Annotated in this window: 52 protein-coding genes (2 of these 52 only partly in view); 47 read left to right on the top strand and 5 right to left on the bottom strand. The window is 32.0% G+C overall.

Annotation, left to right across the window (positions count from 1 at the left end):
* From AB3G36_RS06770 to AB3G36_RS06975, 42 genes are all read left to right on the top strand, one after another.
* A protein-coding gene (locus AB3G36_RS06770; protein WP_367757246.1) for an SDR family oxidoreductase crosses the window boundary here: on the top strand, nt 1-5 show its end. The gene continues 979 nt to the left of window position 1, outside the view; 5 of the gene's 984 nt are visible here — the last part of the coding sequence; its start codon lies off the left edge, out of view; its stop codon occupies nt 3-5.
* A 42-nt stretch (nt 6-47) separates the two neighbouring features.
* Nucleotides 48-1,439, top strand: coding sequence for a UDP-glucose 6-dehydrogenase (locus tag AB3G36_RS06775; protein ID WP_367757248.1), 1,392 nt, complete (start codon nt 48-50; stop codon nt 1,437-1,439).
* A gap of 144 nt (nt 1,440-1,583) precedes the next feature.
* A complete protein-coding gene (locus AB3G36_RS06780; RefSeq protein WP_367757250.1) occupies nt 1,584-2,048 on the top strand; it encodes a UpxY family transcription antiterminator in 465 nt (154 codons plus the stop codon).
* A gap of 1,135 nt (nt 2,049-3,183) precedes the next feature.
* The gene (locus AB3G36_RS06785) at nt 3,184-4,467 is read left to right on the top strand and encodes a nucleotide sugar dehydrogenase (RefSeq protein ID WP_367757252.1); all 1,284 of its coding nucleotides are present in this window, start codon (nt 3,184-3,186) and stop codon (nt 4,465-4,467) included.
* Nucleotides 4,468-4,530: 63 nt separating this feature from the next.
* The gene (locus AB3G36_RS06790; protein ID WP_367757254.1) at nt 4,531-5,538 is read left to right on the top strand and encodes a mannose-1-phosphate guanylyltransferase; all 1,008 of its coding nucleotides are present in this window, start codon (nt 4,531-4,533) and stop codon (nt 5,536-5,538) included.
* 6 nt (nt 5,539-5,544) lie between these two features.
* A complete protein-coding gene (locus AB3G36_RS06795) occupies nt 5,545-6,495 on the top strand; it encodes a GDP-L-fucose synthase family protein (RefSeq protein WP_367757256.1) in 951 nt (316 codons plus the stop codon).
* Between the two features lie 375 nt (nt 6,496-6,870).
* Nucleotides 6,871-7,263, top strand: a complete 393-nt coding sequence (locus AB3G36_RS06800; protein WP_367757258.1) for a four helix bundle protein — start codon at nt 6,871-6,873, stop codon at nt 7,261-7,263.
* 342 nt (nt 7,264-7,605) lie between these two features.
* On the top strand, nt 7,606-8,694 hold the full coding sequence (gmd, locus tag AB3G36_RS06805) for a GDP-mannose 4,6-dehydratase (RefSeq protein WP_367757260.1): 1,089 nt from the start codon (nt 7,606-7,608) through the stop codon (nt 8,692-8,694).
* A gap of 84 nt (nt 8,695-8,778) precedes the next feature.
* Entirely contained in the window at nt 8,779-9,798 is a 1,020-nt protein-coding gene (locus tag AB3G36_RS06810; RefSeq protein ID WP_367757262.1) for an NAD-dependent epimerase, read from the top strand.
* A gap of 24 nt (nt 9,799-9,822) precedes the next feature.
* Nucleotides 9,823-11,067, top strand: a complete 1,245-nt coding sequence (locus AB3G36_RS06815) for an oligosaccharide flippase family protein (RefSeq protein WP_367757264.1) — start codon at nt 9,823-9,825, stop codon at nt 11,065-11,067.
* A gap of 4 nt (nt 11,068-11,071) precedes the next feature.
* Nucleotides 11,072-11,509: a serine O-acetyltransferase gene (locus AB3G36_RS06820; RefSeq protein WP_367757266.1), complete on the top strand. Its 438-nt coding sequence runs from the start codon at nt 11,072-11,074 to the stop codon at nt 11,507-11,509.
* Nucleotides 11,506-12,468, top strand: a complete 963-nt coding sequence (locus AB3G36_RS06825) for a glycosyltransferase (RefSeq protein ID WP_367757268.1) — start codon at nt 11,506-11,508, stop codon at nt 12,466-12,468. Before AB3G36_RS06820 ends, AB3G36_RS06825 begins: the two co-directional genes overlap by 4 nt.
* A 16-nt stretch (nt 12,469-12,484) precedes the next feature.
* Entirely contained in the window at nt 12,485-13,021 is a 537-nt protein-coding gene (locus AB3G36_RS06830) for a serine O-acetyltransferase (protein ID WP_367757270.1), read from the top strand.
* Nucleotides 13,022-13,030: 9 nt separating this feature from the next.
* The gene (locus AB3G36_RS06835; RefSeq protein ID WP_367757272.1) at nt 13,031-14,221 is read left to right on the top strand and encodes a hypothetical protein; all 1,191 of its coding nucleotides are present in this window, start codon (nt 13,031-13,033) and stop codon (nt 14,219-14,221) included.
* 9 nt (nt 14,222-14,230) lie between these two features.
* On the top strand, nt 14,231-15,463 hold the full coding sequence (locus AB3G36_RS06840) for a hypothetical protein (RefSeq protein ID WP_367757274.1): 1,233 nt from the start codon (nt 14,231-14,233) through the stop codon (nt 15,461-15,463).
* Nucleotides 15,393-16,178 carry a glycosyltransferase gene (locus AB3G36_RS06845; RefSeq protein WP_367757276.1) on the top strand — a complete coding sequence of 262 codons (786 nt, stop codon included), beginning with the start codon at nt 15,393-15,395 and terminating at the stop codon, nt 16,176-16,178. Before AB3G36_RS06840 ends, AB3G36_RS06845 begins: the two co-directional genes overlap by 71 nt.
* 68 nt (nt 16,179-16,246) lie before the next feature.
* Nucleotides 16,247-16,798: a WcaF family extracellular polysaccharide biosynthesis acetyltransferase gene (locus AB3G36_RS06850; protein ID WP_367757278.1), complete on the top strand. Its 552-nt coding sequence runs from the start codon at nt 16,247-16,249 to the stop codon at nt 16,796-16,798.
* Between the two features lie 11 nt (nt 16,799-16,809).
* The gene (locus tag AB3G36_RS06855) at nt 16,810-17,556 is read left to right on the top strand and encodes a glycosyltransferase family 2 protein (protein WP_367757280.1); all 747 of its coding nucleotides are present in this window, start codon (nt 16,810-16,812) and stop codon (nt 17,554-17,556) included.
* Between the two features lie 48 nt (nt 17,557-17,604).
* Nucleotides 17,605-19,023: an undecaprenyl-phosphate glucose phosphotransferase gene (locus tag AB3G36_RS06860; protein ID WP_367757282.1), complete on the top strand. Its 1,419-nt coding sequence runs from the start codon at nt 17,605-17,607 to the stop codon at nt 19,021-19,023.
* A gap of 272 nt (nt 19,024-19,295) precedes the next feature.
* Entirely contained in the window at nt 19,296-20,090 is a 795-nt protein-coding gene (locus tag AB3G36_RS06865; RefSeq protein ID WP_367757284.1) for a polysaccharide biosynthesis/export family protein, read from the top strand.
* Nucleotides 20,091-20,099: 9 nt separating this feature from the next.
* Nucleotides 20,100-22,475: a GumC family protein gene (locus AB3G36_RS06870; RefSeq protein ID WP_367757286.1), complete on the top strand. Its 2,376-nt coding sequence runs from the start codon at nt 20,100-20,102 to the stop codon at nt 22,473-22,475.
* Between the two features lie 383 nt (nt 22,476-22,858).
* Nucleotides 22,859-25,285, top strand: coding sequence for an SLBB domain-containing protein (locus AB3G36_RS06875; protein WP_367757288.1), 2,427 nt, complete (start codon nt 22,859-22,861; stop codon nt 25,283-25,285).
* Between the two features lie 9 nt (nt 25,286-25,294).
* The gene (locus AB3G36_RS06880; RefSeq protein ID WP_367757290.1) at nt 25,295-26,362 is read left to right on the top strand and encodes a Wzz/FepE/Etk N-terminal domain-containing protein; all 1,068 of its coding nucleotides are present in this window, start codon (nt 25,295-25,297) and stop codon (nt 26,360-26,362) included.
* Between the two features lie 147 nt (nt 26,363-26,509).
* Nucleotides 26,510-27,769: an oligosaccharide flippase family protein gene (locus AB3G36_RS06885; RefSeq protein ID WP_367757292.1), complete on the top strand. Its 1,260-nt coding sequence runs from the start codon at nt 26,510-26,512 to the stop codon at nt 27,767-27,769.
* 36 nt (nt 27,770-27,805) lie between these two features.
* Nucleotides 27,806-28,993, top strand: coding sequence for an oligosaccharide repeat unit polymerase (gene wzy, locus AB3G36_RS06890; RefSeq protein ID WP_367757294.1), 1,188 nt, complete (start codon nt 27,806-27,808; stop codon nt 28,991-28,993).
* Nucleotides 28,994-29,006: 13 nt separating this feature from the next.
* On the top strand, nt 29,007-30,143 hold the full coding sequence (locus AB3G36_RS06895) for a hypothetical protein (RefSeq protein ID WP_367757296.1): 1,137 nt from the start codon (nt 29,007-29,009) through the stop codon (nt 30,141-30,143).
* Nucleotides 30,144-30,380: 237 nt separating this feature from the next.
* Nucleotides 30,381-31,460, top strand: coding sequence for a glycosyltransferase (locus AB3G36_RS06900; RefSeq protein ID WP_367757298.1), 1,080 nt, complete (start codon nt 30,381-30,383; stop codon nt 31,458-31,460).
* A 107-nt stretch (nt 31,461-31,567) separates the two neighbouring features.
* Nucleotides 31,568-32,233 carry a TylF/MycF/NovP-related O-methyltransferase gene (locus AB3G36_RS06905; RefSeq protein ID WP_367757300.1) on the top strand — a complete coding sequence of 222 codons (666 nt, stop codon included), beginning with the start codon at nt 31,568-31,570 and terminating at the stop codon, nt 32,231-32,233.
* A gap of 62 nt (nt 32,234-32,295) precedes the next feature.
* Nucleotides 32,296-33,069 (top strand): glycosyltransferase family A protein, encoded by a 774-nt coding sequence (locus AB3G36_RS06910; protein WP_367757302.1) that lies wholly within the window; start codon nt 32,296-32,298, stop codon nt 33,067-33,069.
* Between the two features lies 1 nt (nt 33,070).
* The gene (locus AB3G36_RS06915; protein ID WP_367757304.1) at nt 33,071-33,658 is read left to right on the top strand and encodes a DapH/DapD/GlmU-related protein; all 588 of its coding nucleotides are present in this window, start codon (nt 33,071-33,073) and stop codon (nt 33,656-33,658) included.
* An 11-nt stretch (nt 33,659-33,669) separates the two neighbouring features.
* Nucleotides 33,670-34,803, top strand: a complete 1,134-nt coding sequence (locus AB3G36_RS06920; protein WP_367757306.1) for an NAD-dependent epimerase/dehydratase family protein — start codon at nt 33,670-33,672, stop codon at nt 34,801-34,803.
* Nucleotides 34,800-35,840, top strand: coding sequence for a hypothetical protein (locus tag AB3G36_RS06925; RefSeq protein WP_367757308.1), 1,041 nt, complete (start codon nt 34,800-34,802; stop codon nt 35,838-35,840). The genes AB3G36_RS06920 and AB3G36_RS06925 overlap by 4 nt, the downstream gene beginning before the upstream one ends.
* Before the next feature lies 1 nt (nt 35,841).
* Nucleotides 35,842-36,735 (top strand): NAD-dependent epimerase/dehydratase family protein, encoded by an 894-nt coding sequence (locus tag AB3G36_RS06930; protein ID WP_367757310.1) that lies wholly within the window; start codon nt 35,842-35,844, stop codon nt 36,733-36,735.
* 8 nt (nt 36,736-36,743) lie between these two features.
* The gene (gene rfbC / locus AB3G36_RS06935) at nt 36,744-37,292 is read left to right on the top strand and encodes a dTDP-4-dehydrorhamnose 3,5-epimerase (RefSeq protein WP_367757312.1); all 549 of its coding nucleotides are present in this window, start codon (nt 36,744-36,746) and stop codon (nt 37,290-37,292) included.
* Nucleotides 37,293-38,324: 1,032 nt separating this feature from the next.
* Nucleotides 38,325-39,179: a dTDP-4-dehydrorhamnose reductase gene (rfbD, locus tag AB3G36_RS06940; protein WP_367757314.1), complete on the top strand. Its 855-nt coding sequence runs from the start codon at nt 38,325-38,327 to the stop codon at nt 39,177-39,179.
* Nucleotides 39,180-39,218: 39 nt separating this feature from the next.
* A complete protein-coding gene (gene rfbB, locus AB3G36_RS06945) occupies nt 39,219-40,265 on the top strand; it encodes a dTDP-glucose 4,6-dehydratase (protein WP_367757315.1) in 1,047 nt (348 codons plus the stop codon).
* A 53-nt stretch (nt 40,266-40,318) separates the two neighbouring features.
* Nucleotides 40,319-40,669 (top strand): four helix bundle protein, encoded by a 351-nt coding sequence (locus tag AB3G36_RS06950; RefSeq protein WP_367757316.1) that lies wholly within the window; start codon nt 40,319-40,321, stop codon nt 40,667-40,669.
* 49 nt (nt 40,670-40,718) lie between these two features.
* On the top strand, nt 40,719-41,588 hold the full coding sequence (gene rfbA / locus AB3G36_RS06955) for a glucose-1-phosphate thymidylyltransferase RfbA (RefSeq protein WP_367757318.1): 870 nt from the start codon (nt 40,719-40,721) through the stop codon (nt 41,586-41,588).
* A gap of 96 nt (nt 41,589-41,684) precedes the next feature.
* Nucleotides 41,685-42,638 carry a glycosyltransferase family 4 protein gene (locus tag AB3G36_RS06960; RefSeq protein ID WP_367757320.1) on the top strand — a complete coding sequence of 318 codons (954 nt, stop codon included), beginning with the start codon at nt 41,685-41,687 and terminating at the stop codon, nt 42,636-42,638.
* 13 nt (nt 42,639-42,651) lie between these two features.
* Nucleotides 42,652-43,218, top strand: coding sequence for a sugar transferase (locus AB3G36_RS06965; RefSeq protein WP_367757322.1), 567 nt, complete (start codon nt 42,652-42,654; stop codon nt 43,216-43,218).
* Nucleotides 43,219-43,261: 43 nt separating this feature from the next.
* Nucleotides 43,262-44,401, top strand: coding sequence for a DegT/DnrJ/EryC1/StrS family aminotransferase (locus tag AB3G36_RS06970; protein ID WP_367757324.1), 1,140 nt, complete (start codon nt 43,262-43,264; stop codon nt 44,399-44,401).
* 155 nt (nt 44,402-44,556) lie between these two features.
* Nucleotides 44,557-46,527: a polysaccharide biosynthesis protein gene (locus AB3G36_RS06975; protein WP_367757326.1), complete on the top strand. Its 1,971-nt coding sequence runs from the start codon at nt 44,557-44,559 to the stop codon at nt 46,525-46,527.
* A gap of 17 nt (nt 46,528-46,544) precedes the next feature.
* On the opposite strand, the gene AB3G36_RS06980 is transcribed toward AB3G36_RS06975, so the two are convergent.
* The gene (locus AB3G36_RS06980; protein WP_367757328.1) at nt 46,545-47,285 is read right to left on the bottom strand and encodes a tyrosine-protein phosphatase; all 741 of its coding nucleotides are present in this window, start codon (nt 47,283-47,285) and stop codon (nt 46,545-46,547) included.
* A gap of 352 nt (nt 47,286-47,637) precedes the next feature.
* Complete coding sequence (locus tag AB3G36_RS06985; RefSeq protein ID WP_367757330.1) at nt 47,638-48,402, bottom strand: hypothetical protein; 765 nt, start codon at nt 48,400-48,402, stop codon at nt 47,638-47,640.
* A 790-nt stretch (nt 48,403-49,192) separates the two neighbouring features.
* Here AB3G36_RS06985 and AB3G36_RS06990 point away from each other — a divergent pair.
* The 3 genes from AB3G36_RS06990 to AB3G36_RS07000 are packed head-to-tail and all read left to right on the top strand — an operon-like array spanning nt 49,193 to nt 50,596.
* Entirely contained in the window at nt 49,193-49,948 is a 756-nt protein-coding gene (locus AB3G36_RS06990) for a hypothetical protein (RefSeq protein ID WP_367757332.1), read from the top strand.
* Between the two features lies 1 nt (nt 49,949).
* Entirely contained in the window at nt 49,950-50,345 is a 396-nt protein-coding gene (locus tag AB3G36_RS06995; RefSeq protein WP_367757903.1) for a DUF5675 family protein, read from the top strand.
* An 11-nt stretch (nt 50,346-50,356) separates the two neighbouring features.
* Nucleotides 50,357-50,596: a hypothetical protein gene (locus AB3G36_RS07000; protein ID WP_367757334.1), complete on the top strand. Its 240-nt coding sequence runs from the start codon at nt 50,357-50,359 to the stop codon at nt 50,594-50,596.
* 1,258 nt (nt 50,597-51,854) lie between these two features.
* Here the strand turns inward: AB3G36_RS07000 and AB3G36_RS07005 are convergent.
* The 3 genes from AB3G36_RS07005 to AB3G36_RS07015 all read right to left on the bottom strand — a co-directional run bounded on the left by AB3G36_RS07005 (nt 51,855) and on the right by AB3G36_RS07015 (nt 56,237).
* Nucleotides 51,855-53,017 (bottom strand): IS3 family transposase gene (locus AB3G36_RS07005; protein WP_367752676.1). Its coding sequence is split into 2 segments (ribosomal slippage): nt 51,855-52,777 and nt 52,777-53,017, totalling 1,164 coding nucleotides; the frame shifts between segments, so codons are not numbered across the junction.
* Nucleotides 53,018-53,270: 253 nt separating this feature from the next.
* On the bottom strand, nt 53,271-53,588 hold the full coding sequence (locus AB3G36_RS07010) for a hypothetical protein (RefSeq protein ID WP_367757336.1): 318 nt from the start codon (nt 53,586-53,588) through the stop codon (nt 53,271-53,273).
* 213 nt (nt 53,589-53,801) lie between these two features.
* The gene (locus AB3G36_RS07015; protein WP_367757338.1) at nt 53,802-56,237 is read right to left on the bottom strand and encodes an aminotransferase class I/II-fold pyridoxal phosphate-dependent enzyme; all 2,436 of its coding nucleotides are present in this window, start codon (nt 56,235-56,237) and stop codon (nt 53,802-53,804) included.
* Between the two features lie 224 nt (nt 56,238-56,461).
* On the opposite strand from AB3G36_RS07015, the gene AB3G36_RS07020 reads away from it, so the two are divergent.
* Nucleotides 56,462-56,845, top strand: a complete 384-nt coding sequence (locus AB3G36_RS07020; protein WP_367757340.1) for a hypothetical protein — start codon at nt 56,462-56,464, stop codon at nt 56,843-56,845.
* Nucleotides 56,846-56,897: 52 nt separating this feature from the next.
* On the top strand, nt 56,898-57,671 hold the 5' portion of the coding sequence (locus tag AB3G36_RS07025) for a helix-turn-helix domain-containing protein (protein ID WP_367757342.1). It continues 132 nt past the right edge of the window; 774 of the gene's 906 nt are visible here — the first part of the coding sequence; its start codon is at nt 56,898-56,900; its stop codon lies beyond the right edge, outside the window.

The following is a 57,671-nucleotide window of genomic DNA, read 5'->3' on the forward strand; positions in this document are numbered from 1 at the left end:
AATAAAAGATTAAAAAATAAATAGAGTTACAAATTAAAAAGTTCAAAATGAGTATTACAAAAATTTGTTGCATAGGAGCTGGTTATGTTGGAGGTCCTACAATGGCCGTAATTGCGCAAAAATGCCCGCATATTCAGGTTACAGTTGTTGATTTAAATGAAGAAAGAATTGCCGCATGGAATGATGAAAATGTAGATAATATTCCAATATATGAACCAGGACTTTCTGATATTGTTGCTGAGGCTAGAGGAAGAAATTTGTTTTTCTCTACTAATGTAGAAAAAGCAATTGATGAAGCCCAAATTATTTTTATATCAGTAAATACGCCTACTAAAACCTATGGGAAAGGGAAAGGAATGGCTGCTGATTTAAAGTACATTGAGTTGTGTGCGAGACAAATTGCTCGTGTAGCAAAAGACAATAAAATAGTAGTGGAGAAATCAACTTTGCCAGTTAGAACTGCTGAGGCAATTAAAAGTATTTTAGACAATACAGGTAATGGAGTTCAGTTTCAGATTCTTTCTAATCCTGAGTTTTTGGCCGAGGGAACTGCAGTTACTGACTTGTTGAATCCTGACCGAATATTAATAGGTGGAGACACATCAGTAGAGGGGCAAAAAGCCATACAGTCACTAGTTGATGTCTATGCAAATTGGGTTCCTGCCGATAAGATATTAACTACTAATGTTTGGTCCTCTGAATTATCTAAACTGACAGCTAATGCTTTTCTAGCACAACGAATCTCATCAGTTAATGCGATGTCTGAACTTTGTGAAAAAACAGGAGCTGATGTGAACGAAGTAGCTCGAGCAATTGGGATGGATAGTAGAATTGGTTCTAAGTTTCTTAAAGCATCTGTTGGTTTTGGAGGTTCTTGTTTTCAAAAAGACATCTTAAACTTAGTCTATATTGCTAAATCGTATGGATTGAATGAAGTGGCTGATTATTGGGAGCAAGTTATTATAATGAATGACCACCAAAAAAGGCGTTTTTCTAATAAAATGGTTCAAACGCTTTATAATACGGTTGCCGATAAAAAAATAGCATTTTTAGGTTGGGCCTTTAAAAAAGACACCAATGATACAAGAGAATCTGCGGCAATTTATATTGCAGATGATTTAATAAATGAACAAGCTCAAATTGCAGTTTATGATCCTAAAGTATCTTCTAGAAAAGTATTAGCTGATTTGGATTATCTTGAAACAAGAACTTCTGAGAAAAACAGTGCAAATGTAACTTCTTTTTCAGATCCTTATGAAGCTTGTGCGTCAGCACATGCTATAGCCGTTTTGACGGAATGGGATGAATTTATAGCATATGACTGGCAAAAAATTTATGATGGGATGCAAAAGCCCGCTTTTGTATTTGATGGAAGAAATATATTAGATCGAGCACAATTAGAATCTATTGGGTTTGTTTATCAAGGAATTGGTTCTTAAGGTTGTAATTATTTTTGATGATAATTTTCGTTTGTTCGAGTGGTTTTTTGATACGTTTCATTACATAAAAAATAACTCGAACAACCGTTTTAATAATTACATCCAATGCGTTAAAGATTAATGTTTTTTAATACAAGTTGTAGAATGAATTGGTATGTTGTTTATACAAAACCGAAATGGGAGAAAAAAGTAGCTGAACAGTTAACGAATGCTGGTGTTGAATGTTATTGTCCTTTGATTGTAAAAATACATCAATGGTCAGATAGAAAGAAAAAGGTGGAAGTGCCTCTTTTTAATTCGTATGTTTTTGTCCATATAGCCGATGAAGATAGGAATTTAGTATTTCAATCACCTGGCGCTGTGCGGTACTTGTTCTGGTTAGGAAAACCTGCTATTGTAAGAGACGATGAAATTAGCACTATAAAATCTTGGCTTGACAAGCCTAATAAAGTTGATATTGCTATTACTACACTTCAGGTTGGGGATAAAATCACCTTGGAGTCCGGTCCATTTACAGCTCAAGAAGCCGTTATTCAAGAAGTTAAAAATACACATTATGTTCTTGTGTTAGAATCATTAGGTTGTGTATTGAAAATGAGTTTAAAATAGGTAGTTTTTTTTGAATGAGTTCTTTTCTTTTGCCTTGATCCAAAATGGAGTGTTCAGTTATATTGAGTTTTGAGAAGTAAGCTGTTTTTTTTGAAGGAGTTCTTTTCTTTTGCCTTGATGCAAAAGAAACAAAAGATCAAGCCTGCAAATCAAAAGCTTAAAAACTACCTCAAAGTACCGTTCCGCAGCCCGAGCCGTTCGTCCTTCGTCCTCTGCTCGCGGACTGCTGCCACTTCACTTTTTCGTTGTTTTTCTATGCTTTTTATTTGAGGGCGGGAGAGGAGTGGTGCGAAGGAGTATTCAGTTTGCAGGAAGCAATGTTCAGTTATAGTGAGTTTTGAGAAGTACGTTGTTTTTTTGAAAGAGTTCTTTTCTTTGTTGCTTGATCAAAAAAGAAAAAAAAATATTCATGGGTTGTTATTGTTTTTTTGGTATTCATGAATCTTCGATTTCAAGCCTGCAAATCAAAGGCTTATAAACTACCTCAAAGTACGGTTCCGCAGCCCGAGCCGTTCGTCCATCGAAAAGCGAACATCGAACAACGAATATCGAATATCGATTCATCGTTAACCGTTTTCCGTCCATCGAAAAGCATCCATCGAAAAGCGAATATCGAATATCGATTCATCGTTAACCGTTTTCCGTCCATCGAAAAGTGAACATTGAACAACGAATATCGATTCATCGGTCAACGGTAATCGAACAATGAACATCGGTCATCGAGTTGTAATTGAATGTTTATTTGAGGGTGGGGAGAAGATTAGTTCTGAGTTTGGTGTTGAAAATGAGTTTAAAGTAGGATTATAGCTGTAAAATCAGTATTCGAAAAATGTTCGGATACTCAAGAATGGAACATTTTTATCCATATTAAGATATCACTAAATTTAGTGATATTTTTTTGTTTAAAAAGGAGTGTATTCGTTTTATGTTGTTGATAATAAGACCGTTGTGTTTTTGCGTTTGGTTTTTGGGGTTTTTCGAATCCTTTTCAAATGAAAAAGATAGAAAAAGACCGATATAAAGTAGCTATATTTGCAAACTTAAAATTATTTCACTTTCCTTCTCTTTTTTTGGGAGTATGGATCGCGAAGCGTTGTATTATTAGTACTAAAAGCTAATATCTATTAGTTGAATTATGGAATCAAATTTGAAAATAGCAGTTGTCGGTTTGGGTTATGTTGGTTTGCCTCTAGCACGATTATTTGCTACTCAGCATCCTGTAATTGGGTTTGATATAAATGAATCCAGAGTAAAAGAATTAAAAGCAGGTTATGATGCCACCCTTGAAATTGATGCTACAACATTAACTAAGGTACTTTTAAATGATACTACTAACGCCATTGGACTATACTGCACATCTATTTTAAAAGAGGTGACTAATTGTAATTATTATATTGTAACCGTTCCTACTCCTGTTGATAAAAATAATAGGCCAGATTTGACTCCTTTATATAAATCCAGTGAAACAGTAGGTAAACTATTAAAAACGGGAGATACTGTCATTTATGAATCTACTGTTTATCCTGGAGTAACAGAAGAAGAATGTGTACCTGTTTTAGAAAGAATTTCAGGTTTGCGATTTAATGTTGATTTCTTTGTAGGGTATTCCCCTGAAAGAATTAACCCTGGAGATAAAGAGCATACTGTTGATAAAATTCTTAAAGTGACCTCTGGTTCTACACCAGAAACGGCGCAAAAAGTGAATCGTTTATACCAGTCTGTAATTACAGCAGGAACGCATTTGGCTCCATCCATAAAAGTGGCCGAAGCTGCCAAAGTAATTGAAAATTCACAACGGGATATTAATATTGCTTTTGTAAATGAATTGGCTAAAATTTTCAATTTATTAAATATTGATACCCAGGCCGTTTTGGAAGCGGCAGGAACCAAATGGAATTTTCTTCCTTTTAAACCTGGTTTAGTTGGTGGGCATTGTATAGGAGTTGATCCTTATTATTTAGCTCAAAAAGCACAAGAAATGGGGTACCATCCTGAAATTATTTTAGCGGGTAGACGTTTGAATGATAGTATGGGAGAATACGTAGCCTCTCAAATAGTAAAATTAATGATCAAGAAAGGGATTACAGTAAATGGAGCGACGCTCTTAATGCTAGGAATCACTTTCAAGGAAAATTGCCCCGATGTTCGCAATACAAAGATTGTGGATGTGATTGCTGCTTTAACCGATTATGGTATTACAGTCACTATATATGATCCATTGGCTAATCCAGAAGCGGTCAAAAAGGAATACAAGTTGGTCACCACAAATATGGTACCCAATCAAAAGTTTGATGCAGTTGTTCTGGCTGTGGCACATGCCGAATTTTTAGATATGGATTTATCGCAATTGCAAAATAAAACGAGCTTGTTGTATGATGTAAAGGGCGTTTTGGGAGATAATGTAGACGGAAGGTTGTAGGAAGCGTTAATCGAGCAAAGAGGAAAGAATAAAGAGCAAAGAACAAAGAGTCTATAATAAAACATGGAAAACAAAAAATCAATTACGCACGTGATTCTTACTGGTGGAGTAGGGAGTAGGTTATGGCCTTTATCACGTAAAAGTCAGCCTAAGCAATACTTAGATATCTTTGACGGTAAGTCTTTATTTGAAATGACGGTAGATCGCAACCGCAACATTGCTGATAAAGTGATGGTGGTGGGGAATATTGATAATTGTCATTTGAGTAGGAATGTTTTAGAAAAATCGAATACTGCATATGTAGATATAATTGAATCTACTCCACGAAATACAGCAGCAGCTATTGCTTTTGCAGCCTTTGCATCTGAACCAGATGATATATTGATTGTAACACCATCAGATCATATCATTGATGAGATGGAAATGTATGAAGATGCTATTAATGAAGCTGTTGATAAGGCATTAAATGGGTATATTGTTACTTTTGGAATTGTACCAACAAAACCTGAAATTGGATATGGATACATTGAACGAAAAGGAGATGATGTCATTTCTTTTAGAGAAAAACCCAACCAAGTTACGGCAGCTGCCTTTATAGCTAAAGGCAACTTTTTATGGAATAGTGGTATGTTTTGTTTTAAAGCCAGTGTGTTATTGGAAGAATTAAAATCGTTTCACCCCGAAGTATATGAAAAGTCCAAAATTGCTTGGGACAATAATAAAGCGGGGAATCTAGATTTGGATTTATCCATGGACATTCCTTCTATTAGTATTGATTATGCAGTAATGGAGAGAAGTAAAAAAATTAAAGTAGTTGGATCCCAATTTGCGTGGTCTGATTTGGGCTCATTTGAATCGGTTTACGATTATTTATTGACTATTGGGCATAAAGTAGATGAAAACGGAAATATGGTGATTGGTACTAACAACTATACTGCTTTCATTGGAGTTAAAGACACCATATTTGTTTATACTCCTACTGCCAATTTAATTTTGAAAAAAGAATTCTCACAAGATGTTAAAAGCGTGTATAGCGCACTAGAAAGAACTAACTCTGATTTATTGAATTAAAAAATTATGAATAAAGAGACTAAAATATATATTGCAGGACATAAAGGTATGGTGGGAAGCGCGATTTGGCGCACCCTTACTGAAAAAGGGTATACCCATCTTATTGGATCTTCCAGTAAGGAGTTGGATCTAAGAAACCAACAAGAAGTGGCCGCTTTTATGGCTAAAGAAAAACCTGAAGTGATTATTGATGCTGCTGCAAAAGTAGGAGGGATATTGGCCAACAATGATTTTCCATATCAGTTCCTTATGGAAAACATGCAAATCCAGAATAATCTAATCGACTCAGCAATGAAGTCTGATGTAGAGAAATTTATCTTTTTGGGAAGTTCTTGTATCTATCCTAAACTAGCTCCACAACCTTTAAAAGAAGAATATTTATTGACGGATACTTTAGAACCCACCAATGAATGGTACGCGATTGCAAAAATAACTGGGGTAAAAGCCTGTCAGGCCATCCGAAAACAATTCAATAAAGATTATGTAAGCCTAATGCCTACTAATTTGTATGGGACTCACGATAATTTTGATTTAACTTCTTCGCATGTTTTACCTGCGATGATGCGTAAATTTCATGAAGCAAAAATGAATAATAATGCGCCAGTTACTCTTTGGGGCAGCGGAACACCAATGAGAGAATTTCTATTCGTGGACGATATGGCACAGTCAGTTGTTTTTGCATTAGAAAACAAACTGCCAGATTATTTATATAATGTAGGAACGGGTGAGGATTTAACGATCAAGCAATTGGCAGAAACGATTCAAAAGATCATTGGACATCAAGGAGAAATTATTTGGGATCGTACTAAACCAGATGGTACACCAAGAAAATTAATGGATATTTCTAAAATGCATGCTTTGGGATGGAAACATCAAGTGCAATTAGAAGAAGGGATACAGAAGACGTATACTTGGTTTTTAGAGAATATTGATCAATTTAAGGAAGTGAAGATGTAGGGAAGGATTAACTGGTTAATCGTTTAATCGGTTAGGAAAAAGGTTAAGCGGTTAGTAAAGGGTTTAATTGTTTAGGAAAAGGTTAACTGGTTAAAAAAGGTTAATTGGTTAGGAAAAGGTTAATCGGTTAGTAAAGGTTTAATCGTTTAGGAAAAGGTTAACTGGTTAAAAAAGGTTAATTGGTTAGGAAAAAGTTAATCGTTTAACTGAATCTCATTAAGTACACACGGTTAAACAATTAACCAGTTCACCAATTAAACTTTTGTTCAATTAAACAATTCAACGGTTCACCAATTAAACCTTTGTTCAATTAACCAGTTCACCAATTAAACTTTTGTTCAATTAAACAAATAACCAATTAAACAAATAACCGATTTGAGCTACCACATCTATTCTTTCGAAAAATTAGAAGTATATCAACTGGCCAGAAAGTTCAAAATTGATATAAAGTTGATGAGTCAAGGGTTTCCAAAAGAAGAAAGATTTGATTTAATCAGTCAAATTAATAGGTCATCAGCGAGTATCTCTGCTAATTTAGCAGAGGGTTCTGGAAGATCTTCTAATTTTGATCAGGCCCATTTTACTAATATGTCCTATTCAACGGCGCTAGAAACGATAGATCATTTGAATACAGCCTTGGATATGAAATATATTAATGAAGATAGATATACGGAACTTAGAATAAAACTGGATGCTATTCTAAATAAATTGAATTCACTTTATAAATATCAAATCAATAATAAAGAGACGTTGAAGAAGAAAGTTTAAAAAAGGTTAATCGGTTAGGAAAAAGTTAATCGGTTAGGGAAGGTTTAATTGTTTAGAGGAAGATTAACTGATTAGAAAAAGTTTAATTGTTTAAAAAGGTTAATCGGTTAGGAAAAGTTTAATCGGTTAGGAAAGGTTTAAATATTTCCACACGATTAAACGATTAACCAAATAACCAGTTCACCAAATAAACGATTAACCAATTAAACAATTAACCAATTAACCAAATAAACGATTCACCATCGTATAACAAAATTTCAATCACAACACACGATTAAACAATCAACCAAATAAACGATTTACCATCGTATAACAAAAACACGAATAACAAGCAATAATATTATGGATAACAATATACAAAAAGTAGCATTAGTAACAGGAATCACAGGTCAAGATGGATCGTATTTAGCAGAATTATTATTGGAAAAAGGATATATGGTTCATGGTGTGAAACGTCGTGCCTCTTCTTTTAATACGCAACGTATCGATCATATCTATCAAGATCAACATGAAGTGCATGTTAATTTTAAATTGCATTATGGTGATTTGACCGATTCTACTAATATTATACGAATCATACAGGAAGTACAACCCGATGAAATCTATAACTTAGGAGCGATGTCTCATGTAAAGGTATCTTTTGATTCCCCTGAATATGTTGCCAATGTAGATGGATTGGGAACCTTGAGGATTTTGGAGGCAGTTCGGATTTTAGGTTTAGGAAAAAAAACGAGAGTGTACCAAGCTTCTACTTCTGAATTGTATGGCGGATTGGCTGAGAATAAAAACGCAGCAGGTTTTTATGATGAAAACTCTCCTTTTTATCCTCGTTCTCCTTATGGTGCCGCAAAAATTTATGGTTTTTGGATTACTAAAAACTACCGTGAGGCTTATGATATGTTTGCTTGTAACGGTATTCTTTTCAACCATGAATCGCCACGACGTGGGGAGACTTTTGTAACCCGTAAAATCACCATGGCTACAGCTGCTATTGCTAAAGGAAAACAAGATTGTTTGTACTTGGGAAATTTGAATTCTCAAAGAGACTGGGGACATGCTAAGGATTATGTAGAGGCCATGTGGCGTATTTTACAACAAGATATCCCTGAAGACTATGTAATTGCAACCGGTGTGACTACCTATATTAGAGATTTTGTTATTATGGCTTTTGCTGAGGTAGGCATTGAATTGACTTTTGAAGGAGAGCAAGAAAATGAAATTGCTAAAGTAGCGGCTTGTAACAATCCTTTGTATCAGATAGCGATAGGTACTGTTGTACTTAGAGTTGATCCAGAGTATTACCGTCCTACTGAAGTGGATCTCTTAATAGGAGATCCTACGAAGTCAAAAACACAGTTGGGTTGGAAACCACAGTACGACTTAGCGGCTATGGTTAAAGAAATGGTGGCGAGTGACTTGAAATTGTATTAGTTAAAAGATGGTGGATGTATTACTTTAAATTATTTTGACTAATTTAAAAGTAAAAATTGATTGTTTTTTTTAAAAAAAAGGTAAATGAAAATATTAGTAACAGGTGCGGCGGGTTTTATCGGTTTTCATTTAGTAAATAAGCTTATTGAGAAAGGAATAGAAGTTATTGGGATTGATAATATCAATGATTATTATGATGTAAATCTTAAATTTAATCGATTAAAGGAGTCAGGAATAATTATTGATGAGATAACTAAAGAAGGTAATCTAGTACAAAGTTTATCCTATTTAAATTATTATTTTGCAAAAATAGATTTAGTAGATTTATCTAAATTAGAAAAACTTTTTAAAGAACAGCAATTTACTCATGTGATTAATTTAGCAGCTCAAGCCGGTGTCCGTTACTCTTTAGAAAATCCACACGCTTATATACAGTCAAACGTAGTTGGCTTTGTAAATATTTTAGAATGCTGTCGTTATAACAATATTCAGCATTTAGTTTATGCCTCTAGTTCATCAGTATATGGAGCAAATGCGAAGATTCCATTCTCAGAAGAAGATAGAGTAGATCATCCTGTAAGTTTATATGCAGCTACAAAAAGGAGCAATGAATTAATGGCCTATTCGTATAGCCATCTATATAATTTGCCTACTACGGGACTCAGGTTTTTTACGGTTTATGGACCATGGGGTAGACCTGATATGGCTCCTATGTTATTTGCAGATGCCATTATGAAAGGAAAATCCATTAAAATATTCAACAATGGAGACATGCAGCGTGATTTTACTTATATTGATGATATAGTTGAAGGTATTGAGAGGTTAATAACAAAGATTCCAATTATTAAACCAAAGGCAGAAATTTTTAATATAGGCAATTCAAAACCTGTAGACTTAATGGAGTTTATTTATTGCTTAGAAAACTCATTAAATATCAAAGCTTTAAAAGAATTTTATCCAATGCAAGATGGTGATGTTAAAATGACTTATGCAGATACAAGTTGTTTAAATAAAAAAACAAAGTATATACCAAAGACCGAATTAAAGGAGGGAGTTTCCAAATTTATTTCTTGGTATTTAAATTACAATTTATTTAAGATTTGAATTCATTAAAATTTTAAAAAACTAATGATAAAGAAAATATTAAATAGTAAGAATCATAAACTTATTTCAAATTTTTCGTATCTGTCAATTTTGCAATTGTCAAATCTATTAATTCCAATTATTACTTATCCTTTGTTAATCAAAAGATTAGGAGGTGATTCTTATGGAAAAGTAGTTTTTGCCCAGGCAATTATGGCTTATTTTGCTATTATTGTTAGTTTTGGCTTTAATATAATAGGAACAAAAGAGGTAAGCATACACAGGAATAATATTACTAAGTTAAGTAAAATAGTGAGTTCAATTTTTCAAGTAAAATTTTTTCTTTTTTTCTTTTCGATAATTATCATGTTGGTATATATTCTAATTTTTGATGTACCAAAAAAAGAAATAGAACTCTATTTTTTTTCTATTTGGGTTTGTTTGAACGAATTTCTTTTTCCTACATGGTATTTTCAAGGACTTGAGAAAATGAAAAACATAGCGATAATATCAATAATAAATAAGCTATTGGTTTTGTTTTGTATAGTTGTTTTTATTAAAAAAGAGAATGATTATATTTTAGTTCCTTTAATTAATTTGATTGGTGTTGGTGTTTCATGTATAATTGGTTTATATTATTTGAGAAAAGATAACATTAAATTTAGATTGCAAAGTAATATTTCTATGTTACATTACATAAAAAAAAGCTACGTAATGGCACTATCCTTTAGTGTTAATACGATTAAAACTAATTTGAATATTATTTTAGCTAAATATTTTTTTACATATTCAGCGGTAGCTTATTTTGATTTAGCTCTTAAAATTGTTAATATATTTATTTCATTTTTAGATATAATTAGCCAATCCATATATCCAAAAATGAGTATCACAAAAGATAAAATTTTCTTAAATAAAATTCTTAAATTTTCACTTGCTGTATCTTTAATATTAATGTTAGCTGTACAAATAAGTTCAGGCCTTTTGATTAGGTTACTTGGAGGAGAAAAGATGATCGACTCAATTAATATTTTAAGAATTTTAGCAATTGTTTTTCCGATTTATATCATGGGAGCATTGTTAGGTCGCAACGCGCTTATAATTTATGGACACAATTCATCAGTATTAAAAAGCATGATTTATTCAGGAATTTTTTACGTTCTTTTTATCTTTGTTTTTTATTATTTTCTCAAAATAAATAGTTTACAATTAATCAGTATTTCTTTTGTATTATCCTTTTTAGTTGAAACAATTTACAGATATAAAGAATGTAAGAAATTCAAAATAATATAGAAAAATGTTTGAAAGAATATTAAATTTAATTAAATCCTTTTCTTCTTTTGTAATAGGGGTACTTTATAGTTTATTACTTTACAAAAAATTCAGAATTTATTTTTGTAATCATTTAACAGTTGGTATTAAATATTTACATAGTCAAAAGGTTATTTTTCCACACCCTGTGGGAATTGTCATAGGAAAGAAAGTTGTTTTAGGGAAAAATTGTATAATTTATCAGAATGTTACAATAGGTACTAAAGATACTGAAAATTATAAGGATGCAGCTTATCCAATAATTGGAGATAATGTTACAATATTTGCAAATTCTGTAATATTTGGAGGAATTACCATAGGTTCAAATTCAGTAATAGGATGTGGTTCTGTAGTTTTTGTAGATGTTCCTCCAAATTCTATAGTTGTAGGTAATCCAGCAAAAATTATTGATAATAAGATATGAATTATCCTGTACAAGTCTCAGTTTTATTGAGTGTTTATAATGAACCCGTCCAGTGGTTAAAAGAGTCAATAGATTCAATATTAACTCAAACTTTTCAGAATTTTGAATTTATAATAATAAATGATAATCCTGAAAATAGTGTTAATAAAATATTTTTAGAAGAATATACTTTAAAGGATGATCGTATTTTATTAATCAATAATTCTGAAAATATTGGACTTACTAAGTCGCTAAATAAAGGATTGAAAATTGTAAAAGGGAAGTACATAGCTAGAATGGATGCTGATGACATAGCATTTTGTAATAGATTTGAAATACAAGTTGATTATTTAAATAGAAATGAATCAATTTCAATTGTTGGATCGTGGACAAAGACTTTTGGAATTGAAAATAAAGAATATAAGTATCTTTCAAATTCAAAATTATTAAAAGCAAGTTTATTTTTTGGAAATAGAATGTCACATTCCTCAGTAATGTTTAGAAAAGAAGATTTTATAATTAACAATTTATATTATGATTCTGTTTTTTCTAAATCTCAAGATTATGAATTATGGTGTAGAGCTAGTTTAAAATTGAATCTTGCTAATGTTAATTTAGTTTTGATGATGAATAGGACTCACAGTGAGCAAATTTCGAATGCTGGGCTTAATTCCCAAAATGAATATGCTGATAAAGTAAAATTAAGATGGTTAGATAATTTGGGTTTAAATTTTAATGAAAGGGAAAAGTATATTTTTCTAAGTTTTATTAATAATGAGATATTAATAAATGATGATTTTTCAATTCTCATAACACTTTTAAAAGAAATTTTAAAAGCTAATATAACAGAAAAAATATTTGATAAGCAATCTTTTAAAGTTATGTTGTTTTATAAAATTGGTACATATTCTTTTAAAATGAAGTTTGATTTAATTTTACAACTTAAAATGTTTTCCTTTTTTTTTACTAATATTTTTTAAAAATATAAATTATAGAATGGATAAGAAAAGTTCCTCGGTTAATTTTTATGAAGCTTTCAAACTAGATTTTAAAAATAATTTCACCTATAGAAATCCTAAACCATTTATTATTGTTTTTAGTTTTAGGTTGACAAGTTTTTTTGCTCAGAATAGATATAAGTTGTTGAAGGTTATAGGATTTCCTATTAGGATATTATATAGGTTCTTTATTGAATGGTTTCTCGGAGTTGAAATACCTGATACTACTAAAATCGGACACAGTATAATGATTCATCATGGTGTAGGTTTGGTTATAAACCCTAAGGTTGTAATAGGGAACAATGTTGTATTAAGACATAATACTACTCTTGGTCATAAAACCGATAAAGAAGGAAATTGCCTAGGTGCACCAGTGATAGGGAATAATGTTGATATAGGTGCCAATGTGGTTATTTTAGGTAGAGTAAATATAGGTGATAATACAATTATAGGAGCTGGATCAGTAATTGTTAAAGATGTTCCTTCTAACTCAGTTGTAGTCGGAAATCCAGCTAAAGTAATTAGAACTTTTTAGATTATAGATATGAATATATTGACAATTTCGACATTATATAATAAAGGAGGTGCTGCTTATATTGCAAAAACTTTACATAGTGGCCTCAAAGAGGAAGGTTTTAATTCTAAGTATTTAGTTGGTTATGGGAAAAGAGGCTTGAAAGAAAACTTAATTGATAAAGATTTTATATTTTCAAGATATATATTTCCAATCATACCTCATATTAATTTATTTTTTCATAAAATTATAGGAAAAGATTTATTCAGTCCTCTTAAGAAGCAGTTGACCAAACAAATACAATCAGCAGATGTTGTGATTTGTCATACTTTACATTCTTATTTTATAAATTTTGATTTTTTATTTAAAATATTTAGAGAAGAAGGGAAAAATAAAAAAATAATAATGGTAGCCCATGATTCGTGGCATTATACGGGTAGATGTGCATTTATTTATGATTGTGATATATGGAAAAAAGGATGTGAAAAATGTCCAAACCTGAATTATTATCCTTCATCATTATTTTCAATCGCAGCTAATGAACGTAAAAACAAAATTAATGCACTTTCATGTATTCCTAATTTAATTTTTGTTTCACCTGCACAATGGATTTGCAATGATCTTAAAGTAGTTTACCCAAATCATACTATAAAAGTTATTAGAAATGCAATTGAAACAAGCCCTTTTGAAAACATTACTAGAAATTATCAAATCCGTAATACAATTCAAATATGTGTTTCAGCAGTTGATTTATCCCAACCTGGTAAGATTGATTTAGTATTAATTGAAAGTTTATTAAGTTCAGGAGTGCAGATTCATTTTATTGGTAAGAATAATCCTTTTAAAGAACATGGAAATGCAATCGATCATGGATATGTTTCTGATAGAGAAAAATATATTGATATACTTACAAAGGTGGATTGTTATCTTTTCTCTTCATCGATAGATATTTACCCTACTGTTTTGGTAGATGCGTTATGCGTTGGTAATTTTGTTTTTTATACAAAATCGAAAGGTGCATTAGAAATTATGGAAGCAGAAAATTCTTGGTTAGGAAAAAGAATTCAAAACTCTTTAGAAATTGTAGATGCATTATCAAGTGGAAATTTTATTGACATTATCAAAAATGAAGATTTGAGAGAGGTTAAAAGAAACAGCGCATTGTCTTTTTATAATAAAACTAGGATGGTTGAAGAGTATACTAAACTATTCAATAATTAATTTATTGATATGAAGGGAAAAAAATGGTTTTTATTAACGGTTACAATTCTTATATCGTTACATCTAAAAATAGCTAAAGTTGCTAATTTCGATATTTCTTTGGCTTTTGTTTTAATTCCTTTTTGGGTATTCTCAACTTTTCAGATTAATTCAAAACAACATATCCAAAAAGAATTGGGTTATTTGGCTTTAATTTTTTTATTGCCGTTTGTATCTCTAAATATTACTAATTGGGTTGAGTTTTTTAACACTTATGCTCAGTTTGTTATTAGTTACTTCTTGGTTGTCAGAGCTTTCGGAAAACCATTAAAAGTATCAAGAATAGTTATTGACAATACACTCTATAGTTTTCAAAAAATCTTATTAATAGTTGTTCTAATTCAGTTTTTTTTTGTTATTATATTGGGTTACAGAACTTTTTTTAACCTTTTTGGGGAGTATCAACTTTATTATCAACTTGATTTAGAAATAGCTAAATATAGAATGAAAGGATTTTATCTTGAGCCAAGCTATTTAGGATTTGTATGTTTAAATGTTTATTGGACAAGATTATATTTAGGTAAAACTTTCAAGTTATTAAATTTAAATTTATTCATAACACTAGGAATTTTGTTTTTTGTAAATTCAGCATTCGCATATGTTTCATTAAGTATTATAGTGTATTTAGAATTATTAAGCCTTAATTACAAAAATAAAGCTTCATCATTAATATTGTTCGTAATTTTTTTATTTACTTTCATTTTTCTAATTTTCTTTTCAAATGATTTGTTTTTATTTTTTAGATTAAATGAATTTTCTAGCGGCTCTGATGATATATCATCGGGTTTTATGCGTGTAACACTGCCTTTTAAGATAGTATATAAATTAATTTTTGAAGATGGTTATTATTTAGGTTTAACTTTTGGCCAATTTGACAGTTATGTTGAAAAAAAAATGATGGGTTTTGCAGAAACAAAAATTAGTAATAGTTTTTTCCTAATTTTAGGATATTTTGGCCTAATTGGATTTATAATCTATGGTTCTTTAATTTTAAATTATATTAAGACTAACAGTAAAATTATAAAATCTTTTATCATTCTATCTTTTTTAAATCTAAATAATTCAGGTGCTTTTATGACATTGCAATATGTTTTTGTAGCCTTTTTATTACCTTTTTTAGCAATTAAATATTATGAAAATAAAATTATCAATAATAACAGTAGTTCGCAACGACAAAAATGGTCTAATTCAAACTTACAATAGTATTAAATCTTCCTTAGGAGAAGCAGTTGAATGGATCGTTATTGATGGTAAATCAACAGATGGAACTATGTTTTTTTTAGAAAATTTAGATTGTCCATATTTAAAATGGATTCACGAATCTGATAGAAATATGTATGATGCAATGAACAAAGGTACATTAATGGCTAGAGGCGAGTATTTACAATTTCTAAACGCTGGTGATAGTTTACTTAAGTCATTGGACCAATCTTTTTTAATTGGACTAAATACGACAGATTTAATATTTTACAACATATCGAAATTAAATATTAATGGTATTAAAATTAATTGGTCTCTTCCTTCTGATTTTTTGAATCATTTGGTAAAATATCCAAGTATACCTCATCAAAGTACATTTATAAAAAAGGAATTATTTGAAAAGGTTGGTTTGTATTGTGAAAATTTTAAGTATTTAGGTGATTATGAGTTTTTTTGTAGAGTTTTTAATAACGATAAGTATAATCCATCATGTACTTTTCGTCTTGATTTAGTTTTAGTCTCATTTATTTGTAATGGGGTAACGTTTAACTATAGGTTGTCATTAAAGCTAATGAAGGAGTGTGTAGTTATTCAAAAGCAGTATTATAATAAAATTTATATACCAACTATCTTAATGTATATTTCTAAATATGTTTTAAGTTACATTCCTGGAACATTAAAAATTGCAAACTCAATGCGTAGAATTATCAAGCATTAATAATTTTTGTTTACCATATGTAGTTGTCTATATTATTGAAGTATTTTGAAAGTAATAAGTAATTTTTTATGAATTCAAAAATAAATTTATCAAGTTTTGATGCTAGTAGTGGTTTAGATAGAGGTGTAAATAAGCTAATTGAAATTCTTTGGTATTTATTAAAGATATTTTTTTTTCTGTCTTCATTCCCATTTCCATCTAAAATCAAAGTGTTTATTTTGCGTTGTTTTGGAGCTACTATTGGAAAAGGTGTTGTTATTAAGCCAAGAGTCAATATTCATTTTCCTTGGAAGTTAGTTGTAGGGAATCATGTTTGGATTGGTGAAGAAGCCTTTTTATTGAATTTTGAGCAGCTTTACATTGGCAATAATGTTTGTATTAGTCAACGCGCTTTTCTCTGTGGAGGAAATCATGACTATAAAATACCTTCGATGCCATATCGTAACGGGCCAATCACTCTTCAAGATGGGTGTTGGGTGGGTGCTAGTGTCTTTGTAGGTCCTAATGTAACGATTGGTATTGACTCAGTTGTTTCAGCAGGTTCTGTGGTTACGCAATCGCTAGAAAAAAATGGAATTTTCAGAGGGAACCCAGCACAATTAATCAAAAATCGTTGGTAAAAAATAAAATTATGCGCATTTCTATCATTACTATTTGTTACAATCGCAAAGCTACTATTGCAAAAGCGATAGAAAGTGTTTTGAATCAGGATTATCCCAATATCGAATACATTATTATAGATGGGAATTCGTCAGATGGGACAAAAGACATTATTGAATCTTACTTGGATAAGATCTCTAAATACGTTTCAGAACCAGATCAAGGCATGTATGATGCTATTAATAAGGGTTTACATCTGGCTACTGGTGATGTCATTGGTTTGATGCATTCGGATGATGCCTTTTATGATACTGGGGTAGTTTCTAAAATTGCCACCAAATTTGAGAATGAATCCCAAACAGAAGGGATTTATGGGAATGGGGTCTATGTTACCAATGATGCTGAAGAGAAATTAGTTCGCAACCGCATTGGGGGTGCCTATAATTTTAATAATTTAAAATCAGGCTGGTTACCGTTGCACCCCACCGTTTATTTAAAGAAATCGCTAATGGAAAAATATGGGGTTTATGATTTGAATTTTAAGATTGCCTCAGATACCGAGTTTTTATTACGCTATTTATTTAAATACAAAATCAAACTAAGTTATCTAAATGAATACATTGTAAAAATGAGAATGGGTGGCTTAAGTACAAGCTATTCCAGAGCTTTTGAAGTATTAAAAGAAGATTACGCTATTTATAAGTTCCATAATGTCAACCCTATTCGTGCCGTTTTTCAAAAGAAACTACAAGCGCTAAGTCAATATTTAAAAAAATGATATTTGATTATTATATGCTAGTACCAATTTATAATTTTTGAATCGTATATGTCCATCTTAAAAAACCTTGCCTCTTTACGTATTTCCCGTTACTTTAAAATTTGTTTTGTTGTATGGGATTTGTTATTATTGAATGTTGCCATAACTTTTTCTTTTTGGTTGCGGTATGGTTCAGTAGATAGAATTGATCTAAAAGAGGTGCAAACCATTTCGCTTTTATCCAATTTGTTTTGGATTGTTATATTATTGTATAGAGATGCCTATAGAATTATACGGGTAGAACGAATTGAGACGATATTGATTCGAATGTTTAAACATCTCATTATTCATACTGCCTTAATTGCTATTTTTGTAACTGTTTTAAAATTTCATGAAATTTCTCGGGTACGCTTGTTTTATTTTTATGTTGTTTTTTTTATTATGCTTTTTATTTCAAGAGTTTCCTTTATGAAAATATTGAAATACATTCGATCGAAAGGGTATAATTTTAAGAATGTCATTATTATTGGGGCTAATGATGCAGGTGAAAATATAAACAGAATATTATCCAAGGACTTAACGTTTGGCTATCGAATCCTTGGTTTCTTCGACGAAATAGTAGACCCTTTCGCCTTTATATCGGGGCCCATTTTGGGTGATTTTGATGCAATTGAAGCGTATATTATTACAGAAAACGTAGACGAGATGTATGTAGCGTTGCATATCGACAATATAGAGATTATCAATACATTAACAGCCCTCTGTGAACGCTATATGGTCCGAATTAAATTCGTACCTGATTTTCAACAATACACTCGGTCCCGTAAAGTAGAAATTACTTTCTATGAGAACACTCCAGTATTAATGTTACGAAAAGAACCGCTAGAGAGTACTATTAATCTGTTGTTAAAAAAAGCGTTTGATTTAATTTTTTCTATTTTGGTTATTGTATTGATCTTTCCATGGCTATTTCCTATCATCATTGTCTTAATGAAAATGGATTCCCCTGGTCCCATCTTTTTCAAGCAAGAACGTTCTGGAAAAGAAAATGAATCTTTTCTTTGCTGGAAATTTAGAACCATGCAGGTAAATGCTAGTTCAGATTATCAACAAGCTACCAAGAACGATGCAAGAGTAACCAAAATAGGGGCATTTATGCGCAAAACCAATATTGACGAGTTGCCTCAGTTTTTTAATGTTTTTATAGGGAATATGTCTGTTGTAGGACCCCGTCCACATATGTTGCGACATACCCAAAAGTATTCTGAATTAATCAATAATTATTTGGTCCGTCATTATGCCAAACCAGGAATTACGGGTTGGGCTCAAGTCAATGGCTATCGTGGAGAAACGAAAGAGTTGATCGAAATGAAAGACCGAGTAGATTATGATATATGGTATATAGAGAACTGGAGCTTATTACTGGATATAAAAATAATTTACCTGACCGTTTACAATATTTTTAAAGGGGAAGAAAAAGCGTATTAGAGCTGAGAAGTGAATAGTGTTCTGAGGTTAAGATTGAGAATTGGACAGTAATAACATTCAATATTCTGTAATTCGTAACAAAGATCTGCAGTTATTAGTTAAGTTAATTAGCAGATGTGTTTTTTATGAACTAGTGAGTTTTTATACTTGGTTTCGATAGTCAATTGGAAATGACTTTTATCAATTTGGCTTTGTAGATAAAACCGAATAAGGTTTTTTATCTGTAAAAAAAAATAATGCCTATATTTGTGGCATTTAAAAATTAATGACTTATGAAATACTTTTCTTTGTTTAAGAAAATGGTTCCCGTTTTTTTTGCTATACTTTTCTTTTCTTGTGCTTCTAGAAAAGATATAGTTTATTATCAGGATATTGATGGTACACCGTCTATAGAAAAAGGAAATTCGTATGAAATTACCATACAACCAGACGATTTATTGATGATTATTGTTTCTGCCGAAGATCCTGAAATTGCAGCACCTTTTAATCTGAAATCGATATCAGTTCAAAATGCAGGTAAACTAGATTTGGTTACGGGACAACAAACACAGCAGTTGTATTTAGTAGATGCTAGCGGGTATATTGAATTCCCTGTGTTAGGTAAATTAAAAGTAGGAGGATTAAGTCGCACCGAGTTACTTCAAATGTTGCAAATGAAAATAGGCGTTTATATTAAAAACCCAATAGTTAACCTTCGTATCATGAATTTCAAAGTTTCGGTACAAGGAGAAGTAAATCTCCCAGGAACTTACACTGTTGCATCGGAAAGAGTCACTTTAATTGAAGCTTTAACCATGGCAAAAGACTTAACTATTTATGGTAAAAGAAATAACATTTTAATTATTAGAGAAATTAATGGAGTGAAATCCTATAATAGAGTAGATATTACCAATGCAGATTTTATCAACTCCCCTTTTTATTACTTGGCTCAAAACGATGTGGTTTATGTAGAGCCTAACAAAAACAGAATAAACGGAGCGGCGATTGGACCTAATACTGGAGTGATAATTTCCATATCCTCCTTGTTAATCACTTTGATCACTTTATTAATTACGACTACAAAATAATTTTTTTACATGGATAATAACAATTTTGAAGATGATTTTGAGAATGATTTTGATTTAAAATTATTTGTTAACAAATATTTGGTTCATTGGCAATGGTTTGCTTTGGCAATTTGTTTGGGTTTACTGGGCTCTTTTTTATATTTAAGATATACCGTACCTCAATATCAAACCACCACAACAATTTTAGTAAAAGATGAGAAAAAAGGCGGCATGCTTTCGGAATTGTCTGCTTTTGCTGATTTGGGCGTGGGTGGAGGTTTGAAAAGTAATCTGGACAATGAAATTGAAATTTTAAAATCAAGAACCTTAGTCGAAATCACGGTAAAAAAACTGGATTTAAATACGAGTTTGATCGTCAATGGAAAAATATCGGATCGTGAAATTTATCAGGATGTGCCCATTTCTGTTCGTTTTTTGGATAAAAAAAATAAATTTTATGAAAGTACTTTTGACTTAGATTTTAAGGAATTAAGTGCGTCAACTTTTGAATTGATAGATCAAATGAAAACTGATTCTTCCTCAGTTGTACTGGGCAATACAAGTCAATTTCAATATGATAAGCCTATTAAGACTCAATTTGGTGATTTGGTTATTAGTAAATTAATAAATGATACCTATCCTGCAAGTAAAACTGGGAAAACGATTAGAATACATGTTAGTCCTCTAGAAGATATAGTTCAAAGTTTTCAAGATCGACTTATAGTAGAACCAGTTAGTAAAACGAGTAGTGTAGTAGCTATTTCTATAACTGATCCAGTTATTAAAAAAGCAGAAGCGTTTTTAAATAATTTAACTCAGATTTATAATGAAAATGCTGCAGCAGATAAAAATTTCATCTCGGAGAATACTTCTATTTTTATCGCTAATAGACTGAAATTAATTACTCAGGAACTGGACGGTGTAGAACAAGACGTGCAAACTTTTAAAAAGTCTAATAACGTAACTGATGTCGAATCGGAAGCCAAGTTGTTTATTGAAGGGGCTAACGAATACAATAAAAAAGGAGTAGAAACGGAGATACAGTTGAATGTGGTGTCTTCCCTATTGGGTTTTATTAAAAAAAGTACGAATTCCGATTTATTGCCAACCAATATTATTACTGGTGAGGGAGATGCTTCAGGGTTAATTAGTTCGTACAACCAATTGGTTTTAGACCGCAATCGAATTCTCAAATCGGCCACTCTTGAAAATCCCTCTGTTGTTAAAATGGATCAGCAAATTGCCTCCTTAAAAAATAATGTACAAACGAGTTTATTGCGCATGCAATCGAGTTTAAACATTCAAAAAAGAGATTTGAACAGAGAAGAAGGGCTGTTGAATGCTAAAATTGGTAAAATACCTGTACAGGAACGTCAGTTTAGGGTCATTGCCAGACAACAAAAAGTGAAGGAAGAGTTGTATTTGTATCTATTGCAAAAAAGAGAAGAAACAGCGATCTCATTAGCTGCGACAGAGCCTAATGCTCGTGTAATTGATGTTGCTAGAGGAGATAAAATGCCTGTTTCACCTAAAAGAAATATTATTTATTTGGCAGGACTTTTGTTAGGGTTATTGGTGCCTTTTGGGATAATCTATACCGATGATTTACTAGATACCAAGATAAAAAGTCGTTTGGATCTAGAGGGAAAAACAATGATTCCATTTATTGGGGATGTACCTACATCCGATTCTCCTTCTGAAATCATACAATCTGGAAGTAGAACAAGCTCGGCCGAGGCGTTGCGAATTATAAGAACTAATCTGGAGTTTATGTTTACCAAAGTTCCGGATGGTGAGGCGAAAACTGTGTTTTTGACATCTACTTTTCCTAGCGAAGGAAAAACATTTGTGTCTGTAAATTTAGCCGCTACCTTCGCTCTATCCGGTAAAAGAGTATTGTTAATAGGTATGGATATTAGAAATCCTAGATTAGATGAATATTTGACATTACCAGAAAGAGGAGTTACCAATTATTTGTCTTCTAAAGATTTGAAATTAGAAGATTTAATTGTGAAATATGCTGGATATGAAAATTTTCATATTCTTCCAGCGGGGATTATACCTCCTAATCCCGCTGAATTGTTAATGGGTAAAAATGTTGATGTGCTTTTTAAGGAATTAAAAACAAAATACGATTATATTATCGTTGATACCGCACCAGTTAGTTTGGTAACGGATACTTTATTAATTGCTAAACATGCTGATACTTTCATTTATGTGGCACGTGCTAACTTTTTGGAGAAACGCATGTTGAATATTGCCAATACGTTATACAAAGAAAATAAATTGCCAAACATGTGTCTGCTCTTAAATGATACTGATTCTACGAAAGGTTATGGCTATGGCTATGGTTATGGAATAAAAATGGAGAAAGATTCTTGGTATAAAAAAATATTTAAGATGTAATTAGGCCAGGGTATTTAAATTTTATCAAAAGCTCACGAAATGACTGTATTTCGTGAGTTTTTTTTTGTTATAATGCATGTTTTTGAAAATGAAGGTTTTGCCTTTTTTTTAAGATATTTAGCTACCCTGCCTTTATTTTCTCTTCTATTTTGTTTTTATAATCTCTATTTTTTTGTTTGTCTATTTCCCTTAACAATCATAGCTATTCCTATTTTTTTAGTATAAATTTGTGGAAATTTGAGAAAGGTATTCACAAAAAATGTGATTTACTAGGGCGAAGCCGTGTACTCTTTTTTAATAGTTAACTTAACTTTAAGACGAATTATCCTTTTATATCTAAAACGTAAGATTTAAAATTTGACTAATACTAATTTTAATTAAACATGAAAAAAATATTTATTGCGATTGTATTGCTATTGGCACTTTTTCAATCATCATCACTTGTAGCTCAAGATTTATTCAAGGCTCAAGATTTGAGCACGATAAAAGTGGATTATTTATCCGATAGTGATATCGCTAAGATAAAAGCTCAGCTGCAATCAAATAACGTTTCTATTGAACAAGCGGAACCAATGGCTTTGTCTAAAGGCATGCCTGCAAGTGAATTTGCTAAATTAAAAATTAGATTGGGAGAGCATTCTAGTTTGTCAAATCTTGATAAAAAAAATGGACTTAAGGGAGAATTAGAAGCCAAAGAGATCACAAGAGAACAAGATAAAATAGTCAATAAAAAAGTTAAAGACACCATTAATTCTCTAATTTTTGGTTCAGAGCTTTTTGATAACCCAACATTGAATTTTGAACCTAATTTGAAATTAGCGACACCTATGAATTATATATTGGGCCCAGGTGATGAATTGCAACTCAGTGTATATGGTGTGCAAGAATTTAATACTACTATACCAGTATCATTTGAAGGGAAGGTTAATATTCAGTATGTAGGAGAGATTCCTGTTTCAGGGATGACGATAGAAGCGGCTACCCAAAAAATAAAGGGTGCTATCGCAAGGGTATATACTAGTGTTGCTTCAGGGCAATCACAAGTAGGGGTCAGTCTAAGTCGAATAAGAACGATAAAGGTGACGTTAATAGGAAGTAGGCAACCAGGGAATTATTCTATATCCTCGTTAGCAACTGTTTATAATGCTCTCTTTTTAGGAGGTGGCCCAGGGAAAAATGGAAGTTATCGAAATATTGAATTGTTAAGAGACAATAAAGTTTACAGGAATGTTGATATTTATAAATTTTTGGTTGGAGGAGATCAATCTGATAATGTAGGGTTAAAAGACAATGATGTGATTCGCATTCCTGCTTATACTCAAAGAGTAACGGTAGAAGGGCAAGTAAAACGTCCTGGTATTTTTGAAATGAAAAAAGGAGAAACTTTTTCTGACTTGCTATCTTTTGCCTCAGGTTTTAATGAGTTTGCCTATACAGCTTCTGTTAATGTACTACAGAAGACTGCCAAAGAATTTAAGTTGAAAGATGTGCTTTCTTCGGAGTTTAATACTTATAAGCCAATATCGGGTGATATTTTTAGAATTACTAAAATTTTAAATCGATTTGAAAACCGTATTAAAATTGAAGGTGCAGTTTTTAGACCGGATACTTATTCTTTTTATGAAGGAATGCGCATTTCTGATTTAATTATAAAAGCCGATGGGCTTAAAGAAAATGCTTATAGTAAAAGGGCAAGAATCATTAGGTTAAAATCAAATTTAACAACGGAGATACTGAATGTTGATCTAGATAAGGCATTAAAAGGAAATCTGGAAGAAGATATCGTCTTAAATAAAGAAGATGTGGTAACGGTTTATTCTATATTGGATTTTGTAGAAGAATATAGAATAACCATTGATGGCGAAGTTAAAAAGCCAGGTATTTATGATTATTATGAAGGATTAACTTTAAATGATTTACTGGTACAAGCTGGTGGATTAACTGGTTCCGCTTCAAAGAGAGTAGAAGTGGCTCGAATGATTATTTCGGAAGAAATTGACAATGCGAATCCTAACAAAGCTGAATTGTTTAATATAGAAATCAGTCCGAATAATAATGAACAAGCCGAAAATTTTGAGCTGAGCCCCTTTGATGTGGTTAATATTCGTAGAATGGCAGTGTATGATAAACCAGAAATGGTAACTATAAGTGGAGCTATAAATTATTCAGGAAAATATGTTTTGGCTAATAAAAACACAAAAGTATTTGATATTATTGAACGAGCAGGAGGTTTGACGGCGGTAGCAAATAGCGAAGGTGTGAAAATAAAACGACCTATAAAAGCAAAACAAATTGAAGAATTGGAAAGCATCAATTTGAATTTGGGTAAGAAAGACAGTATTCAAAATAAATTAGAGAAAAAACTAAAAGAAGATTTGAAATTTGCGGTCATACCTGTAGATTGGAAATCGATTGTTAAAAATAAAAATAGTAATACTAATGTTACGCTGTTTCCTGGTGATGAAATAGAGGTTGCGACCTTTAATGAAGGCGTAAAAGTGACGGGGAATGTATTGTTGACTTCGGAGATTCCATATGATAATGGTAAAGGGTTTAGATATTATATCAATGCAGTGGGTGGAGTTGACGCCAAAGGGTGGAAAAAGAATGCCTATATTATTTACCCCAATGGAAAAGCCGCTGTTACTCACACTTATTTTTTTATAAAATCATATCCTAAGGTAAAGCCTGGTTCCCAAATCATTGTGCCAGAAAAGCCAGATGTTAAAAAGCTGAGTACTGGAGAATGGGTTAGTATAGGGAGTGTTATTACTAGCTTAGCGTTATTAATTATTACTACTTTTAAATAATAACTGGATATGAATATGGATAATAAGAAAATAGCCAGCCAAGAAATTACGCTAAAAGAACTCATTGATAAAGCCAAAGAGTGGTATTTTTATTTGCTTTCCCAATGGAAAGTCATTCTGCTGGCAGCTGTTGTAGGAGCTGCTTTAGGGTTAACTTATTCATTTATAAAAAAGCCTATTTATACGGCTAGTTTGTCTTTTGCATTAGAAGATGAAAAGGGTGGAAGTGGTGGCTTAGGAAGTGCACTAGGTTTAGCTAGTTCATTAGGACTCGATTTTGGAGGCGGAGGTGGTAGTATTTTTACAGGGTCTAATTTAACGGAATTGTTTAAGTCACGCTCTATGGTTGAACAAACCTTAATGAGCCCTGTAGTTTTCAAAGGGAAGACTATTTCTTTAGCTGAAATGTACATTCAGAATAACGAATGGAGAGACAAATGGAGTAGCAACCCCAAATATGCAGCTATTCAGTTTTTACCAAATTCAAAAAGGATAAACTTTACTCGTGTACACGATAGTATTTTAGGGTTAATTTATACTAATTTGTCTAAGACCGCATTGTCAGTTGGTCAAAGGGATAAAAAAATTGCAATAATTAATATAGATGTCGCTTCAACAAACGAGCTTTTTTCCAAATTTTTCTGTGAAGCCTTGGCTAATAACGTTTCCGATTTTTATATACAAACAAAAAGTAAGAAATCTCGTGAGAATATGTTTATTTTAGAAAGACAAACAGATTCCATACGAAGAGAATTAAATGGAGCTATTACTGGTGTAGCCGTTGCAATTGATAATACTTTTGGGTTGAACCCAGCGATGAATGTACGTCGAGCACCTTCATCCAGAAGACAGGTTGATGTGCAAGCCAATACCGCGATTTTGACAGAGTTGGTAAAACAATCAGAGTTGGCTAAAGTGACTTTGCGTAAAGAAACACCTTTAATTCAAATAATTGATAGGCCTATATTACCATTAGCAAAGGAAAAATTTGGTAAATCTGAAGGGATTGTTATGGGTGGCTTTATATTTGGTTTTTTAATGGTATTGGGTGTAATTTTGAAAAGGATATTAAGTTAATTCTAATTGAAGTTCATTATACAATTTCATCTTTAATGCCTTTTATATCTACCTTTCATTATTGAACTTTTACAGTTCTAAAACACTTATTAACAGTGCTTATTTAAGCTTAAAAATCTAAGATGAGAAAAAAAACGATCTTTTTTCATGAATAAATTAAGATTAATTATTTCGAAATTACGATATAATAAATTGATTATTGAGAATTATTTTTTCATGACTGTTTTGCAGTTGTTGAATTCTCTGTTTTATATTATTATCTATCCTTTTGTTATCAGGAAATTAGGGGCTGAAAATTATGGAACTTATGTATTTTCATTGTCAATAATTACTTATTTTATTGTTTTGATTTCTTTTGGATTTGACCTTCCATCTTTAAATAAAATTTCTAAAGAACCTAAAAATTTTGAATTAAAATCTAAAACCATTTCTGATGTGTTAACATCAAAATTGTATTTATTTATTGGTTCTTCTGTTCTTTTTTTTAGTGTTCTTTTTTTTGTTCAATCACTTGAGAAATATAGTGCCATTTTATTTATAGTTTATTTTCAAACTATTTTAAGTGTTTTAGTACCTACATGGTATTTTCAGGGGGTCCAAAAGATGAAAATTGTTACTTATTTCCAAATTATTTTCAAAGTATTTTCGTTGCCGTTTATATTTTTTTTTATAAGTAGCCCGAACGATTTGGATTTATTTTCTATTATAATGACATTGTCTACCTTGTTTAGTGGAATATCTATTTTTTGTTATCTTTTATTTGTTGAGAAATTGAATATGAGATTAACCTCTTTTATAGAGGTAAAAAAAACTATTTTAGAAGCATTACCGTTTTTTTGGTCCTCTTCCACGAGTATCATTCGTCAACAAAGTACTAACATTATTATAGGAGTATTTATCGGTATGAATGGGGTTGCTTATTTTGATTTGGCTTCAAAGTTAATATTGTTACCCCAATCATTGGCAATGAGTATCAACGGTGCTCTATTTCCTAAAGTAGTTTCTTCAGAAAAAATTAATAAATCGTTAGTTAAAAAGATTATAAACTATGAAATATATTTTGGGTTGTTTGTTATTGTAATGATAGCTCTTTTTGCAAAATATGCTATTTTGTTTCTTGGTGGGCAAAGTATGATGCCAGCGTATAATCTGACTCTTATGTTGAGTGTTACTATTTTGACTTGGTTAGTAGTTGGATGTTATATTAATTTTATTTTCGTTCCTCAAAATAAGTACTATTTTATTACCTATAATCAGTTTGTTGCTTTCTTCGTTTATATATTAGTTTCACTTATTGGAGTGTTAATTTATAAGGATATTTACGTAATTGTAATAGCGACTGTTATTTCAGGAATATCTGAAGTTTTTTATTGTAAGTATGTAATTAGTAAAAACAAACTTTTTTAATTAGTTAAGTCATTAATAATATAGAAATTACTTTTGTTGAATAATAATTTAATTCCATTAAAAAATGTCTTTTATTTTAGTATACTGATACAGTTTATTAGTGTAGTTCACATACTTTATGCAGGTAGTTTAAATGGAGATTTCACTGCTTTTGAAGATATAAATATGTTTGTTTTATTTCTGTCTTTTATTGCTTCCATTTGCCCATTTTATTTTTTATATCTCTATTTAAAGCAAAAAGAAATAAAAGAGTATTCCTCAATAGGTGAGATAAAATATTTTGACACAGTTGTAATTTCGTTATTACTCATTAATATTTTTTTAGCTTTAAAGTATAAGGTTGGGCGGTTAGCCAGTCATGACATTTATCAAGTTCCTTTTTTTGTTAAGCCATTTATTGTTATTGTAAATAGAATTGACGCTTATGTTATTTCAGGATATTTTATTGTTTCTAATTTATTTTCCAAAAAAAACAATATAATAGTTATTGTTTTGCTTATGATTTTATCATTGAGCAGAGCTTCTGTTTTTGTATTTCTTTTTCTAATTTTGATTTATAGTTTATCTGGGAAATTGAGTTTCAGTTTAAAGAAGCTGATTATCTTTAGTGTTATTTTCTTATTAACATTTCAATTTATCCCCTTGCTTTTTGATTACAGGGAATCATTGCGAAACGGTGACGAAGCTAAATTAATAGAGATTTTTGACACTACGGAATTAGTGAAATTTGTATTGGCTAAGTTAATTGGAAGGGTGTCTAGCTTGAGTGCAGTAGAATTTTTTTTTGAACACTACCATCAAATTGTAACGGCAAAAAAGAATATTGGTGATTTGGATTTTATTATTGAATTCTTTAGGCCTTTTTTTGGAGGATTTTTCAGAGATGAGTTAAAAAGTTACACCTATTTTTTTACCAATATTTATGATCCAAATGCAGGGAGTGATTATGGTGTAATGTATGCTCTTCCAGGTGTTTTATTATTGTCTTATATCAAGGGTATACATGTTTTATTAATGAACATTGTATTTATAATAGTTGTAATTGTTTTTATGGTACAATTAGCTTCTTTTTTATTTGGTAAGGTGTATAGAGAATTTGTTTATATATTATTATTTGGTCCTTTGATGAGTGGCGTGCCAGCTGAATTTGGGCAGCTTTTATTTTATCTTTTGGTCTTGTCGTTCCTGAAGTTATTTTATAGACAAATTATGATTAAAAATTAAAAAAAATATTTGCATGACTATTTTTATTGAACCGTTTAGGAAACCTAATGAGCACATGACTTTTCTTGTATCTTTACTTTACGGTGAATTAGCTCAGAATAAAAAAGTGGTTTTTTTCTCAAGTATTGATTATTATAATTCCATTCCCGAAGAATTTAGAAATAAAATTGAATTTAAAGAAATTAGCACTTCTAATTCATCATTACATATCATTTTTAAAATTGTAAAATTGACTATTTCAATTTTAAATACGTATAAAAATGAATCAGGTGTAAAGGTGTTTTTGCTTTCATCTAGATCATATTCGAATATTTTTTTAAAAATCCATAGTCTGTTTTTAATTAAAAGAGTTCCTGTATTTGCATTCTTACATGGGGAATTGCAGAATTTATCCTCAAAACCATCTCTTTCTCATAAATTAGATGGTATAGCCCAAATGATGTTGTATAAATTTGATTCTGTATTTAAGACAAATTTAAAGTTTGTTATTATTTCGGACTTTGTTTATAAAAAATTGTGTGCGAGATTGAATTCAGAGTTACCTCATTTTATCTCTATGGATTTACCGTATTATTATGGTCAGGAGTCGTGTCAAGGGAGCCCTGAAATGTATTCGACATTAACTATTTCCACTGTAGGAGTTAATTCTCTGAATAAGAATTCTCATTATTTGAATTTTATTGCAGATACTTTTTCTAAAGAAATCATTAATGAACAATTAAAACTTTGTATCATTGGTAGAAATGAAAATATTAAATTCAACAAATTAATTGATGTTCCAGATTTAGGGGCCCATCATTTAATGGATCCAGAAGCCTATTCTAATCGAATTTTGCAAAGTGATTTATTGGTTTTTTTTAATGAAGATGATAAATATAATTTAATTTCAAGTGGGAGTTATTTTGACTGTATTAAATTCAGAAAGCCCATGATCGCATTAAAAAATACGCAATGGGAATATAATTTTCAAAAATTTGGGGCTATTGGGAAATTATTTGATAGTATGGATGAAATGAATGAATTTATAAAAGGTATATTAGATAATAAAAAATTAATTGTTTCGTATTATGAAAAGTTAGATCAAGCAAGGAACAATACAGATATAGTTTTTAATCTTCAAAAATATTCTGAAAAATTCCAATTAAAATAAAATATTGATAGGGAACACAATATATTAGTAGCTTACCCCAAATAATTAAGGGTACAGTCAATCTACTAATGATAAAAATGGTTTGCTTATCAATGGTAACCAATAAAATAATTTTAGACTAGGAGATGTGCTTTCTTGGAAGTTTAGTTTTAGAAAATAATAAATTTTCATAGAATAATCTCCTAATAACATGTTCTTGGTGACACTTAGGACATTTTATAAATTAAATAATAAATAATGCAACATATTGTACTTTATATTAATAGTATGACTCCTTCAGGTGGAATTGAAAGAGTTATAGCTACTTTGGCTAAAAACTTTTCAACTACTTACAGGGTAACTGTATTAGTGAAAGATAATCCGACAACTTTTTATGAATTGCCAGAAAATGTTGCGATAGTGAGCCTTGATTACGAACTTAAACTTAATATGGATAGTCGTATTAGTAGAGTATTAACTTTAGGTAAGCATTTATTTGGTGTTCGAAAAAGGCTTAGCCAAAAATTTAAAGAATTAAATCCTGATTTTTTTTATATCATTAGTCCTTATGCTTGTTTAGAAACGATAGTAGCCAAAATACCAAAAAAAAAGGTAGTCGTAACAGAACATGGATCGCGATCCAATTTTAATTTTATCTATCAATGGATGAAAACGGTGTTGTATAAGAAATATCCAGTTCATATAGTACCAACTGTAGCTGATTGTAATTGGTATAAAGAAAGGGGTTTTCCCTCTGTATTGATACCCCATTTTAGATCTAATTTACCCTATGAGAGATGTGAATTGAATTCTAAAACAGTGCTGAATATTGGACGATTAACGAATGATAAAAACCAATTGGCATTATTGAGGATTTGGGATAAAATAATGAAAATTGAAACACTTAAGGATTGGGATTTGAAAATAGTTGGAGGGGGAGAAAACCAGGAGCTATTGATGAACTTTATTGCAGATAATGCTATTCCAAATGTGAGGATATTATCACCCGTATCTGACGTAGAGCGCTATTATAAAAGTTCTTCTATTTATGTTTCAACGTCACGAAGTGAAGGGTTCCCAATGGTTTTGGTTGAATCTGTCTCCTTTGGATTGCCTACAATAGCTTTTGATTGTCCTACAGGACCTGATGAAATATTGAATGACAATAGTGGAGTTTTAATACCATTAGGGGACGAAGATGAATTTGTATATAAGCTTACTGAGTTAATGTCAAATCTTGATTTAAGAATAGAATATTCAGAGAAAGCTTTTGCAAGAAGTAGTAATTGGGGAGAAGAAGAGATAATGGACAAGTGGAATACAATTTTTAGTATTTAATTATGGTTTATAAGGTTTCAGTAATAATTCCCAAGAATAATTCGGAAGATTGAATAACTATTAAAAAGTCACAGTTTAAATTTTAAATAATTAGTAATTAATGTAATATGAAAAATAAAATTCTTCGATTAGTAAAATATTTATTTTTTAAATTGCCTTTATATCGATACTTCCTTCCAGTAATGAAATTTGATATGTCAATTTCACAATTGAATTTCATTCTTAATACTTTAGATGAAGTCAAAAATGATGGAGCTGTTGTAGAAATTGGTGTTGGTGGAGGGGCAACATCTATGGTAATTAATAAATTCATGAAAAATATGCCTGTAAAAAGACGTTTTTATGCAATTGATACGTTTTTTGGGTTTACAAAAGAAGACATTCTATATGAACAAAATAACAGAGGTAAAGTAGATAATTATTTATATTATAGATCAAACAGCAAGGAATGGTATACAAAAACATTAATTGCACATGGTATAAATGATGCAACTGTTTTTAAGTGCGATGCTAAAGAATTTGATTATTCAGTTATTGGGAAGCTTGCATTTTGCCTTTTTGATGTTGACTTGTTTAAGCCTACAGAAGCTGTGCTTCCAAGGTTATACGAATTATTGGTGCCTGGAGGAGTAATAATTGTTGATGACTGCCAATCAGAATCATCCATATATGATGGAGCGGGAGAAGCATATCGATTGTTTTGTTCAAAAATGGGTTTAATAGAAGAGATTGCATTTGAAAAGCTAGGGGTTATAAGAAAGCCTCTTTTTTAAAATAGTATTAAATTGAAATGAGATTACCAATTAATAGATTGGTTAATATTTAAATTAAAATTATGATTTCTGTAATAATTCCAATGTATAACGCTGAATCTACAATAGAAACCTGTATAGTTTCTGTATTGAATCAAACTTATAAAGGAAAAATAGAAATAATCGTAGTAAACGATGGTTCGAAAGACAATTCGCAAAGAATTGTAGAAGAAATCATTAAAAACAATAGTTCGGTTATTGACATACAATTAATAAATAAAGAGAACGGTGGAGTTTCCTCTGCAAGAAATAAAGGGCTAGCTTTAGTAAAAGGAGATTATATTGCCTTATTGGATTCTGACGATGAGTGGTTGATTGATAAATCCGAAAAGCAAATGGATGTGTTTTCTAAAAATCCTGAAATTGGTTTTGTTGGGGGATTAATTACTAAAGCGAGTAAAGAAGAGCCTAAAATTATATTTATATCATTATCCAAATTAATTTTTAAAAATTATTTTCAACCTTCAACTGTTATGTTTAAAAGAGAGGTAATTAATAAAGTTGGTTTTTTTGATGAAACTCAAAAATATGCCGAAGAAGGTAATTATTTCATGAGAGTTGCTAAAAATTACACCTGTGTTTTACTAAATGAGCAATTAATTTTATACGGACAAGGAAAAGTAGGTTTTGGTGTTAGTGGTTTAAGTGCCAATCTCAAAGAAATGGAGAAAGGAGAACTTAGAAACCTATCTTTTGCATACCAACAAAATTTCATTTCCTTATTTACTTATTTGATTGCTGTTTTTTATTCCATTTTAAAATATTTTAGGAGAATATTGATTGTAAAATTTAGATAATATGCTAAAGAGATACGGATTTAAAGGATTAATAAAATTGGTCTTATCATATATACATACAAAGTTATTTTATAGAAAATCAAGGCTAATTCGCTTGCCATTTGATGTTAGAAATAAATCTAATATTGATTTTGGATATCAATTAACTACGGGAATAGGATGTAGAATTGAGGCATTTCCAGAAAGCGAAAAAATTGTTTTGAAATTTGGTAAAAACGTACAACTTAATGACTATGTGCATATTACGGCAATGAATAATGTGATTATTGGAGATAACGTTTTGATGGCTAGTAAAATTTTCATATCAGATTGTACACATGGGAGTTATTCTGGGGATGAGAATGATAGTGTTCCAGATAGTATACCCATAGATAGACCTTTGTCATCTAAACCAATAATTATTGAAGATAATGTTTGGCTAGGAGAGTTTGTCTCTGTATTGCCTGGGGTAACTATAGGTAAAGGCACCATCGTAGGAGCTAATTCAGTAGTCTCAAAAGACTTGCCTAGATATGTTATAGCAGTTGGTTCACCAGCTAAACCAGTTAAAAAATTTAATTTTAGTACTCAGAGATGGGAAAAAATATAATAAAAGCAAAAATGAAAAACATATTAATAACGGGAGGTGCTGGATTTATAGGAAGCAACCTCGCCTTAGCTTTAATAGTAAAAGGATACAGACTAACGGTTTTAGATAATCTTTCACCACAAATTCACGGTGAAAATCCTGAGCAGACTTCTCCTTTGTATATCAGTATAAAAGAAAAAGTAACTTTTATTAAAGGAACTGTTACTTCTAGATCTGATTGGGAAAAAGCGATTGAAAATCAAGATATAATTGTTCATTTAGCAGCTGAAACGGGTACAGGCCAATCTATGTATTGTATTGAAAAATATGTTGAAGTCAATATTCAAGGAACTGCAATTATGTTAGATATACTTGCTAATAAAAAACATCAAGTAAAAAAGATTGTCATTGCTTCATCTCGTTCTATTTATGGTGAAGGGAAATACATTCACCCTGAACTTGGCCCCGTATATCCTAAACACAGAGTCGAAGGAGATATGCTTGCGGGAGATTTTGAAGTCAAATTTAATGATTTTTGCAACTTGGAATTAGTCGCTACAGATGAAGAGTCTAAAATTCATCCTTCATCAGTGTACGGTATTACCAAACAAAATCAAGAACAAATGATCATGACTGTTTGCCCAACAATTGGGATTGAACCTGTAGCTTTTAGGTATCAAAATGTGTACGGTCCAGGACAATCATTATCAAATCCATATACTGGAATATTATCCATATTTTCTACTCAAATTAGAAATAATAATGGAATACAAATTTTTGAAGACGGATTAGAAACAAGAGACTTCGTTTTTATTGATGATGTAGTAGCAGCAACTATTCTAGGTATTGAAAAAGAAGAAGCGAATGGTCATGTTTTTAATGTAGGTACAGGTGTGCCTATAGATGTGCTTGAAGTAGCAAATTCTTTGATAAAAGCATATGCAATTACTGTTTCGGTGACTGTAACGGGTAGATTTAGAATAGGAGATATCCGTCACAACTATGCTGATTTGACAAAAATAAAAGAGCGTTTAGGTTTTGAACCTAAAGTCTATTTTAATGAGGGTATCAAGAAATTTTCCTCTTGGGTATTAGAACAGGAAATACAAGAAGATAAATTAAGTCTATCTCTTGAAGAAATGAAGTCTAAAGGCTTATTAAAATGATATTAAAGAATAAGTTAAATAACAAAAACATCCTTTTTTTTTCGGTACAAACTTTCAATCTTGAAAGGGAGATTATAAAAAAATTGGTTGATTCCGGCGCACAAGTTAGTTATTATGATGAAAGGCCGTCTAATAATAATTTTGTTAAAGGAATAATAAGGATAAAAAGGAGTGTTTATCAACATAGAATAGATACTTACTATAAAAAAATTCTTTTACAAACAAATAATGATACCTATCATTATTTGTTTGTAAATAGAGGAGAGGTAGTACCAGAATTTTTTCTTGAAGCATTCAAAAAAAGTCATCCCGATTGTGAGTTTATTTTTTATACTTGGGACTCTTTCAAAAATCAGAGTCATCCAACAAAAATTTTAAAATATTTTGATAAAAAGTTCACTTTTGACCCAGATGATGCAATTAATTTCAACTTGAATTTTAGGCCTTTGTTTTATTTGGATTCTTATAATGAAATAAAAAAAACAACAGATAATAAAATAAAATATGATTTGCTTTTTTTAGGAACTGCTCATTCAGATAGGTATAGAATAACTAACATAGTTATAAATTGGTGCAATGAAAATAAATTAACTTCTTTTTATTATTATTTTATCCATGGGCGTTTAGTGTATTTCTATAAAAAAATATTTGATAAATCATTTCAATTATTTGACTATAATAAATTAAGTTTTGAGAGTTTGACAACAAATCAAATTTTAGAATTATATAAAAAATCAAATGTGATTTTAGATATTAATCATCCTGGACAAAAAGGACTCACAATGAGAACATTTGAAGCTATTGGGGCTGGAAAAAAAATAATAACTACTAATAGTGAGATAAAAAGATACTCTTTTTATAATACTAAAAATATTTATTTAATTGACAGGAATAATATTGTTTTAGATAAGAACTTTTTTAATTCAAGTTATGAAAATATTAATAATGAATTATATGAAAAACTATCTATAGAAGGTTGGCTGCATTGTCTCTTTGTAGAGAAAGAATCTGATTTATGGATAAAAGGTATTAATTAAAATGGAAGTAGCAATAACCGGGGCTTCTGGATTTGTAGGGAGTAATCTAAAAGAATACTTACAAGACACACACACGATACAGTCTTTTACAGTTCGTTATATCCCCAATCAGAAATTTGATTTAAAAGAAAATGCCATAATTCATTTGGCTGGGAAAGTCCATGATTTAAAAAAGGTGTCGAATACCAAAGATTATTATGAAGCTAATTTTGAATTGACAAAGCAATTGTTTGATTCATTCTTAGAATCTAATGCTTCGGTGTTTATTTTCATGAGTACTGTTAAGGCTGTAGCCGATAGTGTTCAAGGGGAATTAACAGAAGATGTGATTCCTAATCCCAAAACTCATTATGGAATTGCTAAACAGCAAGCCGAGCAGTATATTTTATCTCAGCAAATACCGTACGGTAAAAGAGTTTATATTTTAAGGCCTTGTATGATTCATGGGCCAGAAAATAAAGGAAATTTAAATTTATTATATCAATTAGTTTCCAAAGGATTACCATGGCCATTAGGCGATTTTGATAACAAACGTTCTTTTTTAAGTATTGGAAATCTTTGTTTTGTTATCAAAGAGTTATTAGAAAATACGGCAATTCCATCCGGAGTTTATCAAGTATCAGATAATGAATCTTTATCAACCAATGAATTAATACAATTATTAGGAAGTAGTTTAGGTAAGAAAAACAGAATTTTAAATATACCATCCTATTGGATTAAAGGGTTAGCGAGGCTAGGTGATTATTTATATTTACCACTCAATTCAGAAAGATTGCAAAAATTAACGGAGAATTATGTTGTTAGTAATTCTAAAATTGTAAGAGCTATGGATAAAATTTTGCCCATTGAATCAAAAGAGGGTATGTTAAAAACATTTGAATCATTTAAAAAATAAGATCAATAATGACGATTGAAAAAACATTTATAAAAGACTTAGTAGTAATAAATCCAAGCATTTTTGAAGATTCTAGGGGGTACTTTTTTGAAGCCTATAACCAAGCAAAATTTCATGAAAATGGAATAATGTACAATTTCATTCAAGACAATCAATCTTTTTCAACAAAAGGGGTAATTCGTGGATTGCACTTGCAGATTAATCCATTTGCACAAGCGAAATTAGTACGCGTTTTAGCAGGTGAAATCCTAGATGTAGCCGTTGACTTACGTAAAAATTCACCGACGTATGGAAAGCATTTCAGCGTCATTTTAAGTGCCGAGAATAAAAAGCAATTGATGGTTCCTCACGGATTTGCCCATGGATTTTCAGTTTTGAGTGAAACCGCTTCAGTGATGTATAAGGTAGATCAGTTGTATCATAAAGAAAGCGAAAGAGGGATTCGTTATGACGATCCTAGTTTGGCAATTGATTGGCAAGTAGATACAAATGAAGTAATCGTTTCAGAAAAAGATATTATTTTGCCTGGTTTTGATCAAATCGATTGGGAGTTTTAAGAAGAGTTTAAAGTTTAAAAAATGTTTAACTGTTTAACCGTTTAAGATTGGGGTGGGGGTAGGTATTAATACTTAACCACAAAATCCGCAAAGTTATCGCTAATAATGGGGGGCGTGGCTGCTTTCAGGATCACTGAGCGCATTTCTTTTTCTTTTGCCTTGATGCAAAAGAAACAAAAGATCAAGCCTGAAAATTCAAAACATAAAAACTACCTCAAAACTATGTTCCGCAGCCCGAGCCGTTCGTCCTTCGTCCTCAACTCGCGGACTGCTGCCACTTTACTTTTTCGTTGTTTTTTTATGCTTTTAATTTAAGGGCGTTTTGAGAAGGTTTTAATTAAACGTATACTTTTCTTATTGATGTTTTTTTATTTTGAAGGGTGTTCTTTTCTTTTAGCTCACTGTACTTTTTTTGTTAGTGGTGTTCGCTGAATCTTCGATTTGCCTTGATGCAAAAGAAACAAAAGATCAAGCCTGAAAATAAAAAGCTTGAAAACTACCTTGAAGCGTCGTTCCACAGCCCGAGCCGTTCGTCCTTCGTCCTCAACTCGCGGACTGTTGCCACTTTACTTCATCGTTGTTTTCTTACGCTTTTTCTTTAAGGGCGTTTTGAGAAGGTTTTAATTAAACGTATACTTTTCTTATTGATGTTTTTTTATTTTGAAGGGTGTTCTTTTCTTTTAGCTCACTGTACTTTTTTTGTTAGTGGTGTTCGCTGAATCTTCGATTTGCCTTGATGCAAAAGAAACAAAAGATCAAGCCTGAAAATTCAAAACATAAAAACTACCTCAAAACTATGTTCCGCAGCCCGAGCCGTTCGCCTTTAAGGCTCCACTCGCGGACTGCTACCACGCCGTTTTATCGTCGTTTTTTGACATTTTTAATTTAAGGGGGTGTTAGGAGTTTTCGGTTATGAGTAGATGTGCGATAAACGCAATATGACTGTGAGAAGGAGTGATCCGTATTCAGTGATTAGTTGTTTGAGGTTAGCGTACTAGAAGTGTGTTTGAAATTGAAACTATTAAAAATTAAATGAAAAAAATTTTAGTAACAGGAGCCACTGGACAGTTGGGCTCAGAGTTGAAAGTGTTGTCAGAAAACTATTGGCAATATGAATGGGTTTTCGGGGATAGAACTCAAGTTTCATTGGATCATTTGTCTAAGTTGAAAATTCAATTGGAGTTAATTCGTCCAAATTTCATATTAAATTGCGGTGCTTATACCGCAGTGGATAAAGCAGAAGGGGAACAAAAATTGGCTGACATTGTTAATCATCAAGCAGTTAAAGTACTTGCGCAATATGCGAATGAGAATAAAGTAAAACTTATTCATATTTCTACGGATTATGTTTTTGATGGTACCTCTTCTACCGCATTAACAGAAGAAGCTTTAACGCAGTCTATTAATGTATATGGTGCCACCAAAAGAGCTGGAGAGTTGGCTTGTCTTGAAGTAAATCCAAATACTATTATCATTAGAACTTCATGGGTTTATAGTCGGTTTGGGAATAATTTTGTGAAAACCATGCAACGTTTGTTGCAAGAACGTGATAGTATTAGTGTGGTAAATGATCAAATAGGTTCACCAACTTATGCTGCCGATTTGGCTCAGGCTATGATGGATATCGTAACTTTTTCTGAATGGATTCCAGGTATTTATAATTACTCGAATGAAGGGGAGATCAGTTGGTACGAATTTGTTTTGGCGATTCAAGAGATTGGTGGATATTCTTGTGATGTAAAAGGAATTCCTTCGGCATCTTATCCTACCCCTGCAAAACGTCCTGCTTTTTCTTTATTGGATAAAACAAAAATTAAAAGGGTTTATAATGTTGTAGTTCCTGATTATAAAGAGAGTTTAGCAGTTTGTTTAAAGTTTAAAGTTTAATGTTGTTCATTTATTCATAATGACAAATATTATATAAATATGAAAAATATATTAATTACAGGTGGAGCGGGATTTATTGGATCTCACGTAGTTCGCCTTTTCGTTAAGAAATACCGAGAATACCGCATCTTCAATTTGGACGCCTTGACTTATGCAGGGAATTTAGAGAATATTGTTGATATAGAGAAGGAGTCCAATTATACTTTCATCAAAGGAGATATTGTAGATGCCCCTTTTATTGATGCTTTATTTGCTGAACATCAATTTGATGGCGTTTTGCATTTGGCTGCTGAATCGCATGTGGATCGTTCTATTACTGATCCGTTATCTTTTGTAAAAACAAATGTGATAGGGACTATGAACTTATTGAATGCTGCCAAAACAACTTGGCAAGGAAATTATGAAGGAAAGCGCTTTTATCACATTAGTACTGATGAGGTGTATGGGAGTTTAGGTGCTGAAGGATTATTTACGGAGACCACTGCTTATGATCCTAATTCCCCTTATTCGGCATCTAAAGCCAGTTCCGATCATTTTGTTCGTGCCTATGGAGAAACGTATGGTTTGCCCTATGTGTTGACCAATTGTTCGAATAATTATGGGCCTTTTCATTTTCCAGAAAAATTAATTCCTTTGTTTATCAATAATATTATTCAAAACAAACCTTTGCCGGTCTATGGCGATGGGAAATATACTCGTGATTGGTTGTTTGTAGAAGATCATGCTGTTGCCATTGATTTGGTTTTTCATGAAGGTATAAATCATGATACGTATAATATTGGTGGATTTAATGAATGGCAAAACATTGATTTGGTGAAATTGCTTTGTAAAATCATGGATGAGAAGTTAGGTCGTGCCACTGGTAGTTCAGAGCAATTGATTTCCTATGTAAAAGATCGTCCTGGACATGATTTGAGATACGCTATAGATGCCAGTAAAATCAATAAAGAGTTAGGATGGAAACCTTCAGTAACTTTTGAACAAGGGTTGGAAAGAACGGTAAATTGGTATTTAGAAAACCAGACTTGGTTGAATAATATTACTTCGGGAGAATATGCTACGTATTATGAAAAACAGTACAAGTAATTCGTTAATTGTGATCCGTAATTCGAAACTCCAAATAGACAGTATTAGTGCAAATGAAAGATCATAAAGACTTAGATGTATGGAAACAGTCGATGGTGCTTGCAGAAGATATTTATGCGTTAACAAAAAATTTCCCAGCAGATGAAAAATACGGATTGTCAAGCCAAATTAAGAGAGCAGTAGTTTCTATTCCCAGTACTATTGCTGAAGGTGCTGGTAGAAAAGGAGACAAAGAATTTATACAGTTCTTATATATCGCTATGGGTTCATTATCTGAACTAGAAACGCAATTAATTTTAGCCAATCGATTACAGTTTATAAATTCGATTGAAATTTATCTAAGTCAAATTGAAAAGATTAAAAAAATGCTTTTTGGTCTTATCAGATATGTAAATAATAAATAAGAATGTAATTCGAATTACGCTTTTCGAATCACTAATAACAAAAAAAATTATGAAAGGAATTATATTAGCAGGGGGTTCTGGAACTCGTTTGCATCCACTTACATTAGCAATGAGTAAACAAATGATGCCAGTGTATGATAAACCGATGATTTATTATCCATTATCTACTTTGATGACTGCTGGTATAAATGAAATATTAATTATTTCGACACCACATGACTTACCTAATTTCAAAAAACTTTTGGGTGATGGTTCGGCTATAGGTTGTCAATTTAGTTATGCTGAGCAAGCTATTCCAAATGGATTAGCGCAAGCTTTTGTCATTGGGGAAGAGTTTATTGGCAATGATAGTGTTGCACTAGTATTAGGAGATAATATTTTCTTTGGTTCTAATATGGATGAGTTATTGCAATCTAATACGAATCCTGAGGGAGGCGTTGTTTTTGCCTATCATGTTTCGGATCCAGAGCGATATGGAGTAGTGGAATTTGATAAAAATTTAAATGCACTTTCTATTGAAGAAAAACCATTAGTTCCAAAATCAAATTATGCAGTTCCAGGGTTGTATTTTTATGATAATTCAGTAGTTGAAATTGCCAAAAACATTCAACCCAGTGCTCGTGGGGAATACGAAATTACGGATGTAAATAAAGTATATCTTGAAAAAGGAGCGTTGAAAGTGGGTATCCTAAGTAGAGGTACGGCTTGGCTAGATACGGGAACATTTAATAGTTTGATGCAAGCAGGACAATTTGTTCAAGTAATTGAAGAACGTCAGGGGTTGAAAGTGGGTTGTATTGAGGAAATTGCTTGGAGACAAGGTTTTATTTCAGAAGAACAATTAAAAGAACTTGCTGAACCTTTGAAAAAATCGGGTTATGGCGAGTATCTGTTAGAATTATTAAAACATAAATTGTAAGTAATTAGTGATCAGTAATTAGTAGGCAGTGATTAGAGTGATCAGTGTTCAGGATTCAGAGTTTTTAGATTACCTATAATACCTATATTTTAAAATATGATATATATTGCATTACTCGTTGTATTGGTTGGGATTGAGCTTCTTTATTTCAAAATTGCCGATAAATATAATATTATTGATAAACCCAATTCCAGATCTTCCCATACTACTATAACTTTACGAGGAGGTGGGATTATTTTTCCAATTGCTATTTGTATTGCATTTATTCTAGGCTATGTGTCTTGGGAAATAGCATTGGCAGTTGTAATCGTTGCGGTCGTTAGTTTTATAGATGATATTAAACCGTTATCTCAATTACCTCGTTTTGCGTCACATGTTATTGCTGTGGGATTGGTGTTTTATGATTTAAATTTATTTACGGAATCTTTATGGATACTCCCCATTGTATTTGTATTGCTAATAGGTTGGGTTAATGCCTTTAATTTTATGGATGGAATTAATGGAATTACTGTTTTGTATGCGCTTACTGCCATTATTAGTTTTTCGGTTTTACCTACACAAGTTTCCAGTTTGCCTTTGTTGATTACCATGGGATTGTCTTGTTTTGTTTTTGGAATATTTAATGTTAGAAAAAAAGCCAAAACCTTTGCAGGAGATGTAGGAAGCATAAGCATGGCTTTGTTCTTAGGGTATTTCATGATTAAAACCATTATAGTTACCAACCAATTCGGATATATACTTTTTTTCTCGGTATATGGTATCGATGCTGTTGTAACGATTTTGAACCGAATTAAAAAAAGAGAAAATATTTTTGAACCCCATCGTTCTCATTTGTATCAATATTTAGCAAATGAGATGAGTTTTTCCCATGTTTTAGTTGCTGTTATTTATGCTGGATTACAATTGGGTATTAATGGTTTGATTATTTATATGGATAATCAAGGCAATTTATCAGGGCTTTTCATTCTAGAGTTACTGCTTACGTTGACTCTTGCTTATTTATTATTGAGAGCTTTAGTAGTTAGAAAAATGAATAAAATGGACCTGTAAAAATTTTATTCGAATGGCAAAGCGTGTTTTTGATATTGTTTTCGCTCTGTTTTTATTGGCTTTCTTATTTTGGTTAATTATTATATCTGTTATAATAGCAGCTATTGATACTCGTACCAATGGTATATTTACTCAAGAAAGAATAGGTCAATTTGGAACTCAATTTAAAATTTTTAAAGTCCGAACTATTAGAAAATCATCGGCTATTGGTGCTATTTCTATTTCAAAAACAGGACAATTCTTTCGCAAGTATAAAATTGATGAGTTGCCTCAATTATTAAATGTTTTAAAAGGGGATATGAGTATTGTTGGCCCTAGACCAGATGTTTCAGGATATTATGATGTATTAGAAGGAGAGCGTCGGAAACTATTGGAATTGAAACCAGGATTAACCAGTATTGCAGCTATAAAATATTCGAATGAAGATTCTATTTTGAATAAACAAGAGAATCCATTGCTTTATAATGACAGTGTTATTTTTCCTGATAAAGTAAAGTTGAATCTTGACTATTATTATAACCACAGTATTTGGGGAGATATTAGAATAATTTTTGAAACTATTAGGGTTACTTTATTTTAAGAGGAATTTCTATAGTTTTTGTGTGAATCTTATTGATCATAAAATGATTAAAAACAAAATTTGGCTTTCTCCACCACATATGGGAGGAAACGAACAAAAATACATTCAGGAAGCTTTCGCTACGAATTGGATCGCTCCTATGGGCGCTAATATTGATGTTTTCGAAGCTAATTTGGAAAATTATTTAGGCTCAGGATATGTGACCACATTAACTTCAGGAACTGCGGCTATTCATTTGGGATTAATTTTATTAGGAGTTAAAGCGGGAGATGAAGTCCTTTGTCAAAGTTTTACATTTACAGCTTCGGCAAATCCTATTTTATACCAAGGAGCAATACCTGTTTTTATCGATAGTGAGGAGGATACTTGGAATTTATGCCCGATTGCTCTGGAAGAAGCTATTATTGACCGAATCGCTAAAGGGAAAACTCCTAAAGCAATTATAGCCGTTACACTTTATGGTGTACCTTATAAAACAGATGAAATTAGAGCAGTAGCAACTAAGTACGGAATACCTATTCTTGAAGATAGTGCGGAAGCTTTAGGAAGCAGTTATAAAGGAAAACGTTGTGGCACTTTTGGAGATGTAAGTGTATTGTCATTTAACGGGAGTAAAATTATCACCACTTCTGGAGGTGGTGCAGTGGTTACAAAAACAAAAGAACTTAAAGATAGAGCCCTTTTTCTGGCCACTCAAGCCAAAGAAAACGCGCCCCATTATCAACATTGTGAAATTGGATACAATTATAGAATGAGTAATGTTCTGGCAGGAATTGGAAGAGGCCAAATGGAAGTACTAAATGCACATGTACAATCGAGAAGGATGATGCATGATTTCTATGTTGATTTGTTTCAGGATATTCCAGGAGTTTCAGTTTATTCAGTACCCAATGCGGATTATTATTCTAATTATTGGTTGAGTACAATACTAGTTGATTCCGAAAAAACCAATGGAATCACCAATGAAAATATTAGAGTAAGTCTTGAAGAAGAAAATATAGAATCCCGACTTTTGTGGAAACCGATGCATTTACAACCTGTTTTTTCTAACTTTTCATATTATGGGAAAAACGTTTCCGAATCCCTTTTTTATAATGGACTTTGCCTGCCTTCTGGCAGCGCACTTTCTGAAGAGGATCGTTCTAGGATTAAATCAGTACTAATTAATTTATTTAATCGGTAAGTTAGTAAAATGAAAGGTTGAATTATTTATTATAATTCACTTTTGGTCATTTATATATACGTAATTATAATGAATTGTATCATTTTTTTTTCGATTCATTATGTCTTATTTTTGATATATTATATAGCATTAGTCTAAAAAAAAATATTTTTATTTTGAGTAATAATACAAAATCAGGTTCAACATCATTTATATCTCATTTTTTCTCTCGAGAAAATCTGCGATTTAATATTCATAATTTAAGTTATTTGCCAAGGTGGATCATTGTAATGATGGATTTTGTAGTTCTTATGATCTCTTTTTTCTTTACCTATTTGATTTTTAGGGGCACAGGATTGGATTACATCATAACGCCTCATAGTGTTGTTTTTATATCATCTTTATTTGGGGTTAATATTTTCTTTTTTTGGTTGTTTAGAACCTATTCGGGAATAATTAGGCATTCTTCTTATATTGATGCTGTAAAATTGCTGTTTTCACAAATGGCCGTGCTGATCGTGTTTCTTGTTTTGAATTTTGCTTTTGAAATTCTATTTGGAAAAAAAGCATTTCTGAATACGGCACTTTTCATCAATATGGTACTTTCTTTTTGCGGGCTATTTTTATATCGTGTTATTGTCAAGCAAACTTTTGAGCGTTATTTTTCGGAAACGAGTGATGTCAATTTATCAAGAACCATTATTTACGGTACAGACGCCAATGCGATTTCTGTTGCCAAAGCATTAAAATTGGAAACGCCAGCCCGTTTTAAAATAGTCGGATTTGTAGATAAGAATAATCAGAATTCATCCAAAAGAATGCTGGATTTGCCTATTTTCATTCAAAAGAAAAAGTTGCCTATTTTAATGCGCTCCATTGGCGCCGAAGGAGTAGTAATAGCAGATAAAAGCTTGTCAAAAGAAGAGCGATTGGTAATTGTAGATCAGTGCTTAGAATTTAATTATAGGGTATATATGGTACCATTAATTACCGATTGGGAGAATCAAAAAGAAATTTCTCAAAAAGTAAAGAATTTACAAATTGAAGATTTATTGGAAAGAAAACCTATTGTCTTAGATAGTAAATCCATATCTAAGCAACTCAAAGATAAGACCCTATTAATTACTGGAGCAGCAGGATCCATTGGGAGTGAAATTGTTAGGCAAGTATTGCTGTTTAATCCACGAACAGTACTCGTTTTAGATCAAGCAGAAACACCTTTACATCATTTGTTTCTAGAGATGAATGAAAATGTATTTAAGTCTAAAATAATTACCATAGTAGCTGACGTTAGAAATAAAGAATCTATGAACCATGTTTTTAAGCAGTATGGACCTCAAGTCGTCTTTCATGCTGCGGCTTATAAACATGTTCCGTTGATGGAAGAAAACCCATCTCAGGCCATTCTTACTAATATTGTTGGAACTAAAAATCTAGCTGATTTATCTTGTGAATATAAAGTTAAAAAATTTGTAATGGTTTCTACTGATAAAGCGGTAAATCCTAGCAATGTCATGGGAGCCAGTAAACGAATTGCCGAAAAATATGTGCAATCTCTGCAGTTAAAAAGTCAAAAAGAAAACACATTAAAAGCTACAAAATTCATCACTACTCGTTTTGGAAATGTTTTAGGTTCGAATGGGTCAGTAGTTCCTTTGTTTACTAAGCAAATTGCTAGTGGTGGTCCTGTAACGATAACGCATCCTGATATTATTCGGTATTTTATGACTATTCCTGAGGCATGTCAACTTGTACTTGAAGCGGGGGCTATGGGGAATGGAGGGGAGATCTATATTTTTGATATGGGGAAACCCGTCAAGATTATTGATTTGGCAAAAAAAATGATCAAGTTGGCAGGTTTTATTCCTGACAAAGACATCATGATAAAAGTAGTAGGGCTACGGCCTGGAGAAAAATTATATGAGGAATTATTAAACGATACTTCAAAAACGATTCCTACTTACCATAATAAAATTATGATTGCAGAAGAGATTCAAGATGAATATGAAACGTTGCATACTGATATTGAAGAACTCATTCAAATTGCCAATCGTTTTGAAAAAGATGCCATGGTTTCAAAAATGAAAGAAATTGTACCCGAGTTTAAAAGTATGAATTCCAGTTATGAAGTTTTGGATGTGCACTAGAACAAATAAAACACTACTTAATCGATTTTAAAAAATTGATTATTAGCTATTATTTCTTTTAGAGGCGTGGTATCTTTTATTTTTACTTTTAAGTCAAAAGAGGCAATGTGATTGTTATGATGAACATCAGAACCCACATAGGAATACATTCCTTTTTGCAATAATTGATCACTAATTTTGGTTATTTCGGCACCATAATACCCTACTGTTGATAATAAATTCAATTGAAATAAACAACCGGCTCTTTTCAATTTTTGGTATTCATTAAAATTATTATGATAAAACAGATATCTTTCAGGATGTGCTAATACCGGAATGTATCCCGCTACTTGTAAATCAAAAAGAATAGCGTACAATTGAATAGGCGCATTGATGTAGGACATCTCTACTAATACATAATTGTCCTTCAATGTCAATAAATCATGAGATTGAAATAGTCGTACAAACTCATCATCCATTAAGTACTCAGCTGCTGCTTTAAAAGGCAAATGGATGTTATTTTTTTCCAGTTCTGCTACCGTATTATTTTTATTAGCAATAATTTGGTCATGGGTATTGTCCCATACATGTTGGATGATATGGGGAGTCGTGATGAATTGCGTCACGCCAAAACCTTGAAGCGCTTTTGTTAATCGCAAGCTGTCCTCAATTGTTCGAGCACCATCATCAATACCTGGCAACAAATGCGAGTGGATATCAATATGATTGTCCGGAATTAAGTCTTTAAGTACGGGTTTTGATTTGAAAAATGTAAGCATTCTGCAAATGTAGAAAAAATTAATCAGTGTTCAAGGGGGCAGTGTTCAGTATTCAGTGTTCAGTGATCAGTGTTCAGTGTCCAGTGATCAGTATTCAGTGTTCAGTGTTCAGTGTTCAGTGTCCAGTGATCAGTGATCAGTATTCAGTGTTCAGTATTCAGTGTGATCAGTGTTCAGTGTTCAGTGATCAGTGTCCAGTGATCAGTGATCAGTATTCAGTGTTCAGTGCTCAGTAAACAGTGTTCAGTGATTAGTATTCAGTATTCAGTATTCAGTGATCAGTGTTCAGTAATTAGTATTCAGTTAGCAGTACACTTTGTTCCTTGCGTAATGAGTTGTAGCCCAATTGTCATCAGGCTGTGGGATTATAGTGTGCTATTATTGTGGAGGTGTTGTTTTTTCGGTGCAGTATTTTGTGTTTTTTTCGTTCTATTTTCGAAAATCCGATGAATAGAAACGTTAGGTGTACATCATTTCCTTGTGGTTTATTAGTTGATATTATTATGTTTTGTTTTACGGATTCTTTATCCAGAATCCATTCTTCGCTGTAACAAGTGTCGTGTGTGTCGTTCTCAAAATCCCAATTGGCTGTAGCCATAGCGAGATGTACGTGTGTAGCCTCTTCAGGCCAGTCTAAATGTTTCTTCGCCTTGAATTTAGACAGCATAATTGTTTGATTGCCTAGATCCGATTGTTCTTTTATTTTTAGGACTTTCTGCAGTGGTCTCAGACTGTTGCTTTCAAAAAGTAATAAAAAATCCTTCCCATTCGTTGTTTTTAACCCTTCCGCCAGCGTTCTTTTTCCCTGTGGCTGGGTTGTGTCTTCTTGTAGAATTTCGAACAGCAGTTTGTTTGCCCTACCAGCAAAACTTCCCTCTTTTGCCCGTTCATTGAAACGGGATGCCAGTTGACGAAATATAACCGATTTTCTTACACAGCCTCCAAATTCTTGCCCCTGATTTCGTATCCTGTCGAAAATGGGGTTGTTTTTAAATTCTTTGGCTGTTATGCCTGTTTTTCCCTTCGCCCTTGCATAGTTATTTCCGTCTGCAGTGACTACAAAGTTAATGTCGTCTATGGTTCCTTTGATTAAGAAGGGTGCTAGTATTTTTGCCATGTTTATTCGTTGTTCGTTGTTCGTTATTCGTTATCCGTTGTTCGTTGATCTTTGTTCGTTGATCGTTGTTCGTTGATCGTTGATCGTTTTTCGATATCCGTTTTTCGTTGACCGATGTTCGTTGACCGATGTTCGTTGATCGTTGTTCGTTGATCGTTGATCGTTTATCGTTTTTCGATATCCGTTTTTCGTTGACCGATGTTCGTTTAGCATTGCTCGATGACCGTTATTCGTTGTTCGATGAGCTTTTATTATTATTTGAACTGCTTATTGAACAGGTATTGTGTTTTTAGAAAAGTGCATCAGCCGTTTTTTTATGACTTCAATTGTTATCCAATTATACAACGCAAAACATGTTCCAGTTGAAGCCCTGAATAGTCACAAAACTCTTGAATGGAGAGTAGTTGATGTGGTTCTTTTTTCAAGGTGGTTTTTATCTTGTGCAGATATAACCGTGCTTGTCTGTATGTTTTACCAGTAATACGTTGTACATCTTTTGGATAAATACATACCCTGATGTTACTTGCAATCACATTTTTTTATTTTAATCCCTAATAAAAGTCCTTTGCCTCCTTTTGATTTGAAAACTTATGTAAAGTTATGAAAATTAATCACTTATGAATTGACTAAAATAGGTAATTGTAGGCCTTTTAGTACCATTATTGACATCTGCTTTTTGAAATATGATTTAATTAATTGAAACTTTACTGAAATCATTCCCGATTTAGTTGCAACGAATATTCAGGATGAACGAGTAGTGAATTTTTTTTTAACTTAAATTTTAAAGATTATGGCAAGACAAAAAGGAATAATTAAATTAAAAGGTACTATTGGAGATATTACTTTTTACAAAACCAAAGACGGTCATATGGCCCGTGAAAAAGGAGGGGTTGATGCAAGTAGAATTGCTAATGATCCCGCTTTTCAGCGTACACGTGAAAATGGTGCTGAATTTGGACGCGCTGGTAAGGCAGGTAAAACTTTGCGAACGGCATTACGGACTTTACTATTGAATTCTGCCGACAGCCGAATGGTGAGCCGACTTACTCAATCTATGATCAAAGTGATCCAAGCCGACTTGGTCAATGAACGTGGCTTACGCAATGTTATTGACGGTGAAGCAGAATTGCTTGTGGGATTTGAATTTAATGTAGGCGGAAAATTAGGGACTAGTTTATTTGCTCCGTTTTTAGGGTCAATTGATCGAGTTACAGGGGAAATAACTGTTAATTTAGCTTCTTTTATACCCGCTAATATGATTGCTGCTCCTGGAGGCACTACCCATTTCAAAATTATTTCAGCAGGAGCTGAAATCAATTTTGAGGCTGATACATTTGTTACTTCCAATTCAGAAACAGCTATTCTTCCGTGGGACATGACCCCAACTGCTGTCATCAATCATTTGAATTCAGTAACACCAAATAGTGTGAGTCCCTTATTTTTGGCTCTTGGAGTGGAATATTACCAAGAGGTTAATGGTAGGATGTATCCTTTGAAAAATGGGGCTTATAATCCATTGGCATTGGTTCAAGTAAGTGGATTGTAAGATGGTTTTGGTATTGTCCAGAACTTATTTCCCAGAGGGGACTAATGGAAAACTAGTTTGTGATGGCCAATTTATTTGTTTTACAATTGAATTGCCATGGCGAGCAAATGAGAAATGCGTTTCCTGTATTCCAGAAGGGTATTATTTATTGCGGAAGCGATACAATCGGAAATTTCAATGGCATATTGAAGTTGTTGCTGTAAAAAATAGAAGTTCTATTTTGTTGCATCCTGCTAATAATGCTATCCGTGAATTGAAAGGTTGTATTGCTCCAGTAACGCATCTTTCGGGGGCTGGTTCAGGTTTGGAATCCCGATTGGCTTTTACTAAAGTTAAAAATGTAGTATATCAAGCTTTGGATCAGTCCGCAATCGTTTCGTTAATTGTTCAATCTTAATTTTTTCACTTATGAATATACTAAATAGAGCAAAAGCTCCAACGCCAAAATTTTTCAAACACCTTCGAACTTTTGGACTGGTATTAGCAGCTTTAGGTAGCGTTATCATTAGCGCGCCAGTTGCCTTGCCTGTTGTTATTGGTTCGATCGGAGGGTATCTGGCTGTAGCTGGAGGTGTGCTATCTGCAGTAAGTCAACTTACTACCTTTTATGGAGATGTTCCTTATCCCGTAGGCGATGATAACGAGTAATCGTACTCTGATGGGTACGGCAGGAGGCACCTTCTTGAGTGTTGTTCCGAATTTGCATTCGGAGGATGTTTTGAAAACTGTTTTATTGGCTGCTGTTGGAGCGATAGTCAGTTTTGGAATATCGATGGTACTTAAATTTATAATAAAGAAGTACCAGAAATAGTTTTAATGTGGTTTTTATAACTGAAAGTTAAAACGAAGTGAAGGCCCAATCCGAAAGGAATGGGCTTTTTTTGTTTATCGAAAATCGTTGCTCGTTACTCGTTACTCGTCCTTCGTAGCTTGTCACTCGTAGCTTGATTTTTATTATTATGGAAGAATTACGGGTGTACTACTGTTCATTTTTTTTCTTGTTTAAAAATATAAAGGAGGAGGAGTAAAAAATGTTTTATTGAGTACTTTGTCATCTCGACGAAGGAGAGATCGCACAAGTAGGAAGAGTTGATTCTGGTAAATTGGAATTGTTTTTATTTAACGTGATTTTTACTTTGAAGGGTGTTCTTTTCTTTTTTGCTTGATCAAAAAAGAAACAAAAAAATCAAGCCTGAAAATAAAAAGCTTGAAAACTACCTTGAAGCGCCGTTCCACAGCCCGAGCCGTTCGTCCTTCGTCCTCAACTCGCGGACTGTTGCCACTTTACTTCATTGTTGTTTTCTTACGCTTTTTCTTTAAGGGCGGTGTGAGGAGGTTGAAATTGAATGTATACTTCCATTGTAGTTTGTCATCTCGATGAAGGTGAGATCGCACAAGTAGGAAGAGTTGATTCTGGTAAATTGGAATTGTTTTTATTTAACGTGATTTTTACTTTGAAGGGTGTTCTTTTCTTTTTTGCTTGATCAAAAAAGAAACAAAAAAATCAAGCCTGAAAATAAAAAGCTTGAAAACTACCTTGAAGCGCCGCTCCACAGCCCGAGCCGTTCGTCCTTCGTCCTCAACTCGCGGACTGTTGCCACTTTACTTCATTGTTGTTTTCTTATGCTTTTTATTTAAGGGCGGTGTGAGGAGGTTGAAATTGAATGTATACTTCCATTGTAGTTTGTCATCTCGATGAAGGTGAGATCACACAAGTAGGAAGAGTTGATTCTGGTAAATTGGAATTGTTTTTATTTAACGTGATTTTTACTTTGAAGGTTTTTTTTTTCTTTTAGCTCACTGTACTTTTTTTGTTAGTGGTGTTCGCTGAATCTTCGATTTGCCTTGATGCAAAAGAAACAAAAGATCAAGCCTGGAATAACTACAAAATTTGTGACTAATTTACTCAAGCCGCTATTTTAAATAAATCTCTCAACTCTATTTCTTTTTGCAAGGGTGTTTTATAACCTAAACTAGAATGTAATCTTTGTGTATTGTACCACTGTATATAATCAGATGTACAATCATATAATTGCTGATATGTATTAAATTTATACCTATATAAACATTCATATTTTATTGTTTTAAAAAAACTTTCAGCTACAGCATTATCCCAACAATTTCCTTTTCTACTCATGCTTTGAGTAGTTTTAGTATTTTTATCTAATATTTGATTCATTTTTTTAGAAGCATATTGTACACCTCTATCAGAATGAAAGATATGATCTGGAGTTGTTTTTCTAGTATTCTTAGCTAATAACCAAGCTTTATAGATGGTGTTTTCAACTGTCATATCTTCGCTTAATGTCCATCCAATAATTTTTCTATCTGCTAGATCCATTATTGTTGTTAGGTAATTCCACTGGTCATTAACTCTAACATAAGTAATATCTGACACCCATTTTTGTCCTAATTGATTACTTGTAAAATCTCTATTCAGTATATTTTTTGCAATTGGATAAGTATGATTAGAATCTGTTGTAATAATAAATTTTCTTTTTAAAACACTTCTCAATCCTAGTTTTTTCATCAAAAACGCAATGTAAGAACGAGAATAATATAAATGACTTTGTTCTAACTTCTTTTGTATTCTATAACTACCATAAATCTCTTTGTTTTCATAAAATACCTGCTCAATTTTTTCCATTAAAACTAATGTGTCAGATTTTTTATAATCTAATAAAGAGCTTTTTAACCAATGATAATAAGCATTTTTACTGACTTTCATACAGTAACACATCTTCTCAACAGGATATTGATTCTTATTTTCAGAAATGAATTTATACCTTATCTGTCGTTCTTGGAAAAGATGCTCACCGCCTTTTTTAGAATATCTCGTTCTAATTTAACATCTTGAAGCTCTTTCTTTAGTTTCTTTAATTCGACTTCTACAGCAGATAGTTCAATTTTCTTAGAAAAATCTCCTGATTTCGAATCAAACTCTCTTCGCCACCTTCGTAGCATACTGTCATTTAAACCATATTCTTCACTAATCTCTTTTAGCGATTTACCAGACTTTAATAATTCTACAATCATAATTTTAAAGTCGTTTGCATAAACTTTTCCCATAATTCAAATATACTATTTATGGGCTTAATTATTTAGTCACAACAAAGATAGACACTCCAGCCTGATCCCGATAGCTATCGGGACTGCAATCTTGAAAACTAGCTCGTGTTTATTTACCTGACTGCCACTGGCAGTCCTCCTTTTAATTTCAAACATTGTTTTCTTACGCTTTTTCTTTAAGGGCGTTTTGAGAAGGTTTTAATTGAACGTATACTTTTCTTATTGGTGTTTTTTATTAAAGATTTTTTTTGGTTTACTCTTTTTTGAACTGGTTCTGGTCTTCTGAAAAATTAAATAGAATTACCATGCTGCCTTTGAATGGATTGAATGAGGGTTCGTATTTAATATATCCTTTTTCATTTAGCTCTTTCATGCATTTGTGATAGGTTGCTTTTGAGTAAATCTTACTTATTAGCATCAATTCTTCTCTGGATATGCTTATAGGATTTTGAAAATGGTTTACATTCCAGTATTGGAATAATGCAATATAAAGGCTTATATGTGTAGGATTTAGGTGGTGGTCTTGTATGGTACGATCAAAAAAACCAGTGAGGTGTTTTATGTAATTCATTGGATGGTGTTCAGTTTTTTATTGTTGAGTAATCAGTGTTCAGTGTTGAGTAATCCGGGATTAGTAATCCGTTTTCCATGTTCTGAGTTAAACATGTAGAGTGTAGTTACTTTAAAGACAAAATATTGAAAGTGAAGCCATTTCTCCTTTGTTGGTATGACAAAATGGAAGGCATTGAGTGGCTTTCAATACATTTTAATTTCTTTTTTCTACTTAGTGCGTTTTATCTTCGTTTTGAATTGTGCCCATTAATTCCATTGAAAAATTATCTCGGGCTTGAATATAGGCTACTTTTTGAATTACTGTGGCTCCCAGTTTTCTTTTCTCGAAAGTTGCAGATAGTCCGAAATCAATTTTATTTAAGTTTAAGTGCCGAGCTCGTTTGATTGCCTGAAAAAGGAGTTGTCGGTAGAGTTGGAATTTTTTTGCATAGGAATAATCCATTCCTATTAGAGCTGGAACATAGGTGTTTCCTGTATTTTTATAGCAAAATAGAATTCCGACTAATGGGTTTGTAATTTCTTTTTTCTCTTCATTTTTGAGATATAACAGTATAAATTCCCATTGCCGATTACTCTCCATTTTTTTAAATACTTCTATTGGATAGGTAAATGTATTTATAGCATGATTGTTGTTTTTTACATTCTGATATAGTGTATAAGCCTGTTCTAATTCTTCTTTTGTTAATTTATCTTTTATCACAATATCGAAAGCCTTTTCAAAAGGCAGCACTTCTTTTATAAAATGTTTTCTAGAGCGAGAGGATAAAGTAGCTGAAAATTCTTCCATACTATCCCATTTGTTATTTTGTATGATGCAAGTTTCCGGCATATTTATTTTTAGAAAACCGTGATTGTGAAAAATATGATTCAATTTTTCGTCTTCTTCGAAATCTCTTAACACTAGCATGTCAGCATCCAATTTATGGTATACTATTTCCACCTGTTCCAGTAACAGTATTATGGCTTCTTCTGCTAAAGGGTGTGCTTTATTGATGTAACAGTGATTCCCTTCTGTAAATAAGGAACCCATTCCTAAGACTTTTGAGGTCATGTATAATGGATTTTGTTTTCTTTTTTCTTCTAATTGCAATGAAATTGATTCAGATGCCAGCATATCGTCCTTCCAAAGTCCATAAGTAAAAAAAGTTGCCAATACCGGAATTCCGTTTTTGTCTTTTATAACATAATAATGAAATCCCCAATTATTTTCCGTGGAATTTTTATTTGAAAAAGCATTTTCCAAAAAAGATAATCCTTCCCAGTCGAATGTGCTTTGTTTTCCTAAAAGTTCGTTCCAGTTTTGCTTGTCTATTTTTTTTATGGATGTTTCATACTGTACTACTAAGTCTGTTTTTAGTTCAACATCTTCTCTTTGAGGTATTATTTCAGGGATGCCAAAAGCTTTTTTTACTTTTTGAAGGCTATTACCTGAATCTTCCAAGGCTTTCGGGTAATAGAATTCCATTGCTTCTACTAGTGCTTTTATTTCTTCTTTTTGGTTGTGACGCGATAAAGTAATTCGTATGCCCGTATTTTTGATTGGAACAGCAGGGTATATTGCAAGATTTACATAAAAACCTTCGTTAAAGAGCTTTTGTACCATTTTGTAGGCAGTTAATGGCATGGCGGTAGCTAAGAAAAATACTGGTGAGTTGTTCAGATCAATCATTGGAAGGGTGGTTTTTTCTAATAATGATTTGAAATATTCTATCTTTTCTGATAATTCAGATTGTAATACTGTAATTTCTGGTGAAAGGTGAATGTTAGCCGAAGCGATTGCGGCTGCTACAGAAGCGGGTTCCAGTTGTGCAGAAAAAGTAAGTGGCCCACCAAAGTTTTTAATTTTATCCCTGAGTTGTTGATTTTTGCAAAACACTGTGGCGCCACTGGCGCCAAAAGTTTTGCTTAGTGTACTGACCACAATGCAATTTTCAGGTAATTCGCCAATCGCGTCAAAAATAAAACCAGTTCCATTTTTGCCTTTCCAACTCATTCCATGCACATCGTCAAAATAAAGGTTTAGTTGTATGTATTTTTGCGTTAAAGTCAATAATTCTGGAATGGGTGCGTAATCACCAAACATAGAATATACCCCATCAGCCATGTACCAGATTTTATGGTGTTTAGTGGAGAACTGTTTTATTTTATCTTCTAGCATTTCTAAATTGCTATGTCTTATCATTTCTACCGGAATCCCCCTTAGTTTTAAAAGTTGACAAGCGTTTTGAACACTCCAATGTACTTGGTGATCCATAATTACCGCATCTTCATCTCTAATGAGTGTAGGAATTACCGCTAAATGTCCGAGTGTGCTGTTTTTAGTTATAATAGGTGTTATCCCATACATTTGTTCGATTTTACTTTCTAACTCATAGTATAGTGGATGTGAAATATATGATTTGGAAAGAGGAAATTGTGTGCCATAATTGCGAATGGCTTGAATTGCCGCTTCTTTTAGTCTATTGTCTTGTTCTAAGCCCAAGTAGCCTGTTGTACCGAAATGGAACATTTTCTTATCCTTAATTTGTATGGTTCTGCCTGTCAGTATTTTGTTCTCAGCATATAAGTGCAAAACACCTTCTTTTTTTGCTCCTGATAGCACCTCATTTACAGTATCGATGAAATTGTTGTGTTTGATTTTTGCCATTGGTTTGTTCTTTTTGGATTGTAATAAAAAATAGAGCTCTAAAAGTCATTATAAAAAATGAAAGTATTTTCATGTCGCTCTTTAATACTCCCAATTTGACAAGTAAAATTCCCGAATTGACAACAAAAAACATCAAAAGACAAGAAATAATCCCGAATTGACAACAATCGTGTTTACAAATGTTTATATTTTTGTTAAATTATTTATTATTAAATTTTTAGAACATGATTGCAGCCCATGATCTTTATGAGAATGACTATGCTCGATTTTGGATTACCGATGGCATTCTTTTTTTTAACTATAAGCCCAATACGACTATTAATATTAAAGTTGCCCAATGTGTTGTGACTGATCGAATTCATTTTCAAAACGAAAGGTCTTACCCTATTTTGTGTGATGTTCGAGGTGTTGTAGGGACGGAGAAAGCAGGAAGGGATTATTTGGCACAAACGGGATCCATCTTGGCAGTGGCTGTTGGTCTTATTGTGCATGAGCAAGTAATGCTGGCCATTAGCACTTTTTATTTAGAAATTAGTAAGCCATCCGTTCCCACGCAAATTTTCACTAAAGAGGAGGATGCTTTGGCTTATTTGAATCTGTTTATTTAGTATTCAAAGAAAAGAAGAAAGAATATTGGGTAAAGACAATACTACATTTACTATGGAGAGAACGTATAACCAAGAACGTATTGTTATGATACATCAAATGCTATTTGAAATGGCTCGTGGCAATTTTAATAGCCGTATTCCTTTAAGCTCTTGTGATGACGAATTGGAGACAGTTATTGTTCTGATTAATATGGTTGCCGAAGAGATGAAAGAGTCGGTTTTCCCCCTTGGATACGTTAATCTCCGTAAAACAAATCAATTTGTAGCGCAAACCACTTTTGTCTTGGATGCTTCTTTTTTTATCAAAAGTTTTACTCCAGTAATTACTTTTTTTTTAGGTTATGTGGATTCTGATTTAATAGACCAGCCGTTGGCGAGCATTATTACTACAACATCTTTAGAACAACTTCAAGAAATATTTGATATTGGTGTTTTGTTGCCAACAACAATGGTGTTAGACTTCATATCTAAAGAACATTTAGCTGTTTCTATTTCTTGTAGTATTGGAAACGTATTAAATCGCACCGAAATTATATTAAATCTTGTTACACCTATTGGTCAAGAATCTTATAATTCTATGGTTTATCAAAATGATCATGAGAGACCTATTAAAAACCGAAAAGCTGATGCCCTTTTGATTCAGAAACTTTATGACTATATATTAGGGCATCTTGATGACCCGCTGCCGTCATTAAAAGTTCTTTCCAGTCAGTTTGGTACTAATGAACATAAATTAAAAGACGGTTTCCGTCATTTTTTTAAAACCAGTATTTATCAGTTCTATAATGATGAACGACTGAAAAGAGCTTATTTTATGTTAGAACAT

Origin of the sequence: Flavobacterium sp. WC2430 (assembly GCF_040822075.1) — a bacterium.
Classification (GTDB): Bacteria; Bacteroidota; Bacteroidia; order Flavobacteriales; family Flavobacteriaceae; genus Flavobacterium.

Excerpts from the sequence above, each read along its gene's own strand:
- AB3G36_RS06885 (WP_367757292.1), top strand. The coding sequence starts at position 26,510 with ATGAATAAATTAAGATTAATTATTTCGAAATTACGATATAATAAATTG.
- AB3G36_RS06960 (WP_367757320.1), top strand. The coding sequence starts at position 41,685 with ATGATATATATTGCATTACTCGTTGTATTGGTTGGGATTGAGCTTCTT.
- AB3G36_RS06860 (WP_367757282.1), top strand. The coding sequence starts at position 17,605 with ATGTCCATCTTAAAAAACCTTGCCTCTTTACGTATTTCCCGTTACTTT.
- AB3G36_RS06990 (WP_367757332.1), top strand. The coding sequence starts at position 49,193 with ATGGCAAGACAAAAAGGAATAATTAAATTAAAAGGTACTATTGGAGAT.
- AB3G36_RS06915 (WP_367757304.1), top strand. The coding sequence starts at position 33,071 with ATGCTAAAGAGATACGGATTTAAAGGATTAATAAAATTGGTCTTATCA.
- AB3G36_RS06920 (WP_367757306.1), top strand. The coding sequence starts at position 33,670 with ATGAAAAACATATTAATAACGGGAGGTGCTGGATTTATAGGAAGCAAC.
- rfbA (WP_367757318.1), top strand. The coding sequence starts at position 40,719 with ATGAAAGGAATTATATTAGCAGGGGGTTCTGGAACTCGTTTGCATCCA.
- AB3G36_RS06995 (WP_367757903.1), top strand. The coding sequence starts at position 49,950 with ATGGTTTTGGTATTGTCCAGAACTTATTTCCCAGAGGGGACTAATGGA.
- AB3G36_RS06815 (WP_367757264.1), top strand. The coding sequence starts at position 9,823 with ATGATAAAGAAAATATTAAATAGTAAGAATCATAAACTTATTTCAAAT.
- AB3G36_RS06985 (WP_367757330.1), bottom strand. The coding sequence starts at position 48,402 with ATGGCAAAAATACTAGCACCCTTCTTAATCAAAGGAACCATAGACGAC.
- AB3G36_RS06965 (WP_367757322.1), top strand. The coding sequence starts at position 42,652 with ATGGCAAAGCGTGTTTTTGATATTGTTTTCGCTCTGTTTTTATTGGCT.
- rfbD (WP_367757314.1), top strand. The coding sequence starts at position 38,325 with ATGAAAAAAATTTTAGTAACAGGAGCCACTGGACAGTTGGGCTCAGAG.
- AB3G36_RS06875 (WP_367757288.1), top strand. The coding sequence starts at position 22,859 with ATGAAAAAAATATTTATTGCGATTGTATTGCTATTGGCACTTTTTCAA.
- AB3G36_RS06910 (WP_367757302.1), top strand. The coding sequence starts at position 32,296 with ATGATTTCTGTAATAATTCCAATGTATAACGCTGAATCTACAATAGAA.
- AB3G36_RS06835 (WP_367757272.1), top strand. The coding sequence starts at position 13,031 with ATGAATATATTGACAATTTCGACATTATATAATAAAGGAGGTGCTGCT.
- AB3G36_RS07020 (WP_367757340.1), top strand. The coding sequence starts at position 56,462 with ATGATTGCAGCCCATGATCTTTATGAGAATGACTATGCTCGATTTTGG.
- AB3G36_RS06865 (WP_367757284.1), top strand. The coding sequence starts at position 19,296 with ATGAAATACTTTTCTTTGTTTAAGAAAATGGTTCCCGTTTTTTTTGCT.
- AB3G36_RS07015 (WP_367757338.1), bottom strand. The coding sequence starts at position 56,237 with ATGGCAAAAATCAAACACAACAATTTCATCGATACTGTAAATGAGGTG.
- AB3G36_RS06870 (WP_367757286.1), top strand. The coding sequence starts at position 20,100 with ATGGATAATAACAATTTTGAAGATGATTTTGAGAATGATTTTGATTTA.
- AB3G36_RS06905 (WP_367757300.1), top strand. The coding sequence starts at position 31,568 with ATGAAAAATAAAATTCTTCGATTAGTAAAATATTTATTTTTTAAATTG.
- AB3G36_RS06895 (WP_367757296.1), top strand. The coding sequence starts at position 29,007 with ATGACTATTTTTATTGAACCGTTTAGGAAACCTAATGAGCACATGACT.
- AB3G36_RS06930 (WP_367757310.1), top strand. The coding sequence starts at position 35,842 with ATGGAAGTAGCAATAACCGGGGCTTCTGGATTTGTAGGGAGTAATCTA.
- AB3G36_RS06810 (WP_367757262.1), top strand. The coding sequence starts at position 8,779 with ATGAAAATATTAGTAACAGGTGCGGCGGGTTTTATCGGTTTTCATTTA.
- AB3G36_RS06950 (WP_367757316.1), top strand. The coding sequence starts at position 40,319 with ATGAAAGATCATAAAGACTTAGATGTATGGAAACAGTCGATGGTGCTT.
- AB3G36_RS06925 (WP_367757308.1), top strand. The coding sequence starts at position 34,800 with ATGATATTAAAGAATAAGTTAAATAACAAAAACATCCTTTTTTTTTCG.
- AB3G36_RS06830 (WP_367757270.1), top strand. The coding sequence starts at position 12,485 with ATGGATAAGAAAAGTTCCTCGGTTAATTTTTATGAAGCTTTCAAACTA.
- AB3G36_RS06850 (WP_367757278.1), top strand. The coding sequence starts at position 16,247 with ATGAATTCAAAAATAAATTTATCAAGTTTTGATGCTAGTAGTGGTTTA.
- AB3G36_RS06845 (WP_367757276.1), top strand. The coding sequence starts at position 15,393 with ATGAAAATAAAATTATCAATAATAACAGTAGTTCGCAACGACAAAAAT.
- gmd (WP_367757260.1), top strand. The coding sequence starts at position 7,606 with ATGGATAACAATATACAAAAAGTAGCATTAGTAACAGGAATCACAGGT.
- AB3G36_RS06840 (WP_367757274.1), top strand. The coding sequence starts at position 14,231 with ATGAAGGGAAAAAAATGGTTTTTATTAACGGTTACAATTCTTATATCG.
- AB3G36_RS06790 (WP_367757254.1), top strand. The coding sequence starts at position 4,531 with ATGGAAAACAAAAAATCAATTACGCACGTGATTCTTACTGGTGGAGTA.
- AB3G36_RS06825 (WP_367757268.1), top strand. The coding sequence starts at position 11,506 with ATGAATTATCCTGTACAAGTCTCAGTTTTATTGAGTGTTTATAATGAA.
- AB3G36_RS06880 (WP_367757290.1), top strand. The coding sequence starts at position 25,295 with ATGAATATGGATAATAAGAAAATAGCCAGCCAAGAAATTACGCTAAAA.
- AB3G36_RS06785 (WP_367757252.1), top strand. The coding sequence starts at position 3,184 with ATGGAATCAAATTTGAAAATAGCAGTTGTCGGTTTGGGTTATGTTGGT.
- rfbB (WP_367757315.1), top strand. The coding sequence starts at position 39,219 with ATGAAAAATATATTAATTACAGGTGGAGCGGGATTTATTGGATCTCAC.
- AB3G36_RS06970 (WP_367757324.1), top strand. The coding sequence starts at position 43,262 with ATGATTAAAAACAAAATTTGGCTTTCTCCACCACATATGGGAGGAAAC.
- AB3G36_RS06900 (WP_367757298.1), top strand. The coding sequence starts at position 30,381 with ATGCAACATATTGTACTTTATATTAATAGTATGACTCCTTCAGGTGGA.
- AB3G36_RS06855 (WP_367757280.1), top strand. The coding sequence starts at position 16,810 with ATGCGCATTTCTATCATTACTATTTGTTACAATCGCAAAGCTACTATT.
- rfbC (WP_367757312.1), top strand. The coding sequence starts at position 36,744 with ATGACGATTGAAAAAACATTTATAAAAGACTTAGTAGTAATAAATCCA.
- AB3G36_RS06980 (WP_367757328.1), bottom strand. The coding sequence starts at position 47,285 with ATGCTTACATTTTTCAAATCAAAACCCGTACTTAAAGACTTAATTCCG.
- AB3G36_RS06820 (WP_367757266.1), top strand. The coding sequence starts at position 11,072 with ATGTTTGAAAGAATATTAAATTTAATTAAATCCTTTTCTTCTTTTGTA.
- AB3G36_RS06795 (WP_367757256.1), top strand. The coding sequence starts at position 5,545 with ATGAATAAAGAGACTAAAATATATATTGCAGGACATAAAGGTATGGTG.
- AB3G36_RS06780 (WP_367757250.1), top strand. The coding sequence starts at position 1,584 with ATGAATTGGTATGTTGTTTATACAAAACCGAAATGGGAGAAAAAAGTA.
- AB3G36_RS07000 (WP_367757334.1), top strand. The coding sequence starts at position 50,357 with ATGAATATACTAAATAGAGCAAAAGCTCCAACGCCAAAATTTTTCAAA.
- AB3G36_RS06775 (WP_367757248.1), top strand. The coding sequence starts at position 48 with ATGAGTATTACAAAAATTTGTTGCATAGGAGCTGGTTATGTTGGAGGT.
- AB3G36_RS07010 (WP_367757336.1), bottom strand. The coding sequence starts at position 53,588 with ATGAATTACATAAAACACCTCACTGGTTTTTTTGATCGTACCATACAA.